Below are 56,353 nucleotides of genomic sequence, written 5' to 3'. Positions count from 1 at the left end.
CGGGTACTTCTGCGGTGCCGGGTAGCGGGTGTCGAACGCGCTGCGACCGAACACGAAGAACTCGACACCGGCTCCGCCGTATTCACGGCAGAAACGCGTGTGGTTGGCCGCGCCTTCGTCACCGAACTGCGCCACAGCCGGCAAGGCAGCGTGGTGGGCGAAGTGTTTCTGGTCAGCGAACATCGCCCCCAGCACGCGGCTGGTGGTCGGGTGTTCGATACTGCGGTGATATTTGCAGTTGAGGTTGGCGGCGGTGAAATGCACGCGGCCATCGGCCGTGTCGGCGCTCGGGCTGACGGTGGCGGCGTTGGCCACCCACATGCTCGAGGCCGAGCAACTGGCCACCAGCAGCGGCATCGCGTCTTTGGCAGCGCGCTCGATCACCTGAGCGTCGGTGCCGCCAAAGCCCAGGCGACGCAGTGCGGCCACATCCGGGCGCTCTTGCGGTGCCAGAACGCCTTGCTGGAAACCCATTTCCATCAACGCTTTCATCTTCGCCAGGCCTTGCAGCGCCGCTTCCTTGGGGTTGGAAGACTGCTGGCTGTTGCTCTGGGACGCGACGTTGCCGTAGGACAGGCCGCCATAGTTATGGGTCGGCCCCACTAGACCGTCAAAATTGACTTCATAGGATTTCATCAGCGAGGCTCCACGAGAATCTGTTGTTATAGGCTTCAGTAACTAATCTTTGAGACCGCGTTGCTGCCATCGCCAGCAGGCTGGCTCCCACAGGGTTTGCGTCGTACACAGAGTGTGTGAACACCGCCGAACCTGTAGGAGCCAGCCTGCTGGCGATGGGCGCTACGCCATTTTCACGCCAGGCGTGAGGGCGGCAGGCATCACCAGGCTCGGCGTTTCCAGCGAGGCCACCGGGTACGCGCAGTAATCCGCCGCGTAGTAGGCGCTGGCGCGGTGGTTGCCCGAGGCGCCGACGCCGCCGAATGGCGCGCTGCTCGCGGCACCGGTCAGCTGCTTGTTCCAGTTGACGATACCGGCACGGCTTTCCAGCCAGAATTGCTGGTAACGCACCTCGGAGTCCGACAGCAGGCCAGCCGCCAGGCCGTAGGCGGTGTCGTTGGCTTCAACGATCGCCGCTGCAAAATCAGCGTAGCGGATCACCTGCAGCAACGGGCCGAACAGTTCTTCGTCAGGACGATCGGCAACGGCAGACACGTCCAGGATACCCGGGGTCAGCAAGGCCGATTGAGCCTGAGGCTGAGTCATTTCCAGCAGCGCCACGGCGCCATTGGCCAGCAGGTGCTCCTGAGCATCCATCAACGCTTTCGCAGCGCCAAGGGAAACCACCGAGCCCATGAACGGCGCCGGTTGCTGATCGAAAGCACCGACCTCAATGGTCGAGCTGACCGCTACCAGGCGCGCCAGCAACGTATCACCCCAGGCACCTTGCGGCACCAGCAAACGGCGGGCACAGGTGCAGCGCTGGCCGGCGGAGATGAACGCCGACTGAATGATGGTGTACACCGCGGCATCGAGGTCGGCGACCTGATCGACCACCAGCGGGTTGTTGCCGCCCATCTCCAGCGCGAGGATCTTGTCCGGACGACCGGCGAATTGCTGGTGCAGGTGATTGCCGGTGCGGCTGGAGCCGGTGAAGAACAGACCGTCGATACCCGGGTTCGCCGCCAGGGCGATGCCGGTTTCACGAGCGCCTTGCAGCAGGTTCAACACGCCAGCCGGCAGACCCGCCTCGACCCAGCACTTGACCGTCAGCTCAGCGACTTTCGGTGTCAGTTCGCTTGGCTTGAACAGCACGCTGTTACCGGCCAGCAGTGCCGGCACGATGTGGCCGTTCGGCAGGTGACCCGGGAAGTTGTAAGGACCAAATACCGCCACCACACCGTGGGGTTTGTGGCGCAGCACAGCGGTGGCATCGCCCAGCGGGCCGCTCTTTTCGCCGGTACGCTCGCGGTAGCTCTGCACCGAGATGGCAATCTTGTTGACCATGCTGGTGACTTCGGTCGCCGCTTCCCACAGGGGTTTGCCGGTTTCTTCGCCGATGGTATGAGCCAGTTCGTCAGCGTGATTTTTCAGCGCAGCGGCAAAGGCTTCCAGCACCGAAATACGCTCTTCCAGGGTGCGTCGGGCCCAGCCAGGGAACGCCTGACGCGCCGCTTGCACAGCCGACTCGACCTGAGCGGCGGTGGCGCCAACGCCGGACCACAGCACCTGCTGGGTCACCGGGTTCAGCGACTCGAAGGCTTCACCCCCACCTGCCAGCCATTCACCTGCGATGTAAAGCGACTTCATTATTTCGACTCCCGAGCTGCGGACAACGCCACGGCGCGCACTTGATCGCCTGCGTTGAGTTGAAGACGTTTGGCGGTCTGCGGATCGACCACCAGGGTGCCGGCGGCCAGACGTGCCGGTGCAGCAGTGATGCGGCAGTCCTCGCGCTTGCGGTTGTGGATGATGAATGGCGTGGCGTCGTCACCCGGCGTGCCAACGGCCAGCACCAGCGCCTGGCTGTCACGCACGGCGCGGATTTTGCCGGTTTCGCACTCGATCGCCGGGCCTGCGTCGAAGATATCGACGTAACCCTGGTAGCTGAAACCTTCGCTCTTGAGCATGGCCAGCGCCGGCTCGGTGTCCGGGTGAACCTGCCCGATCACGTTGCGCGCATCCGGCGACAGGAAGCAGGTGTACAGCGGGAATTTCGGCATCAGTTCGGCGATGAACGCCTTGTTGCCCACCCCGGTCAGGTAGTCGGCCTGGCTGAATTCCATCTTGAAGAAGTGCCGGCCCAGGCTTTCCCAGAACGGCGAACGCCCGGCCTCGTCGGAGACACCGCGCATTTCGGCAATGATCTTGTTGCCGAACAGTTGCGGGAACTCGGCGATGAACAGCATCCGCGCCTTGGACAGCATGCGACCGTTGAGGCCGCTGCGGTAATCGGCGTGCAGGAACAGCGAGCACAGCTCGGAGTTGCCGGTCAGGTCGTTGGCCAGGAACAGCGTCGGGATTTCGCGATAGATGTTCAGCTCTTGCGAAGCGCTGACCGTCAGACCGACCCGGAAGTTGTACCAGGGCTCACGCAGGCCGACGGCGCCGGCAATGGCGGAAATACCCACCACGCGACCGTCGTCATCTTCGAGCACGAACAGGTAGTCCGCATCGCCCCGCCCGGCTTCGCCGCGAAAGGTCTTCTCGGCCCAGCCGACCCGATGGGCCAGCCGCTCTTCGTTGGCCGGCAAGGTGGTCAGGCCGGTGCCGGTGCTGCGGGCCAGGTCGATCAGAGCGGGTAAATCGCTGCTGCGTACGGGACGAACGATCATGCTATCTCCTCAAACGGGCCGCTTGCGCCACCCGTGAAACTTCGCTGCTGTCTAAACAAGCAATCAGGCCGGGCAGGCGTTAAACCGCCACCAGGCGCACGCTGGCACCCTCGCCGACGCCCAGGGCTTCGGCCGCTTCCAGGTCCAGGGTCACTGGTTTGCCTGGTGCGTAATCGAGTTCGAGCATGACCGCGCGGTAATCCTGCAACTGGGCATTGGCCACCAGATACTGGCGACCGACGCCCTTGACCGGTTCGCCGATCTTCACCGGCACCACACGGCTCTGGGCGATCGAACGGATCCCCGAAACACGGGCATGCAGGGTCGGGCCGCCGTCGAAGATGTCGATGTAGTGATCGGTCTCGAAGCCTTCGCGCATCAGGATGTCGAAGGTGATCTGCGCCCGCGGGTGTACCTGGCCCATGGCTTCTTGCGCGGAGTCCGGCAGCAGCGGCACGTAGATCGGGTAATGCGGCATCAGTTCGGCGAGGAACGTACGGCTTTTCAGCCCGCACAGACGCTCGGCTTCGGCGTAGTTGAGGTCGAAGAAGTTGCGACCGATGGCATCCCAGAATGGCGAGTCGCCGTTTTCATCGCTGTAACCGACGATTTCGGTCACCACGGAATCGGCAAAACGCTCCGGATGGCTGGCCACGAACAACAAGCGGCCACGGGAGTTGAGCTCCGACCACGGCGAACCCACCAGCTCGCGTTGCACATAGAAACTGGTCAGCAAGCTGTTGCCGGTCAGGTCGTGGCACTGGGAGAGCACGTGGATCTTGTTGTGAATCTTCAGCTCGCGGGAGGCGTGCACGAAGGTTTCGTTGCGAAAGCTGTAGAACGGCTCGGAGTAACCGGCCGATGCCACGATGGCCGAGCAACCGACCAGCTTGCCGGTGGCAGAGTCTTCAAGGACGAAGAAATAGCTTTCTTCACCGTTGAAACTCACTTCGGCGGCGAACGAGGCTTCGCTTGCGGCGATCTTGTCGCTCAGGCGTTCAACGTCATCCGGCAAGGAAGTGACACCAATCGGACTGTCCGCAGCCAGACGCTGTACCTCGCCCAGATCAGCCATTTGCGCGGGGCGCATCACCAGCATGGTGTCACTCCTTTCTCTTAACTCTTTTGAGGAAAATAAGCCGGCCCCTTGTAGGAGCGAGCCTGCTCGCGATGGTGGATCAGCAACAATGATGTCGCCTGATCCACCATCGCGAGCAGGCTCGCTCCTACAGAAAAGCGGGGCCGGCATAAAAAATTCGGTTCGACGCCTGACTGGCAGGCGTCGAAGGGTCTATCAGGCTTGCGTCAGTTTTGCCGCGGCACGTTCGAATCGGTCCAGACCGGCATCGATATCGGCGTCTTCCACCACCAGGCTCGGGGCGAAACGCACCACGTCCGGGCCGGCTTGCAGGACCATCAGGCCTTCTTGCTCAGCGGCATTGAAGATGTCCTTGGCCTTGCCTTTCCAGGCATCGCTCAGCACGCAACCGATCAACAGGCCCATGCCGCGGACCTTGGTGAACAGCCCGTACTTCTCGCCGATCTGCTCAAGGCGGGCCTTGAACTTGTCGTGCTTGGCGTTGACGCCGGCCAGCACTTCAGGGGTGTTGATCACGTCGATCACAGCTTCCGCGACAGCGCACGCCAGCGGGTTGCCGCCGTAAGTGGTGCCGTGGGTGCCGACGACCAGGTGCTTGGCCAGGTCTTCGGTGGTCAGCATCGCCGCGATCGGGAAACCGCCGCCCAGGCTCTTGGCGCTGGTCAGGATGTCCGGGATCACGCCGTAATGCTGGTAGGCGAACAGATGGCCGGTACGGCCCATGCCGGTTTGCACTTCGTCGAAAATCAGCAGCGCGTTGTGCGCGGTGCAGAGCTCGCGGGCACCTTGCAGGTATTCCAGTTCAGCCGGGATCACACCGCTTTCGCCCTGGATCGGTTCCAGCACCACAGCGCAAGTCTTGTCGGAAATGGCAGCTTTCAGTGCAGCCAGATCGTTGTACGGCACATGGGTGATGCCGGTGATTTTCGGACCGAAACCGTCGGAGTACTTCGACTGACCGCCGACGTTCACGGTGAACAGGGTACGGCCGTGGAAACTGTTGAGCGCCGCAATGATTTCGTACTTCTCGCTGCCGAAACGGTCGAAGCCGACGCGACGGGCCAGCTTGAAAGCGGCCTCGTTGGCTTCGGCGCCGGAGTTGCAGAAGAAGGCGCGGTCGGCAAAGGTGGCGTCGACCAGTTTATGCGCCAGGCGCAGGGCCGGCTCATTGGTGAACACGTTGGACACGTGCCACAGCTTGTTCGCCTGCTCGGTCAAGGCACCGACCAGCGCCGGATGCGCGTGACCCAATACGTTGACGGCAATCCCGCCGGCGAAGTCGATCAGCTCGCGGCCGGACTGGTCCCAAACGCGGGAACCGGCGCCACGCACAGGAATGAATGCGGCAGGCGCATAGTTGGGAACCATTACCTGATCGAAATCGGCGCGTTGTACCGCAGCGTGCTCAACGGACATCGGAGTCTCCTGAAGAGAAAACACTCGCCTGAAACTGGCGAGCTTGGTGAGGATTGTAAGGACAGTTTTCAGCCCGGCCTTGCCGCCAAGCGACAACTTCTTATAGCGCAAACCCCGGATTTTCCCGGGTTTACGGCAATGCGACATATAGGGTCGCAAAGGCGCAGTTTAACTGGCGACGGGCGTTTGCGGCAGGCTTGCTGCGTTGTAACCCATGGCAATGGTCGGAGTGCGGTAAATATGTACCGCACAGCGTCCAGGTTCGCGGGTTTTCCTAGTGGCCTTTCAAAGCCAACGGCCACTGCCCCCATGACTACCGAATCTACTGCCACTGTTGCCTCCGACGCTTTCAGACCCGACGCTCACTTCCAGCACCTGCAGAATGTCATCCCCTCCTGGCTCCACCAGGCGGCACCCCATAGACGCGAGGCGCTGCGCAACATCACCCCCGCTCTGCCCGCCGGACTAAAGACTGCGTCGAAACATCACCACACGGAACTCACCAGGCTGATCGCCCGACAGGTCGCCAGCCAGAACCAGGTCGACAAGGCGCTGGCCAACCTGCAAAACCCCGCGGATTTCGCCGAACCGCTGCTCCAGGCCGAAATCAAGCGCCGCTTCGGCCTGGATCTGAATGTGCGCGAAACGTTTTTGCGCCTCTATCTACCTGATCACCTGCCGTGGTTACGACTGAAGTCGGGCGCTGCGCGCATCTGGACGGTATCGCTGCTGGACGCCGCACTGCACAATTTCGAAACTGCCGAGACCCGCGCAGATGCCTTCGAGCCTGCCTCGACGTACATCACAGCACCGTCTTCCGACGGGCAATTCCTGACCTTGCCGCAGATCCTGAAAAAAATGCCTGTGACGGTATTTACCGGTATGTGCCGGGAGCTGGACATTGGCCAGCGCTATAAAACCTATCTGGAAGACAATCTGGGCATCAGCAACCCGGTGGTCGCGGCGGTCCTGCAAGGAAAAATCCGCGACAGCCAGAAATCCGCAATCACCGCTGCATTGCACCTGGCACAGATGCAAAAAAACCTGGGCAACGACACCCACAGCCTGATTCTCGGTCTGCTCGACAACCTGCCGCATCTGCGCCTGCACAGGCAGCCATGGCGCTGTCATGATCTGACGATCCTCAACGCGCGCCTGACCGGCATCCTGCTGTTTGCCCCGGACCTGGAGCGCGCCCGGGAAGTGGTTCGCGTGGTGGCTTATATACCGGGCGACCCCGAACAGCCGATCAAGGAATACCCATCGTCCGCAGCCTTCGCCGAGGAACTGGGCCAGCGCCTTCGCGCCCCCGCCTATCAACAGTTTTTCAGCCGCTTCATTAACCATGAGGATCGCGGCCACTTTTTCGCTCAGTTGAACAACCTGCTTGCCCCGATCACCTGGCAACCGGTCCAGCCAGGCGATTCTCGTCCGACCTGGCGGGAACAACCCAACCCCCGTGCGGATCTGCAGATCGTGGCAACGCCTGTCACAGCAGAACTGTGGACTCACCTCTACCAGAGCAAGCTCAACAAGATCCTCAACGATGCGCGGGTGATCGCGGTGTCCACTGCAACGGTCGACCAGAAAGCCCGTTGGGCGCTGTGGGATTCCTTCACGGAAATCGCCTCGGCGCTGCTGAACATCGCCGCTTTCGTCGCGCTGCCATTCGTGCCGTTTCTCGGCGAACTGATGCTGGGCTACATGGCCTACCAGTTGCTCGACGAAACCTTCGAAAGCGTGGTCGACTGGGCCGAAGGGCAGAGTCGCGAGGCCTTCGGGCACCTGATGGGTGTGGTGGAGTCCGTGGTGCAACTGGGAACCTTTGCCGCAGGTGGCGCGATCGCGGCCGGGGAATTTCGCTCGGTATTGCCTCGGGAGATCGTTGAATTCATCGACCGCTTCAATTCGGTAAAACGCCCGAACGGCGACACCCGCTACTGGCAGCCCGACCTGACCACCTATGAACACCCCGCGGTGTTACCCAAGGATGCAAAACCGGATGAGCTGGGGCTGCACCCACATCAAGGCCAAACCCTGCTGCCCCTGGAAACCAAACACTACGCCGTGAGCAAAGATCCGCTAACCGGCAAATACCGCATCGACCACCCCACCCGCCCTGACGCCTACAAACCACAACTGCGACACAACGGCAGCGGTGCCTGGCAAACCGAGCTCGACCAGCCGTTGAGCTGGAACCAGGCCACCGTATTGCACCGTGTCGGCCCGGACATGCAGCGATTTCCAGCCAGCACCCGCGAGCGCATCCTCGACATCAGCGGCAGCCACGAAGATGTCCTGCGCAAGATGCATGTGAATGCCGAACAGGTGCCGCCGCTATTGGCCGACACACTCGTACGCTTCGGGATCGATCAGGACATACAAGCCTTTATCGATCAGATCGGCAGCGACCAGCCGGAACATTTCCTCAAGGCAGATCCCGTGACACAGCTGGAACTGCTTAATGAAAACGGCTACTGGCCAGCAGACAAAGGCCTGCGACTGATCGACGACAAAGCGCAAACCCTTTGGCAAAGCCCGGCGCGCGATGTGCCCGTGGTGCAAATCGATACCGCCCGCCTCACCGATGGTGACCTGCTGAAAACAGTTCTCCTGACCCTGTCGGACAGCGAAGCCAGAACGTTGATGGGTGAAGAATTCGGCCACTCCTCCCCGGGCCTGGAAAACCGGACGCAGCGGTTGCGCCAGATACTCTCGCAACTTGCCGAACAGAAACGGCAACGCCTGTTCGACCAGCGTTACCGCAGACTCGAAGGTGGCGCTCGCGCAGCTGTACAAGTGGTCATGGATGCCGAGCCCGGACTGCCACGCAGCGTTGCACAAGCGATTGTGGACACAGCAAGCGACCTGGAACTGCAGCAGTTGAAAAACGCAACCGTCCCCCCTCGATTAGCCGAGCTGAGCCGGGAGGCCCGCTTGCAAGTGCGCGTGACACGCGCCTACGAGGGGCTTGATTTGCCATCGACCGAGAACAACCTCGACACCGACCGGCTGGCCTTGCACACCCTGGAAAAACTGCCAGGCTGGACGGGACAGCTACGGTTGGAAATCCGCCAGTACTCCCATGAGGGTCTCCTCATTGACAGCCTTGGCAGCGTCGAAGCGCCCGACCGCAAAGTACTGGTGCTCAATGAAGAAGGCTCGTATCAGCCGTTCGATCATGATGGCGAAGAACTCAGCGGCATGGGCTCGCTTTACACCTGCCTGCTACAGGCCATGCCGGACAGCGAACGTACCGCCCTGAATCTTCATATCGGTGAAGGTGAACGGCTCAAACAGTTGATTCGCCAGCACGCCTTGAGCCGTGATGCATTGCGCGCGCTGCTGATTCAACACCCCAACCTCAAACCCACCTACGACCCAAAGGTGATGCGCTTGCTTGGTGGCAGTGACGGGTATCGTCGAATCCCAGGCAACACACCCACCTTGCAAACCCGGGCGCAGACACTGTTTCCCCATCTATCCGCCGAAGAACTCGACGCCTTCGTCGAACGCTTGCAGCAACACCCCAACGGGCTGCGAGCAGAGCTGAGTCGGCTCATGACTCAACACGCGCAACTCCTGGAGACACTTTCGTCCTGGCGCAATCAAATTCCACTGTTCATTCCAGACACGCAAATCGGAATCACGCCCGAGCAATTCGCTGCGCAACAGCAGGTCCGCCGTCAATTCACTACCCGTCTGGCCGAGTGTTGGCGCCAGCAATGGACCCTCCCCGAGACCGCTTTTGAAACGGTCGACTTCAACTTTTTCCAACCGATCATCGGCCAATTGCCGACACTGGACGCCGAATTCAGCGGCGTCACCATGCTGACCCTGGATGGCAGTAGTGCCACGCGAGGCGTGCAGGAGTTTCTGCGCGGTTTTACAGGTTTACGCATCCTGAAACTGCGCGACGTCAACCTTGGCCACTTGCCGGACACCGTTTCCTCGTTGCAACTCGAAGAACTCGTTCTGAGCAATTGCGCGATTACCCTCAGCCCCGAAAGCCAGACCGCACTTGCCGGCCTGCATCAGTTGACTTTTCTGAACTTGCTCAAAAACCCCTTGGGCCTGACACCTGATATCGGCAGCATGCCCGATTTGAATTACATCGATTTATCGCAGACAGGCATCACTGAACTTCCGCGCGACTTGTTGACTCGTCCGCGCCTGCGCACCGCCCTGCTCCATGACAACCAGATCAAGGAGGTACCCGACACCCTGTTCACATTGCAGCGCAGCACCCAGGGAGATATCAACCTGGGCAACAATCCACTTTCAAGCGCAACCCGTGAACGCCACAAACAGCACTTCCAGCAGACCCGTCAGGACTTCGGTATCTACGCCGAAGAAGGAGACATCCACCGCGTGCAAGCGCTGTACCCCATGCTGGACCGTGAGGTTGCCAGCAAATTCGTGCTCCTGTTACCCGGCACACTGGACGAGGGGCGAATCACATTGACCCGCCTGGAAGCCGAACTCACCACCCTTGAAAACGACCTGTCAGCCTGGACCGGCAATATTCCAGCCGTCCACCCTCACAGCAATCAACCGTTCACTGCCCAGCAACTGCTGATCGAACATTCGACGCGGGACGCATTCAGAGAGTCCGTACTACGCTGCTGGCGCCGGGAAACCGATCCGGATGATTTCAACGATACGCTGCAAGCGACTACTTATGACCTGAGTCTGGAGACGCGGATTACCGGTAGCCTGCCGATACTTAGCGCAGATTTCAGCCATGTTTCCATGGTTTACCTGAGCAGCGAGAGCGGCCTGACCACAGGTGTCACGGGGTTCCTGGAGAGCTTCCCCAAACTCAAGACCCTCGTTATCAACGACTTCAGGCTGGGCGATATCCCGGAGGCGATTTTCCGGATGAGCGATTTGAAGTCGCTCAATCTCCTGGACTGCAACGTCACCCTGACCCCGCAGTCGGCCCTGAACCTGGCGGAGATGGCCCGCCTGGAATTCATCGACTTGAGAAACAATCCGCTGGGACTGGCTCCGGATATCAGCCAGATGACAGACCTGGCGACCCTGCAACTGGACAACTGCGGGCTCACCGAACTACCCGCCGGACTGTTGCAACTCAAGAGCCTGGAATCCGTGGACCTGAGCGACAACGCGATCAGCCAAATACCCGCCGACCTCCTCGAACTGCCGCTGGAGCTCGCCGAAAGCATCAGCCTGCGGGGCAATCCGTTCTCTGAAGAAAGCCTGCAAATCCTGCTCGAGTATTTCAGGCTGACCAGCGTCGACTTCGGAGTTCAGGAAGTGATCGAACGGGCAGAATTGGAGATGTCGACTTCCGAGGCGTCCGAACCGGAAGATTAATCGGGATCAGGCGCGGATCAACCGCGCTCCGACGGCACCGATGACAATTCGAACGGGCTGCTGCTGCGCCGCTGGTTGCGATCTTCCCGCGGCGTGGCACCGAAGAAATTGCGATAGGCGCTGGAAAAGTGCGGCCCCGAGGAGAAGCCACAGGACAAGCCGATCTGGATGATCGACTTGCTGGTTTGCATCAACATCTGCCGAGCCTTGTTCAGGCGCAGTTCCAGGTAATACTGGCTTGGCACACGGTTGAGATATTGCTTGAAGATGCGCTCCAGTTGCCGACGGGACACGCAAACGTGCTGGGCAATTTCGTCCGTGGTCAGGGGCTCTTCGATGTTGGCTTCCATCAGCAACACGGCTTGTGTGAGCTTCGGATGGCTGGAACCGAGGCGGTTCTGCAACGGAATACGCTGGCGTTCGCCGCCCTCGCGGATGCGCTCGACCACCAGTTCTTCGGATACCGCCCCGGCCAGTTCCGCCCCATGGTCGCGGGCCAGTACGGCCAGCAACAGGTCGAGCACCGACAGGCCGCCGCACGCGGTCAGGCGATCGCGATCCCAATCGAACAGATGACTGGTGGCGATGACCTTCGGAAAGCGCTCGGCGAAATCGTCCTGCCAGCGCCAGTGCACGGCAGCGCGATAACCGTCGAGCAAACCGAGTTGCGCCAACGGATAAACACCGGCCGACAGACCGCCGATCACGCAACCGGAACGCACCAGTTGCTTGAGCGCACTGCTGAGCGCTGGCGCCAATGCGGTCGGCGGCTCGTCCGCGAGCAGGAACAGTTTCTGGAAGTTTTCGAGCTTGCCGGTCCACGCTTCACCCGGCAATTGCCAGGCGCTTTCGGCCGGCGGCTCGGCCTGCAGGAACGACAACTCGTAAACCACGTCCGGATGCACACGCTGGGCAACACGCAAGGCCTCCTCAGCCAGCGCAAGCGTCAGTGCTTTAGTGCTGGGCCAAATCAGGAAACCAATTCGATGGGCAGTCATGGTGGGCAATCCGAAGCGGAGAACAGTGATGAAGGCATGGGCCAATGCTAGCCCGTAAATGAACGCAAATCTCAAAACCAACAGAGATCTAAATGTGGGAGCGAGCCTGCTCGCGAATGCGGTGGATCAGTCGACATCTGTGTTGAATGTCACACCGCATTCGCGAGCAGGCTCGCTCCCACAAGGGATCGGGGCCGGCCTCTAAATTGCGAAGCATGCACTATCCCGGTGCACAACGGCAGTCCTGATTACTTCAAGCTACCGGACAGGAATTGCTGCAAACGCTCCGATTGCGGGTTCACCAGCACTTCGCGCGGGTTGCCGCTTTCTTCGACCACACCTTTGTGCAGGAACACCAACTGGTTCGACACTTCGCGGGCGAAGCCCATTTCGTGCGTCACCACGACCATGGTCCGGCCTTCCTGGGCCAGGGCCTGCATGACTTTCAACACATCGCCGACCAGCTCCGGGTCGAGTGCGGAAGTGGGCTCGTCGAACAGCATCACCTCAGGCTCCATCGCCAGCGCACGGGCAATCGCCACACGCTGCTGCTCGCCACCGGACATGTGTCCCGGATACGCGTCTTTGCGATGAGCCACGCCCACCTTGTTCAGGTAGTGTTCGGCTTTCTCGCGCGCTTCGGCCTTGGACATGCCCAGTACGTGCACCGGCGCTTCCATGATGTTTTCCAGCGCGGTCATGTGCGACCACAGGTTGAAATGCTGGAACACCATCGACAGGCGTGAACGCATGCGCTGCAGCTGTTTCGGGTCGGCCGCCTTCAGCGCGCCGTCCTTGTTCGCCACCAGCTTCAACTCTTCGTTGTTGAGCAGGATCTTGCCCGCGTGCGGCTGCTCCAGCAGGTTGATACAGCGCAGGAAAGTGCTTTTGCCGGAGCCACTGGAACCGATGATGCTGATCACATCGCCGGCTGCCGCTTTCAGGGACACGCCCTTGAGCACTTCGTGACTGCCATAGCGTTTATGCAGGTCTTGGACTTCAAGTTTGTACATGCTGTCGGTTCTCACAAAAACAGTCAGTCAGTGGTATTCAGTGCTTGCGCGGGGCCAGGTAGCCCAGCCAGCGGCGCTCGGCCATCTTGAACAGTTTCACCAGGATGAAGGTCAGGCACAGGTAGAACACGCCGGCGGTGATGTACGCCTCGAACGGCAGGTAAAACTGGGCGTTGACCGTGCGCGCGGCACCGGTGATGTCGATCAGGGTCACGATGGACGCCAGACTGGTGGTCTGCAGCATCATGATCACTTCGTTGCTGTACTGCGGCAGCGCCCGGCGCAAGGCCGACGGCAGCAGGATGCGCTTGTACATCTTGACCCGCGACATGCCCATGGCCTTGGCCGCTTCGATCTCACCGTTCGGCGTGGCGCGCAGGCTGCCGGCGATGATTTCGGCGGTGTAGGCGCTGGTGTTGATCGCGAACGCCAGGCACGCACAGAACGTTGCGCTGGACAGCCACGGCCAGAGGAAGCTTTCACGTACCGCTTCGAACTGCGCCAGACCGTAGTAGATCAGGAACAACTGCACCAGCATCGGCGTGCCGCGGATCACGTAGGTGTAGAGCCAGGCCGACATGTTGACGACCGAGTTCTTCGAGACGCGCATCAAGCCCAACGGCAAGGCGCACAGCAAGCCGAAGAACAGCGACAGCGCGAGCAGTTTGAGGGTGGTCACCAGGCCGCCGAGGTACAGCGGCAAGGCCTCCCAAATGACGTTGTAGTCGAAGATCATAGATCAGCCGCCCTTACGCCTACCGAGTAGCGCTTCTCAAGGTGACGCAATGCCAGCAACGACACACTGGTGATCACCAGGTACATCGCCGCCACTGCGAGGAAGAAGGTGAAAGGCTCGCGGGTGGCATCGGCCGCCTGCTTGGCCTTGAACATCATGTCTTGCAGACCCACCACCGAAATCAGCGCGGTAGCCTTGGTCAATACCAGCCAGTTGTTGGTGAAACCCGGAATCGCCAGGCGAATCATCTGTGGCACCAACACCCGGAAGAACACCTGGAAACTGCTCATGCCGTAAGCCATGCCGGCTTCAGCCTGGCCCTTGGGGATCGCCATGAAGGCGCCACGGAAGGTTTCCGACAGGTACGCACCGAAGATGAAGCCCAGGGTGCCGATACCGGCGGCCAACGGGTTCAGGTCGATGTACTCGTCAAAGCCGAGCAGCGGTGCGACGCGGTTGAGCAGGTCCTGGCCGCCGTAGAAAATCAGCAGGATCAGCACCAGGTCGGGAATACCGCGGATCACCGTGGAATACAGGTCGCCCAGCCAGGCCAGCCAGCGCACCGGCGACAGACGCAGTGCCACGCCGATCAGACCCAGAACGATGGCCATGGCCATGGACGACAAGGCGAGCTGAAGCGTCAGCCAAGCGCCATCGAGGATGACAGCCCCGTAGCCTTTCAACATGATTCAGGTCCTCGAAAGTTGGGATGAAAAAATGGCGCAAACCTCAGAGATCCTGTTGCTTGCGCCATTTCGGACTTGTCGCTGGGACGTATTACTTGCCGTAGATATCGAAGGCGAAGTACTTGTCCTGGATTTGCTGGTACTTGCCGTTCGCACGAATAGCGGCGATAGCGTTGTTGAGCTTGTCCAGATCTTCCTTGTCGCCTTTGCGCACCGCGATGCCTACGCCGTCGCCGAAGTATTTGACGTCGGTGAACGCAGGGCCGACGAAGGCGAAACCTTTACCGGCGTCGGTTTTCAGGAAACCGTCATCCAGAAGCGTAGCGTCTGCCACGGTGCCGTCGAGGCGGCCGGCGGCCACGTCGAGGTAAATTTCGTTCTGCGAACCGTAAGGCTTGATCTCGGCACCCAGCGGGGCCAGGACTTCGCGGGCGAAACGCTCGTGGATCGAACCACGCTGCACGCCGATGTTCTTGCCCTTGAGCTCGGTCAGGCCTTCGCTGACTTGAGTGCCGGCCTTCATGACCAGGCGAGCCGGGGTGTTGTAGTACTTGTTGGTGAAGTCCACGGACTTCTTGCGATCTTCGGTGATCGACATGGACGACAGGATCGCGTCGATCTTTCGCACTTTCAGTGCCGGGATCAGGCCGTCGAACTCTTGCTCGACCCACACGCACTTGACCTTCATCTCTTCACACAATGCATTGCCGATGTCGTAGTCGAAACCAACGATGCTGCCGTCCGGAGCCTTGGACGCGAACGGAGGGTAAGCCGCCTCGATACCGATTTTCAGAGGTTTTTCATCGGCGAAGGTTGGCATGGACAGCACGGACAGTGCCAGGGCGCCAAGCAGCACGAGTTTCTTCATCTTGGGACTCCATCGGTAAAGGGCAAAAACGGCAGAGTGAGCGACAGCCCAATATGCGAGTGAGTGGAACCAGAAAGCAGTGCTACGTCTTGGGAAGCGGGTGTTGAAATTCAACACGAGCAACGACGAGCGAGTGATCGGCATTCTAACGACAGGCCCGAGGCCGATATTTCTTCAATGCGACAACTAATTACAGAAGCACTGAGAAAGTCGTTTTAGCGCGTTGACAGCCCTGCAAAATCATGCAAGAGCAAAAGACATTGAACCGATCTATATTGCAAATTGCGGGCCTATTATTGGCAAACCCTTCTAATCCGGCAAGCGCAGTGTAGTGGCTTATTTTTTAGAGGCGCATTTCAGGCCCGGATTTACCCCCCGGCGTTTCCCAATGCCCCGTATTGGCGCGATGCGGTTACACATTCAGTAACCTGAAAGAATGTAGGTAACAGTAGGAATTGTCCTGCGGCTGAAGCCGATATTTATTGGCCCGCGTTTAATTGCTGTCTGACAGACCGCCATCGCTAGCAGGCTAGCTCCCACAATGGTTTTGTGTCGTGCCCATAACTTTCATCCCCCCCCCAACTCCCCTGTGGGAGCTAGCCTGCTAGCAATGAGGCCAGCCCAGCCAACACCCCCCCAGGCACAAAAAAGCCCCGCCAGGCTCAACACCTGACGGGGCTTTCAGTGACTCAGAGCTGCCGCTTACGCGACATTCATCGTCTTGTGCGTATCAATCAAATGCTGCACCACACTCGGATCAGCCAGGGTGGAGATATCACCCAACCCATCATATTCAGCCGTCGCAATCTTGCGCAGAATCCGGCGCATGATCTTGCCCGAGCGAGTCTTCGGCAGCCCCGGCGCCCACTGGATGACATCCGGCGAAGCAATCGGGCCGATCTCCTTGCGCACCCAGTTTTTCAGTTCCAGGCGCAACTGCTCGTTCGGCTCTTCGCCGTTTTTAAGGGTGACATAGACATAGATGCCCTGCCCCTTGATGTCGTGCGGCACACCGACCACAGCGGCTTCGGCGACTTTCGGGTGAGCGACCATCGCGCTTTCGATCTCGGCGGTGCCCATGCGGTGGCCGGACACGTTGAGCACGTCGTCTACGCGACCGGTGATCCAGTAGTAACCATCGGCATCACGACGCGCACCGTCACCGGTGAAGTACATGCCACGGAAGGTCTTGAAGTAGGTATCAACGAAGCGGTCATGATCGCCAAACAGCGTACGCGCCTGGCCCGGCCACGAATCGAGAATCACCAGGTTGCCCTCGGCCTCGCCTTCGACGATGTTGCCCAGGTTGTCCACCAGTGCCGGCACCACGCCGAAGAACGGACGCGCCGCAGAACCAGGCTTGAGCGCATGAGCACCCGGTAGCGGGCTCATCATGTTGCCGCCGGTTTCGGTCTGCCACCAGGTGTCGACGATCGGGCAACGGGACTTGCCGACATTCTTGTAGTACCAGTCCCAGGCTTCCGGGTTGATCGGCTCGCCCACCGAACCCAACAGGCGCAGGCTGCTGCCATCCGCGCCTTCAACAGCGGCGGTGCCCGAGGCCATCATGGCGCGGATCGCAGTCGGTGCGGTGTAGAGAATGTTGACCTTGTGCTTGTCGACGATCTTCGCCACCCGGGTGATGTCCGGGTAGTTCGGCACGCCTTCGAACAGCAGCGTGGTCGCGCCGTTGGCCAGCGGGCCGTAGACGATATAGCTGTGGCCGGTGACCCAACCGACGTCGGCGGTGCACCAGTAGATCTCGCCCGGGCGGTAGTCGAACACACGCTCGTGGGTCATTGCGGCGTACAACAGATAGCCGCCGGTGGTGTGCTGCACGCCCTTCGGCTTGCCGGTGGAGCCGGAGGTGTAAAGGATGAACAGCGCTTCTTCAGCACCCATTTCTTTCGGCGCGCACACGGTGCCCGCCACTTTCATCAGGTCCTCGAACCAGATGTCGCGATGCTGGTTCCACTTGATGTCGCCACCGGTGCGCTGGCACACGATGACTTTCTGGATGCTGCTGGTTTCCGGGTTGGTCAGTGCGTCGTCGACGTTGGCCTTGAGCGGGATTTTCTTGCCGGCACGAATGCCTTCGTCGGCGGTGATCACCACTTTGGATTTGCAGTCGATGATGCGACCGGCCAGGGCTTCCGGCGAGAACCCGCCGAACACCACCGAGTGAATCGCGCCGATCCGGGTACAGGCCAGCATGGCGACCACGGCTTCGGGGATCATCGGCATATAGATGGTCACCACGTCGCCGCGGTGCACGTCCTGACCACGCAGGGCGTTGGCGAACTTGCACACTTGCTCGTGCAGCTCGCGGTAAGTGATGTGGCGGCTTTCGGCAGGGTCATCACCCTCCCAGATAATCGCGACCTGATCGCCGCGCTCGGCCAGATGACGGTCGAGGCAGTTGTAGGAAACGTTCAGGGTGCCGTCGGCGAACCATTTGATGTCGACGTGGTGATCGTCGAAGGAAGTCTGCTTCACCGTGGTAAAAGGCTTGATCCAGTCGAGGCGCTTGGCTTGCTCGCGCCAGAAGCCGTCGGGGTTGACGACCGACTGCTGGTACATCGCCTTGTAGGTCGCCTCGTCGGTCAGCGTGTTAGCCAGAACCTCGGGACGAACGGGATACAGGGAAGCCGCACTCATCTTTCTTACCTCGGTGGAATAGTTGTTTTTGTATGACCACGTTTTAGCCGGGCCGGGGCTATAGAACCATTCGACGATGGTAGTAACAAGCCCCTACAAATTGTCGTGAAAAACCGTCAAACCCACTACCACCGCTGTACCTGTGGGAGCGAGCCTGCTCGCGATGGTCGCCAACGATAACGCGCCCAACCTGACACCCCGCAGTGCTCTCCGGCTCATCGCGAGCAAGCTCGCTTCCACAACCACCGCGGCACCTGTAGGAGCGAGCTCGCTCGCGATGGTCGTCAACGATAACGCGCCCAATCTGACACCCCGCGGCGCTCTCTGGCTCATCGCGAGCAAGCTCGCGCCTGCAAAAGAAGCGGCTATTCAGGGATTGTTACAGGATCTGTCAAAAGTGTTTATCAAAACCACGGCTATATGGACGAGGCGCGCCCACCTAAAATCAGCCACGCCAACAAGGCAACCTGATTAACCCAGTTGCAGCCCCCACGAAGGCAGTTAATCAAACACCCTGGTACTGAAGCTCCACACGCAATCCCAAAAAGATTGCGTGCCCCCTTTCGACCTCTAAAAGGTAAATTTCAAATGAAAGCTTTATTGGTTCTGGCTCTCAGCAGTCTGTGCGCAACCGCCATGGCAAACGAGGTCCCAACTGATGTCGCGCAGCAACAACCAGCAATAGAGGAATACACCTACTCCACCCATCTGGACATCGCCAAAGTGATCTCCATGAGCGAAGCGCCGAATGTGTGTGAAGTTGTGCCGATGAAAATGGAATACGAAGACTCCCACGGCCAACGGCACATCCTGCGCTACAGCATGATGGGCAATGGCTGCTCCAACGGCTGATCTCCTGCTTCACCCCTCCCCCGAAAGGTTCGACCCACCCGCCGCGATTAGGTAGATGAAACGCCGAACCTTAACGATCGATTAAATCGATTATTTTAAGCATTTATTTGCGCTTTTTAATCGAATTCATCGGCGTAGTATTCATTTCAACCCAAGACAAACAACGCTTACAAAACTGGAGCAACAACCATGAAAACCCAACTGATCCTCGCCCTGACCCTCTCCGTACTGGCTGCCAACACCTTCGCCGCCGATGGTTACGACCGCACCGGCTCGGCTGCTTACACCACTGAAGCCGCTGTCGCTTCCGACGGCTCTGACCACACTGGCGCCGCCCGTCTCGCCGCCGATGGTGCCGATCACATTGGCGCAGGCAAACTCGCCTCCGACGGCGCTGACCACACCGGTGCCGCCCGCCTTGCCGCCGATGGTGCAGACCACGTCGGTGCCGCTCGCCTGAGCTGATCCACCAGCGTGACTTCACAGCCCGACTTCGGTCGGGCTTAGTTGTGTCTGGAGCCTGAGAAAACCCCACCGAAACACAAGATGTAGTGAAAAAAGCCTTTTTTGGTTATTTCTTGAACAAAAATAATCCGGGGCAAAAAATCAGGAAAAAAAATCTTCCCCCGCCAACGCCCTTCAAAGCCCTGTAAACCCTCACTCCAACCGAAAAACGGCCCCCGTCGACCGATCCGTGAGCCATTTCGCCGCACCACAGCACGCAAAACTTCCCTATAATGCGGCCTTAAACGGGCCTGCAATATTCCCTTACAGGGACGAAAAGCCAGTCTGAAGCCCCGCACATGCGATCAACGCTTGCTGCGCCCATCAGTGGCTCTCGGAACCCCGTACAAAATTCTGTTTGATGCCTGCGTATAGCTGCCGCAAAAAACGATTCCTTTAGATCCAACGCGGCCAGTAAGGCCGTGTGAAAAACCGACCATCCAATTTCACACGGGCACACTGGCCCTCACGCAGGAGACGACACGTCATGCTGAGCTGGGACGAATTCGACAAAGAAGACACGGAAGTAGCAGTCAAGAGCGCCAACGCTGGCCACGCCACCGAAGCCAACATGGACCGTCTCGACAGCGCCGGCGGTGCCGCCGCCCTGGAAGCCCGTGCCGTGACCGCTTCTGACTCCGCCGCCGTTGCCCGCGCCAAAGCGGCCCTGGATTCCCTCGACGTCGCCGAAGGCCTCGCCGAACTCGAAGGCGCCTCCGCCCGTGTCGCCGTTGACGAAAAGCGCATGATCAACTGCCGCGCCGACCTCAACCAACTCGTACCCTTCAAGTACGACTGGGCCTGGCAGAAGTACCTGGACGGCTGCGCAAACCACTGGATGCCGCAAGAAGTCAACATGACCGCCGACATCGCCCTCTGGAAAAACCCGGAAGGCCTGACCGACGACGAGCGCCGCATCGTGATGCGCAACCTCGGCTTCTTCTCCACCGCCGACTCCCTGGTTGCCAACAACCTGGTCCTGGCCGTGTACCGCCTGATCACCAACCCGGAATGCCGCCAGTACATCCTGCGCCAGGCCTTCGAAGAGGCGATCCACACCCACGCCTACCAGTACTGCATCGAATCGCTGGCCATGGATGAAGGCGAAATCTTCAACATGTACCACGAGATCCCGTCGGTCGCGAAAAAAGCCACCTGGGGCCTGAAATACACCCGTTCGATCTCCGATCCGAAGTTCGAAACCGGCACCGTCGAAACCGACAAAGAACTGCTGCGCAACCTGATCGCCTACTACTGCGTTCTGGAAGGCATCTTCTTCTACTGCGGCTTCACCCAGATCCTCTCCATGGGCCGCCGCAACAAAATGACCGGCGTCGCCGAGCAGTTCCAATACATCCTGCGCGACGAATCCATGCACCTGAACTTCGGCATCGACGTGATCAACCAGATCAAAATCGAAAACCCGCATTTGTGGGATGCCGAGATGAAGGAAGAAGCTTCGCAGATGATTCTGCAGGGCACTCAGCTGGAGATCGAATACGCGCGTGACACCATGCCTCGTGGGGTATTGGGCATGAACGCGGCGATGATGGAGGACTACCTCAAGTTCATTGCTAACCGTCGCCTGTCGCAGATTGGTCTTAAAGAAGAGTATCCAGGGACGACTAACCCGTTCCCTTGGATGAGCGAGATTATGGACTTGAAGAAAGAGAAGAATTTCTTTGAGACTCGGGTTATTGAGTATCAGACTGGTGGGGCTTTGAGCTGGGATTGATGATAGCGTAGCGCCATGATATAAAAGTGTTCCTTACTTGGATGTCAGGGACGCTTCCTAAAAAAGCCCTGCCATGCAGGGCTTTTTTATGGAGTTCAATATGACAAAAATTATCACGCTTTATAACCATAAAGGTGGGGTTTCTAAAACCACCACCACGTTCAACCTGGCTCATTATCTAGCAGCCACAGGGAAAAAAGTTTTAGCTATTGACGCAGATCCACAGTGCAACTTGACGGAGTTAATGCTTGCACCACTCCTTGCCGAACTCGATGAAAAAGAACGTCAAACAGGTGTAGAGCAAAAGCTCGGTGGAATAAGCCTTCTTGAAATATTAATACCCAGACTAGAAGGTGAAATCGCACAAATCGACCTAGAAAGTGTTAAGACGATCAATATTAAAGAAAATCTCGAACTGCTTCGCGGGGATGTTGCGTTAAGCAGCATTGAAGATGCGCTAGCCGAAGCACACGTCCAACGCTTCTCAAATAAAACACACGAAAAAAGAACCTATGTTGCGTTAGGAGATTTATTAGATAGGTACGGCGCAGAAAACAATATCGACTATATACTTATCGACGTAGGCCCAAGCTCCGGCGCTCTCACTAGATCGTGTTTCTTAACCTGTGATGGCTTTTTTGTACCTACATCTCCTGACCGTTTCAATGTACAAGCAATTGGCACCTTGACGTCAATTATCGAAAGATGGATTGATGAGCACCAACAAATTTACGAGAACTTCAAGGCTCTCGACTTACCTGTAAAACAAGGCCGACCGCAATTTCTTGGCATAATTCTGCAGAATTTTAAAATTTTCGGTGGCCAGCCAAAACCAAGCTACCGTATGTGGATGGAGCGTATTCCGACGAAAGCAGAAAGCACGCTGTTCCCCATGCTAAGAAAATTCAATACCGACACTTCAGACCTCACATCCGGTTTGGCTGGAGATAACGTTGTCGTAACGCGGATTCGAGACTTTCAGAGTCTTGCCCCACTAATGCAAGAACACGGAAAACCAATATTCAGCATTACACAAGATGATACCCGCGTCATGGACCAAGCTGGACGACCATGGAGTGGCCCTGTATGGGAGAGTGCACAAGAACGTATGAAAAATTATGAAGAGCGCATTCAAGAAATTGTCCAGCATCTTGAGTTGCTAGCGTAATGGCAAATTTACTTACCAACTATTTTGTTGCCTTTATTGATCTGCTGGGCTTCAGCAGCATGGTAAGCCATGACTGTGAAAGCCCAGAAACAGCCCAAAAGTATATTGACAAACTAAAATCAACACATAAAAAAACAAAAGAATTGCAGAATGGGATTGAGGGTCTTCAGCTAACTCAATTTTCGGATTCAATTGTTTTAGCGCTTCCTTACAAAAAAGAATCGTTCAATGAATTCTCCACACTAGTATCAAATTACCAGTACGAACTTCTACAAAATGGAATACTTTGCAGAGGTGGAATCTCCTATGGAATGCACCACTACGAAGACGATTTTCTATTCAGTAGCGGACTCATTCATGCATACAACATCGAAAAAGACATCTCAATAAACCCTCGGATTGTCGTATCAAAAGACTTAGTTGACCTGCTCTATCCCAACCTCAATGAAGTTCCAAAAGAAACGCTCATCAGAGAAAGTGACGGGGCATTTTTTATAAACTACCTCAACAATCGAAACCCTCAAGAATCTTGGGAATTCATCAACAACATTATTCCACACAACCTTGCTGACTCGCCCTCGATTCGAGGAAAGCAAATTTGGTTAATTAATTACTACAACCACACTTTCCCAGATCACGTATCTCGGGCAGTAGAGACTTTCGCCTGAGGAACAAAAAGCGCATACGAAATCCGTCGAATTTAGGCGGTCTGTTCTTCCGCCTTGACCGTCCGTACTTTCGCGCATAACCTCTTCACTCCGGCGCCTAAGAAACGCCTCAAGTAGCGGCCTGACCGCTCCCGAAAGATGCGGCTTTTTTGTGCCTATGGATTTCTCGTGGGCGTGAAAAAACCTCTGCCATGTCGGGAGTGGGCTAATACAAGACCCGAAAGGGAAATATGTCCGGCCTTCTACTTGGGGTTTCTTAACTCCCGGCGCCTTAGCCCTAAGAAAGCTATCAAGTAGAGGTAATGGATATGCCTAAGAGTTTTCCCTTCTTATTGAAGGAAATCACCTACAGATTCGCTGCTGAAAATATGCTTCCGGCTCAGGAGGCTGACCATGCTTGAGCCATACATCCCCACAGTCTTTACCCGCCATAACCTCTCTCTCCATGCCCTCCTCCTTGAAAACCAACCATGGTTCTGTTCCCGCGATATCGGCCGTTTGATGGGTTTCCATCTAAGTGAACGTATGGTCAACAAGCTAGACAAAGACCAGTACCGCACGCTGTGGATTGAGTATTACCGGCAACCGGAAAAGCAGTTGATGCTCAGCGAGTCCGGTGTGTACGCGCTGTTGGTGTATCACTACGCGCCTGGAAATCGATTGCTGCGTGAGTGGGTCACTCATCAAGTGGTGCCGGCCTTACGTGATGCGGAGCAGCCGGGTAATTCGGATCGGCCGATGCTGAGTTTGTTGAATTGGCCAGAAATGTCGCTGAGCCTGCTGCATTGGCAGGATGAAGGTTGGATTCGGCTGCGGGACATGCCCTACCTTTTGCTCGATCACACGCAACGGCGGATGCCGGTGGTTAAACCTTGGTGGCGTAAGGTTGCGCGGGTGTTTCAGTCGTCGAAGCATTCGATGGGTTAGGTGACCTGCTTGTAGGACAGCTTGCGAGATCCTTCTTTTATTTGTGTAGGAATTTTCGTAGACAGTCGTAGTGGCCACTCAGTATCGTCCGAGGGTATTTAACCCTCGGCGATTGTATGGATACGGAAAAGAGCAACGGCGATTGGAGTGAGGTAGAGATTCAGGCTGCGGTCGATGCCTATCTCAGCATGCTTTCTCGCGAGCAGAACGGTCAGGCGGTCAACAAGGCTCATGAAAATCGCGTCCTGCGCGAGGGTGCTTTGGCTGGTCGGACCAAAGGTTCAGTTGAGTTTCGGATGCAGAACATTTCTACCGTGTTGGTTGAACTCGGGCGTGATCGCATTGAGGGCTACAAACCCGCCAAAAATGTCGGCGCCAATGTTGCGAAGAGCATTCGTGAAGCACTCAATGCTCCAGTCCCTTTGACTCCCGAGGACTTCGCCCCGACAGCGGACGAGGCGATGCTGGAGCAACGAGCTGCAAAGCTTGAGCGACAACCGATTAAAGTCGAGCCAAAGGGGATTGAGAAACCAGAGCAAACTCAGTCCAGCGGAAAGTCGTATGTTCGTGATCCGGAAGTGAGAGCGTGGGTTCGCCAGCAGGCTAAAGGTAAATGCGAAGGCTGTGGCGAGCCTGCTCCGTTTGAAAAGTCCGGCAGTCCGTTTCTTGAGGTTCACCACGTTAAGCATTTGGCACAGGAAGGCTCAGACCGTCCGAGCAATGCTGTAGCGCTGTGCCCGAACTGTCATCGGCGTTGTCACCATTCGAGTGATCGGGATGAGTTCACAGCGTTGCTTTATGAAAAGGTTGGACGATTGATTCCTGAATAGTCGGTCAAGCTGGATTTTGTGGCGAGGGAGCTTGTCGGATCGCCGCACCGTCCCGCTCGGCTGCGGAGCAGTCGCCCAGCAAGTTACGTGCTCCGTCTGATTGATCGCGTTTGCTGAGTTGGGGCCGCTTCGCAGCCCAGCGGGAGCAAGCTCCCTCGCCACAGTAAGGTGTTTGTCTGCCAAATCGGTGCAAGGGCTGCCAGCCAGGCTCAACGCCCCACCTCCCCTCCTTCATCCCCCTCCACATAATCCACCCGATAATTCGCCACATAACTATCCACCGCCGTCCCAATCGTAGGAAAAAACGCCGTCTCCCCCAGCCGTGCAAACAACCCAAACCGCTTCAGTTTGTCCTTCACCGGGTCCTTCATCTCGGCAATGCACAACTCGATACCCGCCGCATGCAACGTGTCGCCCAGTTCGGCCAACATGTCGGCAGACGTCACGTCGACACTGGTGACCGGCTCTGCGGCGACCACCAGTCTGCGCACGGGTGTGGGCGATGCAGCCACGGCGTCCAGCGCTCGGTCGCTGAACAGTTCGGCGTTGGCGAAGAACAAGGGCGCATCCCAGCGAAACAGGACCAGGCCGGGGATCAGGCGCGCGTCGGGGTAGCGTTTGATGTCGTGGTAGCCCTTGACCCCGTCGGCGCGGCCCAATACCGCGGAGTACGGGCGCCAGCCGTCCCAGAGGAACTCGATGACGGCAATCACGATGGCCAGGCCGATGCCCTCGATCGCGCCGAACACGGCCACGCCGACCGTACAGACAATCGACAGCCCGCACTCCCAGCGCTGGATGCGATAGATCCGGCGCAGGTCGGCGATCTCGATCAGGCCAATGGCCGAGGCGATCACGACGGCCGCCAGGGCGCTGGACGGTAGATGTTGCAGCAGGTCCGGCGCCACCACCAGCAGCAAGGCCACCGCCAGTGCGCCGACGACGCCGGTCATTTGGGTTTTGGCTCCGGCGGCTTCGGCCACGGGTGTGCGTGACGAGCTGCTGCTGATCGGGAAGCCCTGGAAGAAACCGGCTGCGAGATTGGCGATGCCGAGGCCCAGCATTTCCTGGTTCGGGTTGACGTAGGTTCGGGTCCGCGCCGCGTAGACACGGGAGAGCACGCTGGTGTCGGCGAACGAGACCAGTGCCACGGCGCACCCGCCGATCACCACCGGGACGATGTCGGCGCGGGTGATCCAGGGGATGGCGAAACCGGGCAAGCCTTGGGGGAGCGAACCGAGGACCGACACGCCGGCGCGTGTCGCCAGGTCGAGTACGCCCACGGCGACTGTCGCGCCTGCCACGGCGATCAGGATGCCCGGCAGTCGCGGCCATCGTTTGAGCAGCAGGATCGCCGCCAGGGTGAGCCCGCCCACCGTGAAGGTGGTCCAGTTGACCTTTCCTTCCATCACCGCTGAGGCGATGGCCCCTATGTTTCTCAATGGGCCGTCGGGTTCAATCGAAAAACCGAACAGCTTGGGCAACTGGCTGATTAATACGGTCAGTGCGATGCCGTTCATGTAGCCGTAGCGGATCGGTTTGGACAGCAGCTCGGTGATAAAACCCAGACGCGCGATACCGGCCAGGATGCACACCGCTCCCGAGACGATCGCCATCATCCCCGCCAGGGCGACGGCACGCTGCGGGTCGCCGCCGGAGAGTGGAATGATGACAGCAAGGATGACGGTCACCAGGGAGGAATCCGGGCCCATCACCAGAATTCGGCTGGGGCCGAACAAGGCATAGGCCAGCAGCGGAACGATGGTCGCGTAGAGGCCATAGATGCCGGGCACGCCCGAGGCCACCGCATAGGCGATACCGACGGGTACCAGCATCGTGGTCAGCACCAGGCCGGCCACGATGTCGTTGCGCAACCATGCCGGTTGGTATTCGCGCAGCATGCCCAGCCCCGGTAGCCAGCGGCGCCAACCGGTCTGTTCATCGCGGCGGGCTATGCGGCCCGGTTCCGGGAGAGGGGGCGAAGCGTCTGAATGGCTCATGAACCGCCCTCGTTGATGTAATGCTGTTCATTTAAAAACTGTAGGAACGAGCTTGCTCCGGGCGGCGATCCGACGATGGACTCAAGAGCGCTGCGTTTAACCTGTAAACACGCGTAATCGTTAACGACCATCGCGAGCAGGCCCGCTCCTACAGTGGAGCACTCCCTCGTTGATGGGCTGTGCAGGCTCGGCGATATCGAGGTGATCTGAGTGTAGCTATTGCTTCGAATGCGCCATCACTGGAAGCTGGTCACCTAAAGGACTTGGAACCCGACATGAAATTCGACCTCGCCTACTGCCTCAGCCTCAACGACAAGTTGTCGATCTACGACGTTCGGGATCTGAATTTCGACGAGACGATGGATTTCGACTCCGCCAGGGAACACTTCCAGTGCCCCAACGATGCCTGTCGCCTGGCGTTCGATGCAGCCAATGAGTTGGGCACGTTCAACGCCAAGAATGTGAATTACGTGCGCACGCCGCACTTCAAGAACTTGCCGAGTACACGGCATGTCGAGGGCTGCCCTTATGTCAGCGTGAAGACGCCGGCGTCGGGCGCGGATGAGGCGGAAACGGATGACAGTCGCGAGGAACATTTCCCGTCGGAATTGTTACTGACCCGGCGGGAGTATGTGCGTAAGTCGTCCAGCCCGGTGGTGATTGCCGATGTGGTTCGGGATGAGCCATTGGCGCCCAAGGCGGCTAGTCATGTTGAGCAACCGAGCAGGGAGTCGGCCCCGGACAAGACCAGCGTCTTCGCCCATCCGGTGGAGTGTTTCGTGTCGAACTTCGACGACAAGGATTTGCTCAAGCGCGTGCCGCTGAAAATTGGCGAGCACACCGCGCCTTACGGGTCGTTTTTCAAGAAGATCGAGTATCTGCAAGACAACAAGGGGCTGATTTACTGGGGCAAGGTCAAGGAGATCAAGGACTACACCCAGAGCTTTCGCATCGACTTCGAGAAAAAGGTCTGGTTCGAGAAGAAGCCTTACTCGGTCAATGTCTACCTGAGCAAGAAACTCATCGACAGCTACCGCAAGCGCAAGGCTTTCCTGGAGGAGATCAAGCACGCCATCGAGAGTGGTCGGGAGTTGTACTGCTTTTTTTATGGGGTGACGCCCGAGTTGAAGCAGGTGCCGAGCAAGAAAAAACCCGAGCAGACGTTCGGGGTGTTCAGTGCCAACATCGAGAATCTGGATCACTTTATCGTGCGGGAAGCGCCGGGGTTGGCGGGCAAGTAATACGAAACGCAGCGTTGGTTCATTGTGCGTCGAGTTGCCTTTGCAATGCCCAGATCTCCCGTTTCACCTCCATGCGTCGATCCAGTGCAGTCAGGATGCCTGTTGCGTCTAGGCCGCAGTATCGACGTAACCAGTGAGCCATCATTTCCGAATCCGGGTAGAAATAGTCTTTATGGCCTTTGCTATTTCTTGGGTAGTCATTCATTTCGCCGTCGAAGCGCTCTGCCGAAAACTCGTCAGGCGGTAAAGAGCCCCGCTCAGCGGCTACATCCTGAAAAATCCAGGCGATTTCATCGATGTGTTTTTGCGCGCTGCGATGGCTGCGCCGGTACAGAGTGAACTGGCCGCAGCTTTCTTGAAAACGTTCCATCATCGGCTCGTCATCGACCCACTGAAGGATGTCGAACTGCCCTGCATGGCGTATCAGACCGCTAATCCAGCGATCAGCAAAACGTCGAACAAACCCCTCGACGTCGGCCTTTTTTGCATCGGCGAAGATCATGCAGTAACGAGTCGGGATGTGGATGGCGAACAGCACATGTTTGCGTTGAACAGTGACGGCGTGGACCAGCCACTGTTCGGCGGACTCATCAGGCTCATCGTCTTCAATGACGGGTGATGGTGGACTTTCCACCCTCGTGATTTTTTTGCCCTTGTGCACACGACTGAAGAATTTACTGGCCGCTTCGGTGCAATTGAAAATCAGCATCCCTGGTTCTCTGGTAAAGGTTGGTCAGTCCTGCGGGACGATCTCATCGACCCATTCAAGTTCGTAGGGCTGGCGAACAACCTCGGCAATGTATCTCAGCGCACCTTCGCTGAGAACCGATAACTCTGCCTCGGTCAGCAAGTCATGCATGACCATCAGCCACAAGCCCCGGAGCGCACTTGAACGGGATTGGCTGTTGTAGTCAAACGCCTGGGCCATGTCCTTGTTTCGATCATGGATCATGCCGTAAAGCATCCCGTAGCGAGCATGAGCCGACAACGCATCATGTTGCGCAATCGCCTTGGCATCGGCAAGAACACCTAGGCAGAAACGGTCGAGCGCAATCTTGCGCAGCTCCTTGAACTTCTTCCAGTCGCTTTCGAGGATCGGCATGAGATTCTCCTGCGTGAAAACCTGAACAGTGTGAAGCGCTATTCTTGCGAAAAAAACCGCCTTTACCAACCCCGGAATCGAGTGGTGATTCGCTGGCGACTTCGACAGTTTCCCCTCGCACCGAGACAGTTACCGTTCGTCTGGCTGAAAAGAAAAATTAAAAAATGAATTTGATCCGGGCCCAAAACAACTGTACAAAAACACAGTATATTTTGACCAACACTCTCGAGCCCGGAGAACACCATGGCCTCTCAAGCGATGAAAATCACCCTGGAACGTATCGCCCTCTTCCAATTCACCCCGGCCCACTGCGCCCAGGCCCGAGCGATGCTGGGCTGGAGTGTGCAAGAGCTGTCGCGGGAATCCCGGGTTTCGGCGGAGGCCATTCAACGCTTCGAGGCGCGACAGGAGGTGCTGGATGTCACGCGCCTGGCTCTGGCCTATCGGTTCGAGTCGGAGGGGTTGGTGTTCTTCCCGGGGTTTGCGCCGGGTCGAGGGATGAATGTGAGAGGGTCGACGCCGAATCCGGTTGGGCGGGCGGATTTTGCGATGGTGGAGTGAGCCAACTCATCGATTGACGATTATCCCCATTTAGGTATATTTTCACATGAGTACAAGGAAGCCACTCCTGTGGGTTAGCAGCAGCAAAAAAGATCTCAAGCAGATGCCCGCAGATGTACAGGACGTTTTTGGCCACGCGCTTGATCTGGCCCAAAGCAACAAGAAGCACCTAGATGCAAAACCACTAAAAGGCTTTGGTGGTGCCGGAGTCCTTGAGTTGATTGAGGACTTCGATACGAACACCTATCGCGCCGTTTATACCGTTCGTTTTGGCAATGCTGTCTATGTTCTGCACTGTTTTCAGAAAAAGTCGACCACGGGAATCAAAACCGCGCAGTGCGACATCGATTTGATCAGGAAGAGACTTCAAGCGGCGCAGGAACACGCAAAAGGATCAGGACATGATTGAAATCGAAGAAAGCAGTGGCAACGTCTACGAAGACCTCGGGACACCGAACGCCAATGAAATGCGAGTCAAATCCCAATTGGCCGCAAAAATAGGCGAAATCATCAAGGCTCGCCATTTGACCCAGGTTCAGGCGTCCGAAATTTTAGGTCTGTCACAGCCCAAGCTTTCCGAAATGTTGCGCGGAAAGTTTCGTGGGATAAGTGAGGCCAAGATGATGGATTGCCTGTTACTTCTCGGGCGTGATGTGCAAATCGTGGTCAAGTCGGCCCCGCGCTCACGCAAAGAAGGCCGAATTGACGTGGTTTTTAGCTGAGCTCTACAACTCAGCTAATTGCTCTACGCGTTCTGCACCACCCGCTCACACTCCCCTTCCACCGCCAGCCACCACGCCCCACCACGCTGCGGATGCATCAAGTTGAACGCCTCGCCCATCTGCGGTGTGGTGATCGATACATTGCGTTCCCAGGCCAGGGCCAGGATGCGGTCGAAGGGTTCGTACCAGGCGTGCATCGACAGGTCGAAGGTGCCGTTGTGGATCGGCAGTAGCCAACGGCCCTTGAGGTCGAGGTGGGCTTGCAGGGTTTGTTCGGGTTGCATGTGCACGTGCGGCCAGTCGACGTTGTAGGCACCGGTTTCCATCAGGGTCAGGTCGAATGGGCCGTACTGTTCGCCGATGCGTTTGAAGCCGTCGAAGTAGCCGCTGTCGCCGCTGAAGAAGAGGCGTGTGTCGCCATCGATCATCACCCACGAGGCCCAGAGGGTGCTGTTGCTGTCGAACAGGCCACGGCCGGAAAAGTGTTGCGACGGGGTGGCGATGAACTGGATGCCATCGACTTCCGTGCCTTGCCACCAATCCAATTGGCGGACTTTGCTGGCGTCGATACCCCATTTGATCAGGGTGTCGCCTACGCCCAGTGGGGTCAGGAAATGTTTGGTCTTGTCCGCAAGCTTGAGCACGGCCTGATGATCCAGGTGGTCGTAGTGGTCGTGGGACAGGATCACCGCTTCAATCGGTGGCAATTCTTCCAGGCTGATCGGTGGCTGGTGAAAACGCTTGGGTCCGGCCCATTGCACGGGCGAGGCACGCTCGGCGAAGACCGGGTCGGTGATCCAGAACTTGTCGCGCAGCTTGAGCAGCACCGTGGAGTGGCCCAGGCGATAGACACTGTGGTTCGGCGCTGCGATCAGCGCGGCTTGAGTCAGGGCTTGCACCGGGACGGGCGCACTCGGGCGGGTGTTTTGCGGCTTGTGGAACAGCACGCTCCACAGGATGCCCATGGTTTTGCCAAAGCTTAAACGTTGAACCGGCGTGAAGTTTTGATACTGCCCTTGAGCCTGTCGGGATGCTTCAGGTGTGGAGGCGTTGTCCACCGGGGAGTTTGAATTGGCCATGACTGAATGACTCCAGAAAAACCGCGCATCACGCGACTTTCCGTTTTGGGACGATAAATGGCCAAAGCACGCACGCATCAGCCGGACTTTCTATTTTTGCTGGGCAGGGTTAACAGAACATTACACTGCACAGTGTAGTTTCTAGGTTGCATCAAAGTCGATGACAAGTAAACTGCTGAGTGTAATTCCACCCTTCTCCCCTGCCGAAGCGTATTTATGACAGCTCCTCAGCGCCTCACCGACCGAAAACGCCAAGCGATCATTCAAGCCGCGATCAACGAATTCCGTGAAAACGGTTTCGAGATCACCAGCATGGACAAGATTGCTGCCACTGCCGGTGTGTCGAAGCGCACGGTGTACAACCACTTTCCCAGCAAGGAAGAGTTGTTCGCCGAGATCCTCAATCAGTTATGGATCCGGGTGACGGCAGAACAGGAAGCGACCTACAGCCCCGACCTGCCGTTGCGCGAGCAATTGCGCGGGTTGCTGATGGCCAAGCTGCAAATGTTGGGCGATGACAATTTTCTCGACCTGGCGCGGGTGGCGATAGCGGCGACGATTCATTCCCCGGAGCGGGCGCAGGATATGGTGGCGCGAATGGGCGAACGCGAAGAAGGGCTGACAGTATGGATTCGGGCCGCTCAAACGGATGGCCGATTGAAGGCCGTGGCTCCCGAATTCGCCGCCCAACAGATCCATGGCCTGCTCAAGTCTTTTGCATTCTGGCCACAGATTTCCATGGGGCAACCCAGCTTGTCAGCCGAAGAACAACACCAGGTGGCCGAGTCCGCGCTGGACATGTTTCTGGCCTGCTATCAGTTGCAATAAATGACAAGGTCGACAGCAGTGTCGAAGGATCGATGGCTCTGATTTGAACGGCGCGATGTGTTTCAGAATGAAACTGGCGCTGAGGCTATAGTGAGCTTCAGTCCCAGCGCCAGACAGAGAGCATCATGACCACCCGCCACGAAACCACCGCCCACGTCGATCACCTGCGTTTCCATCGTCCCCATGCCCACCTCGCGCCAACATTCGGCAATGACAAGTTTGCCTTGCGCGCCGAAGCCTTTGCGCGGTTCTTCGGCACACCGACTTTTCTCGGTGCACAAACGCTGATCGTGGTGATCTGGGTGTGCCTCAACCTGTCGGGGTTCACCCACTTCGATGCGTACCCGTTCATCCTGCTCAACCTGGCTTTCAGCCTGCAATCGGCCTATGCCGCGCCATTGATTCTGTTGGCCCAGACGCGTCAGGCAGCCCGGGACAAAGCCCAATCCGATGCCGATGCGCAGCACCGCGAAGCGCTGGCGACCGCCAACAGTGAGCGGCAGGCGGAAGCTGCGAAAAACACTGCGCAATTGATGGAGCTGCTTGAGCAGAACACCCGTCTCACGGAGATGACCAAGCCCCTCACCGAGCGCATCGAAAACCTGACCATGGAAATGCACCAACACCTGGTGCGCAAGGATGAGCCTAAGGCCTAAAGGTTTTCACGGCAGTTTCAGCGCCCGCCCCAACTCATCGAACAAGGTGACCACCGAGCGCAAGGCGCGGCAGTCGGGACGAGTCAGCAGCCACAGCGCGGTGTCGAATCCGTGCAGCGGTTCGCTCAGCGGCTGCAATCCGTCGCCGATCAAAAAGTCCGGCAACGCCGCCACGCCCAACCCCGCCCTGACCAGTTCGGTCACCGACAACATGCTGTTGCAGCGATAGCCCAGCGTTACCCCCGGCAAGGCCTGGCGACGCCAGGTAACGGTCGGGTGATCCGGCAGGAAGTCATCCGGGGCGATCCAGGTCAATGCGGCCAGGTCAGTGCTATTGACCGACTGCAGGTATCGCTCGCTGGCACACACGCGGTATGAAATCTCCGCCAGCCGCCGTCCCACCAGATGCTCCGGTGGCGTGCGAGTCAGGCGCAGGGCGATATCGGCATCCCGACGGCTGAGGTTGGCAAAATCATTGGACGTGCTGAGTTCAAGGGTCAGCGCCGGATAATTCGGCATGAACTGCGCCAGCGCCGGCAACAGCAAACCTTGCAGGACTGAATCGGTACAGGTCAGGCGCACGATGCCGCTGATCACGTCACCGCCCTGCTCCACACCGATGCGCGCCGCCTCCAAAGCCTGCTCAGCGCGCTCAGCCTGTTCCGCCAGGGACTGCGCCAGGGTGGTGGGCAGGTAACCGGCGCGGCTTTTTTCGAACAGTTGCTGGCCCAGGGCAGCCTCCAGCCGGCGCACCGCTCGAAACACCGTCGAGACATCCACCTTGAGCAGTTGCGCGGCCCGGGACAGAGAGCCGCCGCGCACCAGCGCGAGGATCAGGGCCAGGTCCGGGTAGTCGAGCCGATAGTGCGTCGCTGCATTGATCACTTGGGAAAACGCCAATATTGAGTGCGTGAACGCCAATTTATAGTGGGCACCGGCAATCAACAAGTGCAGAGGCCCCACATGGAAACCCGCCCGATTCGCATCGCCCTGATCGGCGACCACGACCCGCAAGTCACCGCCCACCAGGCCATTCCCATCGCCCTCGAAATGACCGCTGAACACTCTGGCCTGAACCTGCAATGGCAATGGCTGGCCACCGATGAAATCCACGCCGATGCACCGCTGCATACATTCGATGGCTTCTGGTGCGTACCGGCAAGCCCTTACCGGAGCACGGACGGTGCATTAAAAGCGATTCGTTTTGCCCGCGAACAACGGCGACCTTTCCTCGGCACCTGCGGTGGTTTTCAACACGCGGTGCTGGAATATGCGCGCAACGTGCTGGGCTGGTCGGATGCCGAACATGGCGAGACAAATCCCGGTGCGGCACGAGCACTGCTGACGCCGCTGTCGTGCGCGCTGGTGGAAGCGGTCGATACCATTCATTTACGTGAAGGCTCGTTGATTGCCCAGGCGTACGAAAGCGCCGAGATTCGTGAAGGCTATCGCTGTCGTTATGGTGTGAATCCGCAGTTCGAAGGGGAGTTGCTCAAGCGCGAACTTCACGCCGTCGGCCACGATTCTGAACACGGAGTACGGGCGGTCGAGCTCAGCGGTCATCCGTTCTTTGTCGCGACCTTGTTCCAGCCCGAGCGGGCGGCGCTCAAGGGCGTCTTGCCGCCGCTGGTTGGCGCCTTTGTCGAAGCCTGTGCGGGGCGCTCGGCATGATCGCCGATACGCCAACTGCGCCCTATTACGCGGTGATTTTTACCTCACTGCGCACCGAGGGTGACCAGGGTTACGCCGAGGCGGCTGCACGAATGCTGGAACTGGCCCGTGAACAGCCGGGGTTTCTCGGTGTGGAGTCGGCGCGGGGCGAGGATGGGTTGGGAATAACCGTGTCGTACTGGGCCAGTGAAGCGGCGATTCTGGCGTGGAAACATCATCCTGAGCACAGTGCGATTCGCGAGCGTGGGCGCTCGACCTGGTATGGGCGGTGTCACACGCGGGTGTGTCGGGTTGAGCGGGCCTACGGGTTTAACCAGTGAGTGATGTAGTGTTTTTCAGATCGCCATCGCGAGCAGGCTCGCTCCCACATTTTGATCCCGGTCGGTCACAACATTTGTGCACGACAAAGATCCACTGTAGGAGTGAGCCTGCTCGCGATGGGGCCAGAACGGTCAGTACAAAAACTCAACCCTTAACCAGACAACGAACCGCCGAAATCTCCGGCACTTCCCGCCGGTTCATGTACACCCGCAACGGCTCGGTGATGTTGATCCGGTCATCGATGTTCTGGTCCAGCAGCAACTGAATCAATTCGCGCTTGAGCGTCATGGTCTGCTCGGGGCCCTCGGCCCAGACGAATTCGCTGGTCGGGATGATGCCGTCGTCCGCCACGTCCATGCCAAACGAGTCTTCGCTGAAACGCACGATGTAGTGGCCGGTCTTGCGGTTGAGGCCGACAAAACCTTTGAGTTGGTCGGCAGCCTGGCAGATGAGCTGGGAAGTGATGCGCATGGTAAACCCCGCAATGGTGATCGTTGGTTTGCACGCAGGGCCCGCGTTTCCCTCTGCCGGGGAAATTGCAGCGCCCCAGCGTACTGCAAACGAGCGCACAAAAGCGCTGACGAAAATCAGCTTTAGACAGCTTTTTGTCGGTCTGGCGATAGCGTCTGCAAAGATGACTTGTTAAAAGGGACCGCCCACTCATTGCGAAAGGATCTCGAGCATGTCCGCAACCTTTACCAAAAGCGCCCTGTTACTGAGCCTGTTGCTCGGCCTCGGCCACGCACAGGCCGCCAGCGAACCAGCACCCTCGGCACTGGCGACCCGCCTGGGCATTCCGCATCCAGCGGTAATCGCCCACCGGGGCGCGTCGTTCGATGCGCCGGAATCCACCGCCGCCGCCTATAAGACTGCCCGCGACCTGGGCGCCGACTACCTGGAACTGGATCTGCAGCGCAGTAAGGATGGCGTGCTGTTTGCCCTGCACGACAACAATCTGCAACGCACCACCGACGTCGCCAGCAAATTCCCCGAGCGCAAGGACAGCCCCGCCAATGCGTTCACCATGGCCGAACTGAAAACCCTGGACGCGGGCAGCTGGTTCAATGCCGCGTACCCGGATCGCGCACGTCCAGCCTTCGCGGGTCTGAAGATTTTGACCCTTGATGAAATCATCGACATCGCCGAGGGCAACAGCCTGCACAAGCCCGGCCTGTACATCGAGACCAAGGAGCCCAAGCAGTTCCCCGGCATCGAACACGACCTCAAGGAAAAACTTCAGGACCGTGGCTGGCTGAGCCCGACCGGTTCGAAACTGGCGAAAAGCGAGTTGGCGGTCGGCCAGGGCAAAGGCAAGGTGGTCCTGCAGACCTTCGAGAGGAGCAGCCTCGAACTGCTGCAAAAGGAGATGCCGAAGGTGCCGAAGATCCTGCTGCTGTGGGTCGGTGAAGGCAGTATCGAGCCCCAGTCCAAAGTGACATTCGCCGAGTCCGGCGAAAAGGATAAAGCCGCTTACTACGCCAAACAGCAACCGAAGGACAAGGCCGAGTTCCAGAATTGGGTCGACTACGCCAAGGCCCAGGGCGCCATCGGCACCGGCCCGTCCGCCGCACTGACCCAGGGTGGCGACCAGAGCTACTCGGATCTGGTGCAACCCTGGATGAACCAGTACACCCACGACCAGGGCCTGTTGGTGCACGTCTACACCATCGACGATGCGGTGGACTACCGGAAAGTCATGGACGCCGGTGTCGACGGCATCTTCACCAATCGCGCCAGTGAGTTGTTGAAGTTCTATAAACGCCCGGCGGCGAGTGTCGATCAGGTGTTGAAGAACAACGGCTATTGAGCCACCGAGGTGCCTGCATCGCGAGCAGGCTCGCTCCTACAGGGATTGATGCAGGACATGTCGAGGGATTTAAGGGTGGATTAAGTTACACAGGCTAACCTGATCTCACTTGAACGGATCACCCAAGGAAAGAAGCCCATGAAGACCCTGACTGCTTTGTTTACCGCTGCAACCCTGACCCTCAGCGCCGGCCTGGCCCAGGCCGATGTGCGGGTCGATCAGATCCCGCAACTGGTCAAGGACGGCAAGATCAAGCCACTGGAAGACCTGAACAAGATCGCCCTGGATCTGCACCCGGGTGCAACGATTACCAAGACCGAGCTGGACAACCACTTCAACGGTTACGAGTACGAAGTCGAACTGCGTGACGCCAAGAACGTCGAGTGGGATGTGGACATCGATGCCTCCAACGGCAAGGTCCTGGAAAACAAACAGGACACGTAATCGCGAAACAGACAAAAGCCGCACGATGGGAACATCGTGCGGCTTTTGCGTTTTCGGGGTTCAAGCGCTCAGGCGCGCCGTCACCTCGTTCAACTGCCCCGACAAGCCGTGCAGGTTGGTGCTGGCCGCTTCAGTGCGCTGCACGTTGTCCAGGTTGGTGCTGGCGATGCTCGTGATCTCGGTGAGGTTGCGCGAGATGTCTTCGGCCACCGAGGTCTGTTCTTCGGCGGCAGTGGCGATCTGGCGGTTCATGTCACGGATGGCTTCCACGGCCAGGGTGATGCGCTCGAGCATGGCGCCGGCCTCCGTCACTTGCTGCACGCTTTGTTCGCTGCGCGACTGACCGCTTTCAATCGCCTGGGCCGCTTCGATTGCACCGGTCTGCACGGTCTGGATGATCTGGTTGATCTCGATGATCGACGCCGCCGTGCGCTGGGCCAGGCTGCGCACTTCATCGGCCACCACCGCGAATCCGCGTCCGGCCTCACCGGCGCGGGCCGCTTCGATGGCGGCGTTGAGCGCCAGCAGGTTGGTCTGCTCGGCGATGCCGCGAATCACTTCCAGGACTTTGCCAATGCGTCCGCTGTCGGTTTCAAGCTGGCGGATGACCGTGGCGGTGTTGGCGATTTCGCCGCGCATCCGGGTGATGGTGTGGATGGTGCCCTGCATGACTTTTTCGCCCTGCTGGGCGGACTGGTCGGCATCGTCGGCGGCCCGCGCCGCTTCGGCGGCATGACGGGCGACTTCCTGTGCGGTAGCGGACATTTCGTTCATCGCCGTGGCCACCTGATCGGTGCGGTTGAACTGCTCGTTGGTGCCGCCGGCCATCAGGGTGGCGATCGAATTCAACTCACCGCTGGCGCTGTCCAGGTCCGACGCGCTGCGCTGTAAACGGCTGAAGGTTTCGGCGAGGAAATCGCGCAGGGTGTTGGCGGCCATCGCCAGTTTGCCCAACTCGTCCTGACGGGTGCTGGCCACGCGCTCGGCAAAACGCCCCTGGCTGAGTTGCGCCACGTATTCGATCAGTTTGCGGATCGGCTCGACCAGGTTACGGTTGACCAGCCACAGGCTCAGCAGGCCGATCAGCAGCCCCGAAACCAGCATCACGACCAGCCCCAGCAACACCGTGCGATCGGCACTGGCGCTGATCAGTGTCGATTGTTCAGCGCCCTGCTTGCGCAACTCACTGACCAGTTCACTCATCTGATCGCTGGCGGCGCGGTCCACGCCCTTGACCGCCGCGTCGCCCGCCGCCGGGTCACCACCGGCGGCCACGAACGCGTCCCGGCCCTTCTGATAGGCCGCGCCCAACTGACGATGTTCGTCACGCAAGCGCTCGATTCGGCTCTTGAGTGGCGGCTCGATGCCCTTCTGCGCGGCCAGCTCGCCGAGGATGTTTTGCACATCGCGCTGACGCTCCTCGAATTGCCCCCAGTACTTGCTCAGGTCCGCCGGTTGCTTGCCGCGCAGCAGGACGTTTTTCCACTCCTGCACCTGCACCTTGAATTGCAGGTTGGCTTCATCGATCAATTGCGAGGTGTGCAGCGGCCCTTCGATCAGATTGGCGTAGTTCTGCACGCCGCTAGACAGGAAGTGAAAGCACGCCAGGGCGATCAACAGCATCGCCAGCAGACTGCCGCTCAGCAGGGCAAGAATTTGTGCTCTCAGGGACTTTTGCAAAAGCATCGCAGGGTACTCATGACAGGAATGAGGCACGCCCGTTAAGGCGTGAAAAGTGTCCGGACATCCCTGTCTGCGGTCCCGGCCGAGGCCGACGGCGCGCAACTCAACCCAAGCGTGATCGGCTAGCCAGAGCGGTTCTTGAGAAAATCCCGACCGTCGGTAGAACAATTTTTTGCGTTATTTTCCTGTCACAAAAACGTCACCCCCGCTTGCGATGATGCCGCTCAAGTGAATCTGTAAAACATGTGACAGGCGCCTCCCCTTGCGAGTCCTCATGAACCACAGCATCGATCAAAGCCATCGCGACACGGATCTGTTCGGCCTGCTTTACGGTTTCAGCTTTCGCCCCGGTGAGGCCGGTCGGGAAATCAATTCCGCCGAGGCCTTGCAGTACCTGCAACAACCGGAGAGCGACGAGCAATTTCTCTGGTTGCACCTGAACCTGGCCCACGCCGCGTGCGAGCGCTGGATGAAAAGCCATCTGGAATTGCCCGAGGAGTTTTTCGAAGCGCTGCACGAAGGCTCGCGCTCGACGCGTATCGAACATGTCGACTCCGCGTTGCTGGCGGTGGTCAACGATGTGGTGTTCAACCTCAGCAACATGGTCTCCTCGGATGTCTCGACCCTGTGGGTGTGCGCCCGCAGCCAATTGATCATCAGTGCCCGCCTGCAACCGCTGCACTCGGTGGACAAATTGCGCTCGTCGGTGAAGGCCCGGGAATGCTTTCGTTCCCCGCTGGAGTTGCTGGTGCATCTGCTGCGCGACCAGGGTGAAGTGCTGACCCAGATCGTGCGCAAGACCAGCCAGAGCGTGGATCAGATCGAAGATGAATTGCTGTCCTCGCGGCTGTCGACCAACCGCGCCGAACTGGGCGCCAATCGCCGGGTGCTGGTGCGATTGCAACGGCTGCTGGCGCTGGAGCCGGGCTCATTGCTGCGCCTGCTCAACCGGCCGCCGCAATGGCTGCAAAAGGAAGACGTGAAGGAGTTGCGCAAATCCACCGAGGAGTTCGCGCTGATCATCAACGACCTCACGGCGCTGGGTGAGCGGATCAAGCTGTTGCAGGAGGAGATCGCCGCCAACATCAACGAACAGACCAACCGCACCCTATTCACCCTGACGGTGGTGACGGTGCTGGCGCTACCGATCAACATCATTGCCGGTTTCTTCGGTATGAACGTCGGCGGCATTCCGCTGGCCGATGATCCGCAGGGTTTCTGGGTCTTGGTGGCGCTGGTGGCGACCTTTACCGTGATCGCCGGGCGCTGGGCGTTTCGCAAGCAGCGGGATTACTGACGCCTGCTAACTCTCTCGCCACAAAAACGGTACTTAGCAAACTTCGCGAGTCACCAGCATCCGCTCCCGAACCACGTCATATGCCCAGTGGTAGACGTAGGTGTACGGCAGGAAGAACAGCAACACACCGATATCCAGCAGGAACGCTTGCCACAGACTGACATTCAGCCACCAGGCGATCAGCGGTACGCCCAGGGCCACCAGTCCGCCTTCGAACAACAGCGCATGCACCACGCGGACCCAGGCGTTGTGTGCGATGGCCAGGCGCTTGAGCAGCCGATCGAACAGACCGTTGAAGACCACGTTCCAGGCCAGGGCCAGGCCGGCGATGAGGACGGTGACCATGCCCATTTCCAGCATCGGTTTTTTCATGATCCAGGCCAGCAACGGGGTACAGATCAGGATGGCCAGCAGTTCGAAGCCAATGGCTTGGAAAATACGTTCAGTAATGGATTTGTTGGCGCTCATGGCCGAACTCCCTTGAGTGACGGTGTGGTTGCCATGATCCGTCACCACACCGATACTTCATAACCAATAACCATCGATCAAGGCGATAGTTCATGGCCTCTCACGAAGTGTTGCTGGCGTTTGTCGAAGCCGCGACCCAAGGCTCGTTTTCCGCCGCGGCGCGCAAGCTGGGCCGCAGTCAGTCGACCATCAGCGCGGCGGTGGCCAGCCTGGAAATCGACCTCAACCTGACCCTGTTCGACCGCAGCAGCCGCAAGCCCGGGCTGACCCCGGCCGGGCACGTCATGCTGCAACGGGCCGAAGACATCCTGGCCGCCACCAGTCGCCTGGAAATCGCCGCCAGCCAACTGTCCCAAGGGGTGGAAGCGAAGCTGACGGTGGCGCTGTCCGATACCTATCAGTCGGATCGCTTCGAAGCCGCCCTCAGTGCCTTCGAGCAGCGTTACCCGGACCTGGAGCTCGAGTGCCTGATCGCCGAATGCGATGACCTGATGTCCCTGGTGCAAAGCGGCCGGGCGCAGATTGCCTTCGCCGAAATGCAGGATAGCTACCCGCCGGACCTGGTCAGCTCGACGGTGGACGAGCGCACGGAATTCGCCTTGTTCGTGTCCCCGGCACATCCATTGGCAACGCTGGACCACGTCGACCGGGACGTACTGCAGCAGCACCGCGAGCTGCGCCTGGCCACCATCATCAATCCCTATGACAGTCGGGCGAAGGGCCGCGTCTGGTCGGCGCCGAGTTATCTGATGCTGCTGGAAATGGCCCAGGGCGGATTCGGCTGGGCGCCGTTGCCCCGCTGGCTGGTCGAGCGGTTCGGGCCCGGCACATTGCAGGAACTGGTGGTGCGCGGCTGGCCGAAAACGGTGTCGGTGGATGCGTTGTGGTCGCGCTTGAATCCGCCGGGGCCGGCGGGGAGCTGGTTGTTGGGCAAGATGCTGGAGTGAAGGTCCTTCGGCCCTTATCGCGAGCAAGCTCGCTCCTACAATTTGAAATGCATTCCCCTGTAGGAGCGAGCCTGCTCGCGATGAGGCCAGCCAGTATCACATCAATCCAGTGCCCTGAGCCGCTCTTCGATAAACCGCCGCTCCGGCTCTTGCCGGGTCAACGCCAGCGCCCGTTCCCACGCCGCCCGCGCCTCTTGCACCCGGCCCAGTTGCCGACAGAACTCAGCCCGCGCCGAATACGCCAGGTGGTAGTCGAGCAGTTCTCCCCGCTCCAGAATCGCGTCGACCAACGTCAGCCCCACCAGTGGACCATCGCGTTGCGAAATCGCCGCCGCTCGATTCAACTCGATCACCGGCGACGGCACCGCCCGCAGCAGAACGTCATACAGACCGACAATCTGCGGCCAATCGGTTTCCCCAGCCGTCGGGGCTTCGGCATGCACCGCCGCGATCGCCGCTTGCAGGCAATAGGGTCCGAATCGTCCCATGGTCAGCGCCTGTTCGACCAGCGTGCAGCCTTCGCGGATCAACCCGGCATCCCACAGCGAACGGTCCTGCTCATCCAGCACGATCAACTCGCCACTCGCCGAAGTCCTGGCCGGGCGGCGCGACTCGTGCAGCAGCATCAATGCCAGCAAGCCCATTACCTCCGGCTCCGGCAGCAGTTCCACCAGCAACCGGCCGAGGCGGATCGCTTCGCGGGTCAAATCCTCACGTATCAGTTCGGCCCCGATGGACGCCGAGTAGCCCTCGTTGAACACCAGGTAAATCACCCGCAATACGCTGTCCAGGCGCTCGGGCAACTCAGCGAGCGTCGGCACTTGATAAGGGATTTTCGCATCGCGGATCTTCGCCTTGGCGCGCACGATGCGCTGGGCGATGGTGGCCGGGGCCGAGAGAAAGGCCCGGGCGATTTCTTCCGTGGTCAGGTCGCAGACCTCCCGCAGCGTCAACGGCACTTGCGCGTCGGCCGCCAGGGCCGGGTGGCAGCAAGTGAAGATCAGCCGCAGGCGATCGTCTTCCACGTCTTCATCACTCCAGTCGGCCTGTTCCAGCGCCTCCAGTTGCGCGATCAACAAGGGCTGCGTCGCGGCAAAACGCGCGCGCCGGCGCAAGGCATCGATGGCCTTGAAACGCCCGGTGGACACCAGCCAGGCCCGAGGATTGTCCGGCACGCCGTCGCGCTGCCAGCGTTCGACCGCGATGAAAAACGCCTCGTGCAAGGCTTCTTCGGCGAGGTCGAAATCCCCCAGCAAGCGAATCAGGGTCGCCAGAATGCGCCGCGACTCTTCGCGATAGACCCGCTCGACCTGCGCCTGAACCGGCAGCCCCGGCATCTTAAGGATTCAACTGTCGAACGGGGCGCACTTCGACACTGCCGACCCGGGCCGCCGGAATGTTCCCGGCGACCTGGATGGCTTCGTTGAGGTCCCTGGCATCGATCAGGTAGAAGCCGGCCAACTGCTCCTTGGTTTCAGCGAATGGCCCGTCGGTGATCGACATCTTGCCGTTGCGCATGCGCACGGTGGTGGCGGTCTGTACCGACTCCAGCGCCTCGGCGGCGACCATCCGGCCACTGCCCTGGATCGACTCGGCATAGGCCATGCATTCTTCGTCCTTCGGGCTTTCCGGTAGCGAATGCAGCAGGCGCTCATCGCTGTAGACCAGGCATAAATACTTCATCACGCTCTCCTTATCGAACGATCAACGATGGTCGCTGATTGGCATTCTGGCTCGGCTTCCCGACGATCAGGGTTTGAGATCGAACAGCGTTGCACCGCTGGTCATGTCGAACGGTGCCGACCAATGTTCGTGGACAATCTGCCACAGCCCGGCTTCTTGCCGATAGCAGGCGGTGACGCGCATCCAGCAGGACTGGGTTTCGCCCTTGTCGTTGGTGCCACCGCAATTTGCCAGCCAGTGAGCGAATGCAATTTCCTGGGACGGCTCGATGGTGATTTCGTGGAATTCGAAGATGTGCGGGCCGGGGCACATTTCCATGCAGGCCTGCCAATGTGCGCGATACGCCGGCTTGCCTTTGAATTGCAGGGCCTTGACCGCGTCGAAGGAGACGATGTCATCGGCATAAAGGGCCATGACTTTTTCAATGTCCTTGGCCATGACCGCCTGACGATAGTTCTCGATGAGGTTCTGGATCTGGGTTTGCGAGTTCATGGTGGTTCTCCGTGGTTTTTATAGTGAAGACACCCTTAGTCGTCCGGCGATCCGGCAAATCGACAGGTGAAATAAAAATAATCCAAACGGCCAGACTCGCTAGAATCCAAGACTCATTTTCAGTTGGAAAAAGGACACTCCAGTGACAGCCCGACTCGTGCCTTATGAAAGCCTGAATGCGCTGCAGCGCCAACAGGTCGAGGCCATTGAAGTGCATTCGCAACAGATCAGGTTCTGCGGTGATATCCACGGCGCCTTGCACACGCTGCTGTCCAAGCCCGGGCCTGGCGTCAAAGGCTTCGCCCTGCTGGCCGAGAATGTGCCCGTCGCGTTCCTGTTGCTCAAGCGCCCGCCGGTGTTGCCGGCCTGGGCCGATGAACACAGCGCTACGCTGCATGCGCTACAGGTCGATCAACGCGCCCAAGGCAAGGGCTACGGCAAGGCCTGCCTGCAAGCGCTGCCCGAGGCGGCGCGCCTGGCCTGGCCGGAAATCCGGGGGCTGGAACTGTCGGTGGATGCCGACAACGAAGCCGCCATCGCCCTGTACGCCAGGTTTGGCTTTGTCGACAGCGGCGAGGCGTACAAGGGCCGGATCGGTTATGAGCGGCGGATGGGGTTGGTGTTTTGACTGCGCGTTAGTTTTTTGCAGACATTACTGACACAACACCGCCCCCCTGTAGGAGCGAGCCTGCTCGCGATGGAGTGTCAGTCGACACCACTTATGCTGACACACCTTCGCGAGCAGGCTCGCTCCTACAGGGAATCTACGTCGGATCAGAGTTCAAGCACCATCTCATGCCACGCCATGCCGCCATGGTCGGACGCCGACGGTTTGATGTAGGCAAAGCCAAAACCGGCATACAACGGAATATGCCGCTCCTTGCACATCAGATTGATGCTGGCTTTGTTCATCCCACGCATGCGTTCGATGAACTCGCCCATCAGGCGCTTGGCCAGGCCCTGCCCCTGATAATCCGGATGCACCACCACCGACATGATCACCACGTGGGGCCCGGCCGGGTCGTGGCCGATCAGTTCCTTGAACGCCTCGTCCGACATTTCCACCTGAAACGCCGCACCGGAATTGATGAATCCGGCGACGACCCCGTCCACTTGCGCGACGATAAACCCCTCGGGCCAGGTGGCGATGCGGGTGGCGATCTTCTCGCGGGTCGCGGCCTCGTCACCTTCATAGGCAAGGGTTTCGATGGCAAAGCAGCGGTCCAGATCGGCGGGAGTGACGTTGCGGATGACGGTGTTCATGGCAGCTCGGAATCGGCGTGGGAAAGGCCGGGGATCATAAATCAGCCGCCGTGGGACATCGAGAGACGAATCGGCTGATCCGCCTCTCGATGCAGGTGTCACGCCTTGATCGGCAGCCAGATTTCCAGCTTGCCGGTGTTGAGCCTGGGATTGAAGTCTTCGCTGTAGCGCTCGAATTCCGGGGCGTCCAGCAATTCACGCCCGGACTGCGGCAGCCACGTGCCATGGATGTATTGGAAGGTTTGCGGCAATGTGGCCAGCGGCCCTTGATGTTCGAACACGACGTACTGCTGGGGCTGAATCTCTACCCAACGATACGTGTCCGGCAAATCGTCGAGCTTGCTGATCTCGACGCCCGCGATGTAATCGAAGCCGCCCTTGCCGTCGAAATTGCAGCAGACACCGTAGGTGACTTCGCCTTTTTGGCCCGGAATTTGGCCCAGATGCGGGTTGAATCTCTCCCAGAGATCGGGAATGCCTTGGGTGGTTTGCTGGGTAAATTGTCCGCCCAGCCCTGCAATCAGCAGGAAGTGCCCGTGTTCGAAGCGCGGTTGCGTCGGTTCGACGCGTGCTAACTCATCCATGACTCGACTCCTGACGCATAAAAATGGGTTCGGCTGGGAGTATAGAAGCCAAACCCGATTCGCCCAATTACAGTGCGTGCAACTGCTCGACGGCAGCGGCGCCAACGAACTCGTTGTACCCCGATAGAATCACGTAGACCGCGAAATAGCAGAAGATCGCCGCCGATGCCATGTAGGAATAACGCAGCAGCTTGTCCCCCAGCAACTTGCCGCCATGGCTCGCGGCGAAGCACAGGCCTGCCGACCAGAGCAGCCCGGCACAGAGGAAACCACCGAGAAACAGCGCCGAACTGAGCGGGCCACCGCCACCGGAACGGGCGATCAGGGTGCCGCCCACCGCGGCGAACCAGAGGATCGCGCTGGGTGAAGACATGGCCAGGAAAATCCCGCGGAAAAACTCCTTGCGGTGGGAGTTGTTCCCGACCTCCGCCGTCTCCGCCAGCAGCGCCTCGTGGTGAATCGCCGAATAGATCATCTTCGCCGCGAAGTACACCAGCAGCGCCGAACCACCGATCCACAACACCCAGCGCACGGTTTCGTATTGCAGCAACACGGTCATGCCAGCCAGCGCCAGTACCGCATAGATCAGGTCGCCGACACAGGTCCCCAGCCCCAGCGCAAAGCCCTGGAAATAGCCGCGTTGCATGGCCAGGGTGATCATCGCGATGTTGGCCACGCCGATATCCAGGCACAGCGAGAGGCTCAGCAAGAAGCCGCTGGTAAATTCCATCGAACCCTATCCTTCGGAAAAAATTGTTTACATGGAGGCTGGACAGTCTGCCACAGCTGCCCTTACATTCCGCCACAGGTCACCGCTGACCTGCGTCGCTCGGACGGTTCCGGGCGCTTACGTTATCCGAGGCAACAATGGCCGAACAAGGTTCGCCGCGCCGCTTTGCGCGCATAGATCGACTCCCCCCTTACGTTTTCAACATCACCGCCGAGCTGAAGATGGCCGCCCGTCGTCGTGGCGAAGACATCATCGACTTGAGCATGGGCAACCCCGACGGCGCCACGCCGCCGCACATCGTCGAAAAACTCGTGCAGGTCGCTCAGCGCGAAGACACTCACGGCTACTCCACGTCCAAGGGCATTCCGCGCCTGCGCCGGGCGATTTCCAACTGGTACAAGGATCGCTACGAGGTCGACATCGACCCGGAAAGCGAAGCCATTGTCACCATCGGCTCCAAGGAAGGCCTGGCGCACTTGATGCTGGCCACCCTCGATCAGGGCGACACCGTGCTGGTGCCCAACCCGAGTTACCCGATTCACATCTACGGTGCCGTGATTGCCGGCGCCCAGGTGCGGTCGGTGCCGCTGGTGCCGGGCGTGGATTTCTTCGCTGAACTGGAGCGGGCGATTCGCGGCTCGATCCCGAAACCGAAGATGATGATCCTCGGCTTCCCGTCCAACCCTACCGCCCAGTGCGTGGAGCTGGATTTCTTCGAGCGCGTCATTGCCCTCGCCAAACAGTACGACGTGCTGGTGGTGCACGACCTGGCGTACGCCGACATCGTCTACGACGGCTGGAAAGCCCCGTCGATCATGCAAGTGCCGGGGGCCAAGGACATTGCAGTGGAGTTTTTCACCCTGTCCAAGAGCTACAACATGGCCGGCTGGCGCATCGGTTTCATGGTCGGCAACCCGGAACTGGTCAACGCCCTGGCGCGGATCAAGAGCTACCACGACTACGGCACCTTCACCCCGCTGCAAGTGGCGGCCATCGCTGCGCTTGAAGGCGACCAGCAATGCGTGCGCGACATCGCCGAACAGTATCGGCAGCGCCGCAACGTGCTGGTCAAGGGCCTGCATGAACTGGGCTGGATGGTGGAAAACCCGAAAGCCTCGATGTACGTCTGGGCCAAGATTCCCGAGGCTTATGCACACCTGGGTTCGCTGGAGTTCGCCAAGAAGCTGCTGGCCGAAGCCAAGGTGTGTGTCTCGCCGGGCGTCGGGTTTGGCGAATACGGCGATGATCACGTGCGCTTCGCCCTGATCGAAAACCAGGACCGGATTCGCCAGGCCGTGCGCGGGATTCGCGGGATGTTCCGCGCGGATGGGTTGGCACCGAAAACCACCAGTTAACACAAAACCTGTGGGAGCGAGCCTGCTCGCGAAAGCGGTGTATCAGTCGCCATAATTGCTGACTGATATGACGCATTCGCGAGCAGGCTCGCTCCCACATTGGAATCGGGTTTTCCTTGAAATCGACCCTCTACAAAAAAACCGCATCACTGCGGTTTTTTTGTGTCTGTCGAATCGTTTAAACGAACAGCGACAACAACAGGATAAAGCCCAGGCCAACCACGGAGAGGATGGTTTCCATCGCGGTCCAGGTCTTGAAGGTTTCGGCCACGGTCATGTTGAAGTACTGCTTGACCAGCCAGAAACCGGCGTCGTTGACGTGGGACAGGATCAGCGAGCCCGCACCGGTGGCCAGCACCAGCAGCTCACGGTTCACGCCCGGGATCATCCCCACTACCGGCACCACGATGCCGGCACCCGTGATGGTCGCCACGGTCGCCGAACCGGTCGCGATACGGATCACCGCCGCCACCAGCCAGGCCAGCAGGATCGGCGAGATCTGTGCAGCCACCGCCATGTGACCGATCACATCACCTACACCGCTGGTCACCAGCATCTGCTTGAAGCCACCACCGGCACCGATGATCAGGATGATCGCGGCGGTCGGCGCGAGGCTCGCATCCAGCCATTTGAGCATCTGTTGCGAACCGATGCCCTGCTTGTAGCCGAAGGTGTACAGCGACAGCAGCAACGCCAGCAAGAGAGCCGAGATCGGGTGACCGATCAGGTCCATGAAAGTGCGGAAGAAGTTGCCGTCCGGCAGCACCACATCGGCAAAGGTCTTGAGCAACATCAGGAACACGGGTGACAGCACAGTGATCAGGGTAATGCCGAAGCTAGGCAGATCGCCGGCATTCTCATCGCGCACCAGTTGATCCACCAATTCCTGATTCGGATGACCGGGGATGTGCTTGGCAATGAACGTACCGAAGATCGGGCCAGCGATGATGGCGGTTGGCAACGCAACGATCAGACCATAAAGAATGGTCTTGCCGATGTCGGCACCGAACACGCCGATGGCCAGCAACGGACCCGGGTGCGGCGGCACCAGGCCGTGTACTGCGGACAGACCGGCCAGCAACGGGATACCGATCTTGATGATCGACACGCCGGTGCGGCGGGCCACGATGAACACCAATGGAATCAGCAACACGAAGCCGATTTCGAAGAACAGCGGAATGCCGACCAGGAACGCGGCGAACATCATCGCCCACTGCACCTTGTCCTTGCCGAAGGCGCGGATCAACGTCTGCGCAATCTGATCCGCACCGCCTGATTCGGCCATCATTTTGCCGAGCATCGTGCCCAGCGCCAGGATGATGCCGACAAAGCCAAGCACACCACCAAAGCCGTCCTGGAACGCCTTGATGATGGTGCCGATCGGCATGCCGGAGGTCAGCCCGAGGAAGGCTGCGGCGATGATCAGGGCGATGAAGGGGTGAAATTTGAACTTGGTGATCAGGACGATAAGCCCGATCACGGTGACCACTGCATCGAGCAGCAGGAACGTCTCGTGGGACATGCCAAACATTAGGGGTGTCTCCTGGTTGTTGTTGTTATTAAAGCGGGTTGATCAGAAATCGTGAGGACAGCGCTGTCTTTGGGAACACCGTCATACCGCCTGTTTCAGGCCGTGCGCCTGCCACCAGGCATGAGCCTGCGCCGCCAGTTGTTCGACGCTATGGGTCGAAGCATCCAGCGCCAGGGTCAACGGCTCGCCGACGGGCGATTCGAGGGTGGCGAACTGGCTGTCGATCAGGGTCGACGGCATGAAGTGGCCTGGCCGATGGGACACACGGTCGGCGGCGACTTCGGGGGTCAATTCAAGGAACACGAAGCCCAGGCCCGGCAAGGCACTGCGCAGACGTTCGCGATAGATATGCTTGAGCGCCGAACAGGTCAGCACCGGGCGCTGGCCCATGGCATCGACACGGCGCAGTTCATCGCACAGGCTGTCGAGCCAGCCGGCACGGTCTTCATCGTTCAGGGGAATACCCGCGCTCATCTTTTCGATATTGGCGGCAGGGTGAAAAGAGTCGCCTTCAATGGCAGTGGCGCCGCTCAAATGGCACAGGGCCTCGCTGACGCACGTCTTGCCGCAACCGGCAACGCCCATGATGACCAGGGCGGTGATGGGATGATTCATGTAACACCTCAGCGCGCAGACAGCGCTACCTTTGCCAGCTATGACACCAGATCAAAAGCAGAAGTTGCCGACGCCTTTCTTGTCATTTTATGGGTTGCAGCAGGTTAGGTCCCAACACCAAAAAGCAAGGATCAGGCGAACCCTCGCTCACGCATTTGCAGCTGCATCGAGACAGCGCTACCTTAGTGCCTTGAATTTTGTTTGGCAAGCCGTCGATGAACACAACCAAGAACGATAAAAATACTCGCACCACTGGCCGCCCTACCCTGAACGAAGTTGCCCGCCTGGCCGGCGTCAGCCCGATTACGGCCTCCCGCGCCTTGCGTGGCGTCAGCACCGTGGCCACCGAACTGGTGGAAAAGGTGCAGAAAGCGGCGCTGGAGCTCAACTATGTGGTCAACACTGCCGCCCGCGCCCTGGCCTCGGCCCAGAGCCAATCGGTGGTGGTGTTGGTGCCTTCACTATCCAATTTGCTGTTCATCGACACCCTGGAAGCCATTCATCGGGTTTTGCGCCCCAAGGGCTTCGAAGTGCTGATCGGCAACTTCCATTATTCGCGCGATGAAGAAGAAAACCTGCTGCGCAATTACATGGCCTATCAACCGCGCGGCTTGTTGCTGACGGGTTTCGACCGCACCGAAAGTTCACGGCGGATGATCGAAGCCAGCAACATTCCGTGCGTGTACATGATGGAGCTGGACAGCGCGGCCGGGCTCAATTGCGTCGGCTTTTCGCAACTGGCCGCCGGCGAAACGGCGGCCGAGCATTTGTTGTCTCGCGGTCGCAAACGCCTGGCCTACATCGGCGCGCAACTGGACCAGCGCACCTTGCTGCGCGGCGAAGGTTTCCGCAAAGCCCTGCAAAAGGCTGGCCTGTATGACCCGGACCTGGAAGTGCTGACGCCCCGCTCCTCCTCTGTCGGCCTCGGCGGCGAGTTGTTTCTGCAACTGCTGGCCAGTCATCCGGATGTCGATGCGATCTTCTTCGGCAACGACGACCTGGCCCAGGGCGCCCTGCTTGAAGCCATGCGCAACGGGATCAGGATCCCCGAACAGGTGGCGATCCTCGGCTTCAACGACCTGCCCATGTCCGAACACATGGTCCCGCGCCTGAGCAGCATCAACACCCCACGCGAAGCCATCGGCCGCCGCGCGGCGGAACAGATGCTGACGCTGATGGCCGGCAACACCGTGGCCAAACCGGTGCAGGACATGGGGTTTGAGTTGAAGGTTCGGGAGAGTACTTAAAGACACGTTCGGCGACACGGTTCAAAGAGTTTGCCGTGTCTGCCGTGTCAGGATCAGTTCCCATAAGAACGGATCATAGTTTTGGCAGAAAGAAGGACTGCCACATATATACAGAGGTAACGGCCCTTGCTGCATGATGGGATCTGAACCACAAGTAAGTCGCGTAAGTTGCGGCTAGCATTCACTCTTCGCGTTTAAAAAACTGGTAACAACTTCCTGCGTCCTACAGCCATTTCCTTTTTTCTGATTGCGTCTGGTAATGCACTCGAATGCTATTAAGCTGTGGCTAATTAGGGACCAAAACAACATAAACCGCCCCAAAGTCACCGCTATTTGAGCACAAAGCACTGACTTGGTAGACCGCTGTCTCGCCGACTAAAACGTAGGACTGGGCGCAGCACGGATGGCAGCCCACGCCCTGACAACCAAAAACCCGCGCATACCTTACGAACCCAATACATCGTCTGCGGACGTTGTAATGGCCTCATTTTGCCTGAAAAAGGGGAACGCCGATGTTATACAAAGGTGAGTGGAATCGTGAAGAAGTTGATTACCAAGCCTTGGTCAACCAATGGCATGTGGTCGCGCTCAGCGAAGACCTGGACGCGAGCAAGCCCATGGCGGTCCGATTGCTGGGTGAAGACTTGGTGCTGTGGCGCGATGAGTCGGGAGGTGTGCACGCCTGGAAAGATTACTGCGGCCACCGTGGGGCAAGATTATCTCTGGGCTGCGTCAAGCAAGGGCAAATCGAATGCCCCTACCACGGCTGGCGCTATGACCGTCATGGCAACTGTAAACTCGTGCCAGCGCACCCTGACCGGGCCGGACCTTCATCCGAGCGGTTAATCTTTCGTCACTTCGCGCAAGAACAATTCGGTTTTATCTGGGCGAGCCTGGAGCAGCCTGATCGCCCACTGCCCGCTTTTGCCCAGTGGGAAGACAGCAACTACCGGAAAATTTTTGCTGGCCCTTACCACTACAAAGCAAATGCCTTGCGAGCGCTAGAAAACTTCATTGATGCGTCGCACTTCCCATTTGTCCACGCCAACCTCAATGGGTTGCCCGACGCCCCGGAGCCGCTAAAAAAATACACGGTCAGTCTGGATGAACGAGGCTTGCACTCCAGTGAAATCAGTGTTTTCCAGCCCTATGGCGACCATCGCGCAATCCCTGTGACCGCGCGCTATAAGTATTCGGTCTTGAACCCGACGACGGCCTATTTCAAGAAGAAGACTGGTGAAACCGAGCGGTTCTGCACCTTCTTCAATGCCACCCCCGTCGATGAAGCCGAATGCACTATCTGGCTGATCGTGGCCATCAATTTCGGCCCTGACCTGACCCTGGAACAGATCCTCTCGCGCCAGAACATCGTGTTTGAACAGGACCGACACATCGTCGAAGCGCAGCGTCCTGCTCGTTTACCTCTGGACCCCAAAGCCGAGATGCACGTGAACAGCGACCGCATGGGGCTCGAATATCGGCGCTGGCTGAAAAACCTGGGGGAGACCTCCAGAAATCGCAGTTTCACGTATCCGATCCGTACTGTCTCGCTGTGACAAGGAAGCCAAAACATGAGCATTGACACTATCGAGTACTTCAGCAGCCGCGAGTCCAACGCCCGTACTTATGCGCGGAATATTCAACGAATTTTCACCCACGGGGCGCTAGCCCAGGTGCAGGACAGTGATGGTCGGTACTATATCGACTGCCTGGCGTGCGCTGGTGCCCTGCCCCTGGGTCATAACCACCCTTTTGTGCAGGAGCGTGTAATCGGGTTCCTGCAGTCGGGACAGCTGCAACAAGCGCTGGACCTAGCGACGCCGGCCAAATTTCACTTCATGAACGAGTTGTTTGCGGCCCTGCCCGCAGGCTTTGCCAAACAGGCCAAGCTCCAGTTTTGCGGACCCACGGGAGCGGATGCGGTTGAAGCCGCCCTCAAATTATTCAAAACGGCAACGGGGCGCCGCCCCGTGCTGGTGTTTCAGGGCGCTTACCATGGGATGAGCCATGGCACCTTGGGGATGATGGGCAATCTGGCCCCCAAGCAAGTAATCAGTGGCATGCCGGCGGAAATTCAATTCCTGCCCTATCCCTACACCTATCGCAGCCCCTTCGGTGCCCAGGTCGATGCTCTTGAAACCGAACGCCTGAGCCTGGCGTTTCTCGAAAGCGTGCTCGGCGATCCCGAGAGTGGCGTGTGCAAGCCGGCGATGGTCTTGCTCGAAGCCATCCAGGGCGAAGGAGGTTGTATCCCTGCCAGCGCCAACTGGTTGCGGCAGGTCAGAGAAATCACCCAGCGTCATCAAGTGCCGTTGGTGATTGACGAAATCCAGACCGGTATTGGCCGCAGTGGCGATATGTTCGCCTTCGATCATGCAGGTATTACCCCCGATGCCATCATTCTGTCCAAAGCCGTCGGTGGCGGGTATCCGCTTTCACTGCTGGTCTATCTGGAGAAGTATGACCAATGGAAGCCCGGCGCCCATGCCGGCACGTTCCGGGGCAATCAGATCGCACTGGTCAGTGGCGCGGCCACCCTGGAGTTTATTCGGCGCGAGCACTTGCTGGAGTATGTCCGTGAGGTAGGCGAGTTGCTGCACCAAGGGCTACTGGAATTGAAAGACCGCTTCCCCTGCATCGGCGACGTTCGTGGGCGGGGGCTGATGCTGGGCATGGAGTTGATCGAGCCAAACGCAACCCCGGATGCACTGGGCCATCCACCGGCAGCGGGCGCCTTGGCCAGCGCGGTTAAAAAAGCCTGTCTGGATGAAGGCCTGATTATCGAAAGCGGCGGTCGGCAGGGTGCCGTGCTGCGCTTCCTGGCGCCGCTGGTGATTACCCCTGACGAAGTGCGTGAGATTGTCGAGCGCCTAAGTCGGGCACTGGCTCGACATGCGCCCGCCAAAACCATGGATCGTACACACAAGGTTCCCGTGGAGGTACAGGCATGAGCACCTCCACGCAAATACTGGACGTGCTGGGCATCGGCTTCGGCCCCGCCAACATTGCCCTAGCCATCGCTTTTGAGGAGTTGGCGCCCGCGTTGACGGTGCGCTTTGTGGAGAGACGACCCGGCCCGCTCTGGCAGCCCAACATGCTGTTGCCAGGCTCGGACATCCAGAATCATCCCCTGCGTGATCTGGTAACGCCGCGCAACCCGCGCAGCCGTTATACCTTCACCAACTTTCTGTTCGAGAACCAGCGTCTCTACGAGCACCTGAACTTGCCTCTGCATTACCCCTTGCGGCTTGAGTACGCGCAATACGTGACCTGGGTGGCGGAGTTCTTCAAGGAGCAAGTCGATTACAGCTGTGAAGCCGTATCGATCGAAGCGGTGGAAGCGGGCCCTGAGGGTGGCATCGATCACTACCGGGTTCGCTCAGCCAATGACCAGATCTATCTCGCTCGCAGCTTGGTACTGGCGCCGGGAAGAACACCGCACATCCCGGCGCCCTTCGCCGAACTCGTCGATACTCGAATACGACATCTGAATCATTATCTGCCGGCTCTGCAAGAGACTATCGAACGCACCGCCGGGCAATGCCGTGTGGCCGTGATCGGAGGCAGCCAAAGCGCTGTCGAGATACTGCTGCATGTCAGTGAGCAGGCGGCCGTGAAGGAAGTCGTGGGTTACACCCGAAACTTCGGTTACCGGCAGAAAGACACGAGTCCTTTTTCGGATGAAGTCTATTTCCCCGAATTCGTCGATGCTTTTCACCGTGCAAGCCCCGAGCATAAAGCCCGGTTACGTCGGGAGCTGCTCCACACCAACTATTCAGCTTCTGACATCGATGTACTCAATCAGCTCTACATCAAGCTGTACGAGCAGAGCTTGCGCGGCGAGCACTGGCTGGAGATCAAGACATGCCATGAAATAACCGCCTGCATACCCGGAACAGAGGGTATCGAGTTGCAGAGCCGGCATTTTCTGGAAGGAAAAGCCTTTCGAAAAACCTTCGACCTAGTGATTCTGGCCACAGGGTTTCTCGACTTGGGTACCGGCGAGCGCGAAGAACCCTACCCTCCACTACTCGCCCCCCTGGCAACAAGTCGCGGTGCTATGCAAACCGCCCGCGATTACCGGATCAATCTGGGCGGATCTCTGCCGACCTACCTCAACGGACTTTGCGAATCCTCTCACGGGATGGGCGATGCAGGCTCCTTCAGCTTGCTCGCCCTGCGCTCGAAAACCATTGTCGAGTCGCTCAACACCCATTTGCCAACCCGGGTCGAGTATCAGTGTTATGCCTGAGAAAAACCTTTCCCGGTTATTGGCCGCCCCATCGGTCTGGCAAGCCGGGTGGCCGTGTAAAACCGTGCGCTCGGCCCAGCTTCCGTTCGACAGCGATGTGGTGGTAATCGGTGCTGGAGTCGGCGGACTGGCTGCCGCCTTGCAAGCTCTGGATGCCGGGTATTCGGTGACTGTACTCGAGGCTCGCCAGGTAGGCGCAGGGGCTAGCGGGCGCAATTCTGGCTTCGTCATACCGGTGCCTTCCCGGCACACGCCACAGTCATTGCGTCAGTGTCTTGGGGATAGCGCTGGCCATTTCGCTCGCGCGCTTCAGCATACCGGCAGCGATGTCCTTTCCTGGTCGGCTGCGACGCTGCACCAGAGCGGCTGGATGCAGCCGTGGGCAAACCACTGTAAACCGCAATTGCAGACCATAGCCCAAGGCTGGCGAAGCCTGGGCATTAGCGTGGAAGTGGCCGACCGTGAACGCATGGAGAGCGATCTGGGGACTGCGCACTATTGCGCCGGTTTGTACTACCCGGAGGGTGGAGCGGTAGACCCTTTCGCGCTGGTGCAGGCCATGGCGAATGCCGTTGCCAGCCGTGGAGGACTAATTGTCGAAGGCTGCCCAGCCTTGCAGATCAATCCGCATGCCACTCATGTGGGCATCATCACACCACTGGGAGAGCTCAAGGGAAATCGCGTCCTGGTCGCCGGAAACGCCTATGGCGTTGAGGCAAGCCGTATGACTCGGAAGGCGGTGAGCCCAATGGCCCTGATTCTCGCCACGTTTGCCATGACCGAGGATGAAACAGAGCTCGGTGTAATGCCCTTTTCGGACAACCGTAAGGACATGTGGTTTTTCCGCAGGCTCGAGAGATCCCGGGTACTGACTGGGTGTTTCGCATTGCCGTTTGTGCAGTCGGTCAATTACTGCAGCACCTTGCTTAAGGAGCGCCTCCATACGATTTATGCAAAACCTCCAGGCGAATTGGAACACCTATGGG

General features: G+C 58.8%; 54 protein-coding genes (1 of these 54 cut by a window edge). 27 read left to right on the top strand and 27 right to left on the bottom strand.

Going from position 1 to position 56,353, the window contains the following annotated elements; translation table 11 throughout:
* The 5 genes from astB to BSF44_RS17420 form a co-directional block, all read right to left on the bottom strand.
* Positions 1–636, bottom strand: partial view of an N-succinylarginine dihydrolase gene (gene astB, locus BSF44_RS17440; protein WP_095944566.1) — the 5' end (the start) only. The gene continues 711 nt to the left of window position 1, outside the view; the window shows 636 of its 1,347 coding nt (coding positions 1–636); the start codon lies at positions 634–636; the stop codon falls past the left edge of the window.
* A 162-nt stretch (positions 637–798) separates the two neighbouring features.
* Complete coding sequence (gene astD / locus BSF44_RS17435; protein ID WP_172435363.1) at positions 799–2,268, bottom strand: succinylglutamate-semialdehyde dehydrogenase; 1,470 nt, start codon at positions 2,266–2,268, stop codon at positions 799–801.
* Positions 2,265–3,290: an arginine N-succinyltransferase gene (gene astA / locus BSF44_RS17430; RefSeq protein ID WP_008049558.1), complete on the bottom strand. Its 1,026-nt coding sequence runs from the start codon at positions 3,288–3,290 to the stop codon at positions 2,265–2,267. Before astA ends, astD begins: the two co-directional genes overlap by 4 nt.
* Before the next feature lie 79 nt (positions 3,291–3,369).
* Positions 3,370–4,389, bottom strand: a complete 1,020-nt coding sequence (gene aruF, locus BSF44_RS17425) for an arginine/ornithine succinyltransferase subunit alpha (protein ID WP_046042322.1) — start codon at positions 4,387–4,389, stop codon at positions 3,370–3,372.
* Positions 4,390–4,584: 195 nt separating this feature from the next.
* A complete protein-coding gene (locus BSF44_RS17420; protein ID WP_095944564.1) occupies positions 4,585–5,805 on the bottom strand; it encodes an aspartate aminotransferase family protein in 1,221 nt (406 codons plus the stop codon).
* A gap of 309 nt (positions 5,806–6,114) precedes the next feature.
* Here BSF44_RS17420 and BSF44_RS17415 point away from each other — a divergent pair, with 309 nt between their 5' ends.
* Positions 6,115–11,145 (top strand): dermonecrotic toxin domain-containing protein, encoded by a 5,031-nt coding sequence (locus BSF44_RS17415; protein ID WP_095944563.1) that lies wholly within the window; start codon positions 6,115–6,117, stop codon positions 11,143–11,145.
* A 17-nt stretch (positions 11,146–11,162) separates the two neighbouring features.
* On the opposite strand, the gene argR is transcribed toward BSF44_RS17415, so the two are convergent.
* The 6 genes from argR to acs all read right to left on the bottom strand — a co-directional run bounded on the left by argR (position 11,163) and on the right by acs (position 18,104).
* A complete protein-coding gene (argR, locus tag BSF44_RS17410) occupies positions 11,163–12,143 on the bottom strand; it encodes a transcriptional regulator ArgR (protein WP_095944562.1) in 981 nt (326 codons plus the stop codon).
* A gap of 248 nt (positions 12,144–12,391) precedes the next feature.
* Entirely contained in the window at positions 12,392–13,156 is a 765-nt protein-coding gene (locus tag BSF44_RS17405; protein ID WP_046042317.1) for an ABC transporter ATP-binding protein, read from the bottom strand.
* A 37-nt stretch (positions 13,157–13,193) separates the two neighbouring features.
* A complete protein-coding gene (locus tag BSF44_RS17400) occupies positions 13,194–13,892 on the bottom strand; it encodes an ABC transporter permease (RefSeq protein ID WP_095944561.1) in 699 nt (232 codons plus the stop codon).
* Entirely contained in the window at positions 13,889–14,578 is a 690-nt protein-coding gene (locus BSF44_RS17395) for an ABC transporter permease (RefSeq protein WP_015096506.1), read from the bottom strand. The genes BSF44_RS17400 and BSF44_RS17395 overlap by 4 nt, the downstream gene beginning before the upstream one ends.
* A 91-nt stretch (positions 14,579–14,669) precedes the next feature.
* Positions 14,670–15,446 (bottom strand): ABC transporter substrate-binding protein, encoded by a 777-nt coding sequence (locus BSF44_RS17390; RefSeq protein WP_095944560.1) that lies wholly within the window; start codon positions 15,444–15,446, stop codon positions 14,670–14,672.
* A gap of 702 nt (positions 15,447–16,148) precedes the next feature.
* Positions 16,149–18,104, bottom strand: coding sequence for an acetate--CoA ligase (gene acs, locus BSF44_RS17385; protein WP_095944559.1), 1,956 nt, complete (start codon positions 18,102–18,104; stop codon positions 16,149–16,151).
* Between the two features lie 588 nt (positions 18,105–18,692).
* Between acs and BSF44_RS17370 the strand changes: the two genes are divergently transcribed.
* From BSF44_RS17370 to BSF44_RS17340, 7 genes are all read left to right on the top strand, one after another.
* Entirely contained in the window at positions 18,693–18,956 is a 264-nt protein-coding gene (locus BSF44_RS17370; RefSeq protein WP_057713604.1) for a DUF2790 domain-containing protein, read from the top strand.
* A 189-nt stretch (positions 18,957–19,145) separates the two neighbouring features.
* A complete protein-coding gene (locus BSF44_RS17365; RefSeq protein WP_095944558.1) occupies positions 19,146–19,421 on the top strand; it encodes a hypothetical protein in 276 nt (91 codons plus the stop codon).
* Between the two features lie 526 nt (positions 19,422–19,947).
* Positions 19,948–21,195, top strand: a complete 1,248-nt coding sequence (locus tag BSF44_RS17360) for a ribonucleotide-diphosphate reductase subunit beta (protein ID WP_007992761.1) — start codon at positions 19,948–19,950, stop codon at positions 21,193–21,195.
* Positions 21,196–21,295: 100 nt separating this feature from the next.
* Positions 21,296–22,363 (top strand): ParA family protein, encoded by a 1,068-nt coding sequence (locus BSF44_RS17355; protein WP_095944584.1) that lies wholly within the window; start codon positions 21,296–21,298, stop codon positions 22,361–22,363.
* The gene (locus BSF44_RS17350; protein ID WP_095944557.1) at positions 22,363–23,031 is read left to right on the top strand and encodes a hypothetical protein; all 669 of its coding nucleotides are present in this window, start codon (positions 22,363–22,365) and stop codon (positions 23,029–23,031) included. The genes BSF44_RS17355 and BSF44_RS17350 overlap by 1 nt, the downstream gene beginning before the upstream one ends.
* 393 nt (positions 23,032–23,424) lie before the next feature.
* A complete protein-coding gene (locus tag BSF44_RS17345; RefSeq protein ID WP_095944556.1) occupies positions 23,425–23,958 on the top strand; it encodes a Bro-N domain-containing protein in 534 nt (177 codons plus the stop codon).
* A 116-nt stretch (positions 23,959–24,074) separates the two neighbouring features.
* Entirely contained in the window at positions 24,075–24,788 is a 714-nt protein-coding gene (locus BSF44_RS17340; RefSeq protein ID WP_095944555.1) for an HNH endonuclease, read from the top strand.
* A 209-nt stretch (positions 24,789–24,997) separates the two neighbouring features.
* Here BSF44_RS17340 and BSF44_RS17335 read toward each other — a convergent pair whose 3' ends face one another.
* Entirely contained in the window at positions 24,998–26,788 is a 1,791-nt protein-coding gene (locus tag BSF44_RS17335) for a SulP family inorganic anion transporter (protein WP_095944554.1), read from the bottom strand.
* Between the two features lie 275 nt (positions 26,789–27,063).
* Between BSF44_RS17335 and BSF44_RS17330 the strand changes: the two genes are divergently transcribed.
* Positions 27,064–28,029, top strand: a complete 966-nt coding sequence (locus tag BSF44_RS17330; protein ID WP_095944553.1) for a hypothetical protein — start codon at positions 27,064–27,066, stop codon at positions 28,027–28,029.
* A gap of 19 nt (positions 28,030–28,048) precedes the next feature.
* Here the strand turns inward: BSF44_RS17330 and BSF44_RS17325 are convergent, their stop codons facing one another.
* Positions 28,049–28,738: a hypothetical protein gene (locus tag BSF44_RS17325; RefSeq protein ID WP_095944552.1), complete on the bottom strand. Its 690-nt coding sequence runs from the start codon at positions 28,736–28,738 to the stop codon at positions 28,049–28,051.
* A gap of 24 nt (positions 28,739–28,762) precedes the next feature.
* Positions 28,763–29,131 carry a hypothetical protein gene (locus BSF44_RS17320; RefSeq protein WP_095944551.1) on the bottom strand — a complete coding sequence of 123 codons (369 nt, stop codon included), beginning with the start codon at positions 29,129–29,131 and terminating at the stop codon, positions 28,763–28,765.
* A gap of 243 nt (positions 29,132–29,374) precedes the next feature.
* Between BSF44_RS17320 and BSF44_RS17315 the strand changes: the two genes are divergently transcribed.
* The 3 genes from BSF44_RS17315 to BSF44_RS17305 are packed head-to-tail and all read left to right on the top strand — an operon-like array spanning position 29,375 to position 30,414.
* Positions 29,375–29,692, top strand: a complete 318-nt coding sequence (locus BSF44_RS17315; RefSeq protein WP_095944550.1) for a hypothetical protein — start codon at positions 29,375–29,377, stop codon at positions 29,690–29,692.
* Positions 29,693–29,738: 46 nt separating this feature from the next.
* Positions 29,739–30,101, top strand: coding sequence for a type II toxin-antitoxin system RelE/ParE family toxin (locus BSF44_RS17310; RefSeq protein WP_095944549.1), 363 nt, complete (start codon positions 29,739–29,741; stop codon positions 30,099–30,101).
* Positions 30,094–30,414: a helix-turn-helix domain-containing protein gene (locus tag BSF44_RS17305; RefSeq protein WP_095944548.1), complete on the top strand. Its 321-nt coding sequence runs from the start codon at positions 30,094–30,096 to the stop codon at positions 30,412–30,414. The genes BSF44_RS17310 and BSF44_RS17305 overlap by 8 nt, the downstream gene beginning before the upstream one ends.
* Positions 30,415–30,437: 23 nt before the next feature.
* Here BSF44_RS17305 and BSF44_RS17300 read toward each other — a convergent pair whose 3' ends face one another.
* Positions 30,438–31,493 (bottom strand): MBL fold metallo-hydrolase, encoded by a 1,056-nt coding sequence (locus BSF44_RS17300; RefSeq protein ID WP_095944547.1) that lies wholly within the window; start codon positions 31,491–31,493, stop codon positions 30,438–30,440.
* A 216-nt stretch (positions 31,494–31,709) separates the two neighbouring features.
* On the opposite strand from BSF44_RS17300, the gene BSF44_RS17295 reads away from it, so the two are divergent.
* Positions 31,710–32,321, top strand: a complete 612-nt coding sequence (locus tag BSF44_RS17295) for a TetR/AcrR family transcriptional regulator (RefSeq protein WP_095944546.1) — start codon at positions 31,710–31,712, stop codon at positions 32,319–32,321.
* A 125-nt stretch (positions 32,322–32,446) separates the two neighbouring features.
* Positions 32,447–32,977: a DUF1003 domain-containing protein gene (locus BSF44_RS17290; RefSeq protein ID WP_095944545.1), complete on the top strand. Its 531-nt coding sequence runs from the start codon at positions 32,447–32,449 to the stop codon at positions 32,975–32,977.
* Positions 32,978–32,983: 6 nt separating this feature from the next.
* Here the strand turns inward: BSF44_RS17290 and BSF44_RS17285 are convergent, their stop codons facing one another.
* On the bottom strand, positions 32,984–33,925 hold the full coding sequence (locus BSF44_RS17285) for a LysR family transcriptional regulator (RefSeq protein ID WP_095944583.1): 942 nt from the start codon (positions 33,923–33,925) through the stop codon (positions 32,984–32,986).
* A 15-nt stretch (positions 33,926–33,940) separates the two neighbouring features.
* Between BSF44_RS17285 and BSF44_RS17280 the strand changes: the two genes are divergently transcribed.
* Together BSF44_RS17280 and BSF44_RS17275 are read left to right on the top strand one after the other, a co-directional pair.
* A complete protein-coding gene (locus BSF44_RS17280; RefSeq protein WP_095944544.1) occupies positions 33,941–34,648 on the top strand; it encodes a CTP synthase in 708 nt (235 codons plus the stop codon).
* On the top strand, positions 34,645–34,968 hold the full coding sequence (locus BSF44_RS17275) for an antibiotic biosynthesis monooxygenase (RefSeq protein WP_095944543.1): 324 nt from the start codon (positions 34,645–34,647) through the stop codon (positions 34,966–34,968). The genes BSF44_RS17280 and BSF44_RS17275 overlap by 4 nt, the downstream gene beginning before the upstream one ends.
* A 145-nt stretch (positions 34,969–35,113) precedes the next feature.
* Here BSF44_RS17275 and BSF44_RS17270 read toward each other — a convergent pair whose 3' ends face one another.
* Positions 35,114–35,440, bottom strand: a complete 327-nt coding sequence (locus BSF44_RS17270; RefSeq protein WP_095944542.1) for a DUF2025 family protein — start codon at positions 35,438–35,440, stop codon at positions 35,114–35,116.
* Positions 35,441–35,651: 211 nt separating this feature from the next.
* Here BSF44_RS17270 and BSF44_RS17265 point away from each other — a divergent pair, with 211 nt between their 5' ends.
* Both BSF44_RS17265 and BSF44_RS17260 read left to right on the top strand, forming a co-directional pair.
* The gene (locus BSF44_RS17265) at positions 35,652–36,776 is read left to right on the top strand and encodes a glycerophosphodiester phosphodiesterase (RefSeq protein ID WP_095944541.1); all 1,125 of its coding nucleotides are present in this window, start codon (positions 35,652–35,654) and stop codon (positions 36,774–36,776) included.
* Between the two features lie 138 nt (positions 36,777–36,914).
* Positions 36,915–37,220: a PepSY domain-containing protein gene (locus BSF44_RS17260; protein WP_095944540.1), complete on the top strand. Its 306-nt coding sequence runs from the start codon at positions 36,915–36,917 to the stop codon at positions 37,218–37,220.
* 60 nt (positions 37,221–37,280) lie between these two features.
* Here BSF44_RS17260 and BSF44_RS17255 read toward each other — a convergent pair whose 3' ends face one another.
* Positions 37,281–38,906 carry a methyl-accepting chemotaxis protein gene (locus tag BSF44_RS17255; protein ID WP_095944539.1) on the bottom strand — a complete coding sequence of 542 codons (1,626 nt, stop codon included), beginning with the start codon at positions 38,904–38,906 and terminating at the stop codon, positions 37,281–37,283.
* Positions 38,907–39,177: 271 nt separating this feature from the next.
* Between BSF44_RS17255 and BSF44_RS17250 the strand changes: the two genes are divergently transcribed.
* Entirely contained in the window at positions 39,178–40,200 is a 1,023-nt protein-coding gene (locus tag BSF44_RS17250) for a transporter (protein ID WP_095944538.1), read from the top strand.
* 33 nt (positions 40,201–40,233) lie between these two features.
* On the opposite strand, the gene BSF44_RS17245 is transcribed toward BSF44_RS17250, so the two are convergent.
* Positions 40,234–40,668, bottom strand: a complete 435-nt coding sequence (locus BSF44_RS17245) for a multidrug/biocide efflux PACE transporter (protein ID WP_095944537.1) — start codon at positions 40,666–40,668, stop codon at positions 40,234–40,236.
* Positions 40,669–40,760: 92 nt separating this feature from the next.
* Here BSF44_RS17245 and BSF44_RS17240 point away from each other — a divergent pair, with 92 nt between their 5' ends.
* On the top strand, positions 40,761–41,615 hold the full coding sequence (locus BSF44_RS17240) for a LysR family transcriptional regulator (protein ID WP_095944536.1): 855 nt from the start codon (positions 40,761–40,763) through the stop codon (positions 41,613–41,615).
* Positions 41,616–41,716: 101 nt separating this feature from the next.
* Here BSF44_RS17240 and BSF44_RS17235 read toward each other — a convergent pair whose 3' ends face one another.
* The 3 genes from BSF44_RS17235 to BSF44_RS17225 form a co-directional block, all read right to left on the bottom strand.
* Positions 41,717–42,952, bottom strand: a complete 1,236-nt coding sequence (locus BSF44_RS17235) for an RNA polymerase sigma factor (protein WP_095944535.1) — start codon at positions 42,950–42,952, stop codon at positions 41,717–41,719.
* Position 42,953: 1 nt separating this feature from the next.
* Entirely contained in the window at positions 42,954–43,298 is a 345-nt protein-coding gene (locus BSF44_RS17230; RefSeq protein ID WP_007985194.1) for a YciI family protein, read from the bottom strand.
* A gap of 66 nt (positions 43,299–43,364) precedes the next feature.
* Positions 43,365–43,790 carry a nuclear transport factor 2 family protein gene (locus BSF44_RS17225; RefSeq protein WP_095944534.1) on the bottom strand — a complete coding sequence of 142 codons (426 nt, stop codon included), beginning with the start codon at positions 43,788–43,790 and terminating at the stop codon, positions 43,365–43,367.
* A gap of 142 nt (positions 43,791–43,932) precedes the next feature.
* Here BSF44_RS17225 and BSF44_RS17220 point away from each other — a divergent pair, with 142 nt between their 5' ends.
* Complete coding sequence (locus tag BSF44_RS17220) at positions 43,933–44,418, top strand: N-acetyltransferase (protein WP_095944533.1); 486 nt, start codon at positions 43,933–43,935, stop codon at positions 44,416–44,418.
* Between the two features lie 146 nt (positions 44,419–44,564).
* Here BSF44_RS17220 and BSF44_RS17215 read toward each other — a convergent pair whose 3' ends face one another.
* The 3 genes from BSF44_RS17215 to BSF44_RS17205 all read right to left on the bottom strand — a co-directional run bounded on the left by BSF44_RS17215 (position 44,565) and on the right by BSF44_RS17205 (position 46,367).
* Entirely contained in the window at positions 44,565–45,053 is a 489-nt protein-coding gene (locus tag BSF44_RS17215) for a GNAT family N-acetyltransferase (protein ID WP_095944532.1), read from the bottom strand.
* Positions 45,054–45,151: 98 nt separating this feature from the next.
* The gene (locus BSF44_RS17210) at positions 45,152–45,637 is read right to left on the bottom strand and encodes a GyrI-like domain-containing protein (protein ID WP_095944531.1); all 486 of its coding nucleotides are present in this window, start codon (positions 45,635–45,637) and stop codon (positions 45,152–45,154) included.
* A 67-nt stretch (positions 45,638–45,704) separates the two neighbouring features.
* Entirely contained in the window at positions 45,705–46,367 is a 663-nt protein-coding gene (locus BSF44_RS17205) for a LysE family translocator (protein ID WP_056725914.1), read from the bottom strand.
* 137 nt (positions 46,368–46,504) lie between these two features.
* On the opposite strand from BSF44_RS17205, the gene alaC reads away from it, so the two are divergent.
* Positions 46,505–47,722: an alanine transaminase gene (gene alaC / locus BSF44_RS17200; protein ID WP_095944530.1), complete on the top strand. Its 1,218-nt coding sequence runs from the start codon at positions 46,505–46,507 to the stop codon at positions 47,720–47,722.
* 178 nt (positions 47,723–47,900) lie between these two features.
* Here alaC and BSF44_RS17195 read toward each other — a convergent pair whose 3' ends face one another.
* Both BSF44_RS17195 and BSF44_RS17190 read right to left on the bottom strand, forming a co-directional pair.
* A complete protein-coding gene (locus tag BSF44_RS17195; protein WP_095944529.1) occupies positions 47,901–49,253 on the bottom strand; it encodes a GntP family permease in 1,353 nt (450 codons plus the stop codon).
* 81 nt (positions 49,254–49,334) lie between these two features.
* Complete coding sequence (locus tag BSF44_RS17190; RefSeq protein WP_095944528.1) at positions 49,335–49,868, bottom strand: gluconokinase; 534 nt, start codon at positions 49,866–49,868, stop codon at positions 49,335–49,337.
* A gap of 215 nt (positions 49,869–50,083) precedes the next feature.
* Here BSF44_RS17190 and BSF44_RS17185 point away from each other — a divergent pair, with 215 nt between their 5' ends.
* From BSF44_RS17185 to BSF44_RS17165, 5 genes are all read left to right on the top strand, one after another.
* Complete coding sequence (locus tag BSF44_RS17185) at positions 50,084–51,115, top strand: LacI family DNA-binding transcriptional regulator (protein ID WP_095944527.1); 1,032 nt, start codon at positions 50,084–50,086, stop codon at positions 51,113–51,115.
* Between the two features lie 512 nt (positions 51,116–51,627).
* Positions 51,628–52,671: an aromatic ring-hydroxylating dioxygenase subunit alpha gene (locus tag BSF44_RS17180; RefSeq protein ID WP_095944526.1), complete on the top strand. Its 1,044-nt coding sequence runs from the start codon at positions 51,628–51,630 to the stop codon at positions 52,669–52,671.
* A gap of 15 nt (positions 52,672–52,686) precedes the next feature.
* Positions 52,687–54,066, top strand: a complete 1,380-nt coding sequence (locus BSF44_RS17175; RefSeq protein WP_218194554.1) for a diaminobutyrate--2-oxoglutarate transaminase family protein — start codon at positions 52,687–52,689, stop codon at positions 54,064–54,066.
* The gene (locus BSF44_RS17170; protein ID WP_095944525.1) at positions 54,063–55,367 is read left to right on the top strand and encodes a SidA/IucD/PvdA family monooxygenase; all 1,305 of its coding nucleotides are present in this window, start codon (positions 54,063–54,065) and stop codon (positions 55,365–55,367) included. Before BSF44_RS17175 ends, BSF44_RS17170 begins: the two co-directional genes overlap by 4 nt.
* Positions 55,360–56,353, top strand: a 994-nt coding sequence (locus BSF44_RS17165; RefSeq protein WP_178081856.1) for an FAD-binding oxidoreductase, incomplete at its 3' end; no start/stop codon positions are given. The genes BSF44_RS17170 and BSF44_RS17165, both read left to right, overlap by 8 nt.

This window comes from Pseudomonas sp. ACN8 (genome assembly GCF_002303925.1).
Taxonomy (GTDB): domain Bacteria; phylum Pseudomonadota; class Gammaproteobacteria; order Pseudomonadales; family Pseudomonadaceae; genus Aquipseudomonas.
Note: the sequence above shows the minus strand (reverse complement) of the source record. Positions and strands in the feature narration are given on the sequence as shown.

Excerpts from the sequence above, each read along its gene's own strand:
- BSF44_RS17405 (WP_046042317.1), bottom strand. The coding sequence starts at position 13,156 with ATGTACAAACTTGAAGTCCAAGACCTGCATAAACGCTATGGCAGTCAC.
- BSF44_RS17350 (WP_095944557.1), top strand. The coding sequence starts at position 22,363 with ATGGCAAATTTACTTACCAACTATTTTGTTGCCTTTATTGATCTGCTG.
- BSF44_RS17235 (WP_095944535.1), bottom strand. The coding sequence starts at position 42,952 with ATGCCGGGGCTGCCGGTTCAGGCGCAGGTCGAGCGGGTCTATCGCGAA.
- BSF44_RS17210 (WP_095944531.1), bottom strand. The coding sequence starts at position 45,637 with ATGGATGAGTTAGCACGCGTCGAACCGACGCAACCGCGCTTCGAACAC.
- BSF44_RS17245 (WP_095944537.1), bottom strand. The coding sequence starts at position 40,668 with ATGAGCGCCAACAAATCCATTACTGAACGTATTTTCCAAGCCATTGGC.
- BSF44_RS17180 (WP_095944526.1), top strand. The coding sequence starts at position 51,628 with ATGTTATACAAAGGTGAGTGGAATCGTGAAGAAGTTGATTACCAAGCC.
- BSF44_RS17255 (WP_095944539.1), bottom strand. The coding sequence starts at position 38,906 with ATGCTTTTGCAAAAGTCCCTGAGAGCACAAATTCTTGCCCTGCTGAGC.
- BSF44_RS17305 (WP_095944548.1), top strand. The coding sequence starts at position 30,094 with ATGATTGAAATCGAAGAAAGCAGTGGCAACGTCTACGAAGACCTCGGG.
- BSF44_RS17265 (WP_095944541.1), top strand. The coding sequence starts at position 35,652 with ATGTCCGCAACCTTTACCAAAAGCGCCCTGTTACTGAGCCTGTTGCTC.
- aruF (WP_046042322.1), bottom strand. The coding sequence starts at position 4,389 with ATGCTGGTGATGCGCCCCGCGCAAATGGCTGATCTGGGCGAGGTACAG.
- BSF44_RS17190 (WP_095944528.1), bottom strand. The coding sequence starts at position 49,868 with ATGAATCATCCCATCACCGCCCTGGTCATCATGGGCGTTGCCGGTTGC.
- BSF44_RS17325 (WP_095944552.1), bottom strand. The coding sequence starts at position 28,738 with ATGCTGATTTTCAATTGCACCGAAGCGGCCAGTAAATTCTTCAGTCGT.
- BSF44_RS17320 (WP_095944551.1), bottom strand. The coding sequence starts at position 29,131 with ATGCCGATCCTCGAAAGCGACTGGAAGAAGTTCAAGGAGCTGCGCAAG.
- BSF44_RS17290 (WP_095944545.1), top strand. The coding sequence starts at position 32,447 with ATGACCACCCGCCACGAAACCACCGCCCACGTCGATCACCTGCGTTTC.
- BSF44_RS17205 (WP_056725914.1), bottom strand. The coding sequence starts at position 46,367 with ATGGAATTTACCAGCGGCTTCTTGCTGAGCCTCTCGCTGTGCCTGGAT.
- BSF44_RS17230 (WP_007985194.1), bottom strand. The coding sequence starts at position 43,298 with ATGAAGTATTTATGCCTGGTCTACAGCGATGAGCGCCTGCTGCATTCG.
- BSF44_RS17185 (WP_095944527.1), top strand. The coding sequence starts at position 50,084 with ATGAACACAACCAAGAACGATAAAAATACTCGCACCACTGGCCGCCCT.
- alaC (WP_095944530.1), top strand. The coding sequence starts at position 46,505 with ATGGCCGAACAAGGTTCGCCGCGCCGCTTTGCGCGCATAGATCGACTC.
- BSF44_RS17315 (WP_095944550.1), top strand. The coding sequence starts at position 29,375 with ATGGCCTCTCAAGCGATGAAAATCACCCTGGAACGTATCGCCCTCTTC.
- BSF44_RS17295 (WP_095944546.1), top strand. The coding sequence starts at position 31,710 with ATGACAGCTCCTCAGCGCCTCACCGACCGAAAACGCCAAGCGATCATT.
- BSF44_RS17400 (WP_095944561.1), bottom strand. The coding sequence starts at position 13,892 with ATGATCTTCGACTACAACGTCATTTGGGAGGCCTTGCCGCTGTACCTC.
- BSF44_RS17390 (WP_095944560.1), bottom strand. The coding sequence starts at position 15,446 with ATGAAGAAACTCGTGCTGCTTGGCGCCCTGGCACTGTCCGTGCTGTCC.
- BSF44_RS17275 (WP_095944543.1), top strand. The coding sequence starts at position 34,645 with ATGATCGCCGATACGCCAACTGCGCCCTATTACGCGGTGATTTTTACC.
- BSF44_RS17395 (WP_015096506.1), bottom strand. The coding sequence starts at position 14,578 with ATGTTGAAAGGCTACGGGGCTGTCATCCTCGATGGCGCTTGGCTGACG.
- BSF44_RS17340 (WP_095944555.1), top strand. The coding sequence starts at position 24,075 with ATGGATACGGAAAAGAGCAACGGCGATTGGAGTGAGGTAGAGATTCAG.
- acs (WP_095944559.1), bottom strand. The coding sequence starts at position 18,104 with ATGAGTGCGGCTTCCCTGTATCCCGTTCGTCCCGAGGTTCTGGCTAAC.
- BSF44_RS17360 (WP_007992761.1), top strand. The coding sequence starts at position 19,948 with ATGCTGAGCTGGGACGAATTCGACAAAGAAGACACGGAAGTAGCAGTC.
- BSF44_RS17355 (WP_095944584.1), top strand. The coding sequence starts at position 21,296 with ATGACAAAAATTATCACGCTTTATAACCATAAAGGTGGGGTTTCTAAA.
- BSF44_RS17195 (WP_095944529.1), bottom strand. The coding sequence starts at position 49,253 with ATGTTTGGCATGTCCCACGAGACGTTCCTGCTGCTCGATGCAGTGGTC.
- BSF44_RS17270 (WP_095944542.1), bottom strand. The coding sequence starts at position 35,440 with ATGCGCATCACTTCCCAGCTCATCTGCCAGGCTGCCGACCAACTCAAA.
- BSF44_RS17415 (WP_095944563.1), top strand. The coding sequence starts at position 6,115 with ATGACTACCGAATCTACTGCCACTGTTGCCTCCGACGCTTTCAGACCC.
- BSF44_RS17280 (WP_095944544.1), top strand. The coding sequence starts at position 33,941 with ATGGAAACCCGCCCGATTCGCATCGCCCTGATCGGCGACCACGACCCG.
- BSF44_RS17365 (WP_095944558.1), top strand. The coding sequence starts at position 19,146 with ATGAAAACCCAACTGATCCTCGCCCTGACCCTCTCCGTACTGGCTGCC.
- BSF44_RS17240 (WP_095944536.1), top strand. The coding sequence starts at position 40,761 with ATGGCCTCTCACGAAGTGTTGCTGGCGTTTGTCGAAGCCGCGACCCAA.
- BSF44_RS17310 (WP_095944549.1), top strand. The coding sequence starts at position 29,739 with ATGAGTACAAGGAAGCCACTCCTGTGGGTTAGCAGCAGCAAAAAAGAT.
- BSF44_RS17335 (WP_095944554.1), bottom strand. The coding sequence starts at position 26,788 with ATGAGCCATTCAGACGCTTCGCCCCCTCTCCCGGAACCGGGCCGCATA.
- BSF44_RS17250 (WP_095944538.1), top strand. The coding sequence starts at position 39,178 with ATGAACCACAGCATCGATCAAAGCCATCGCGACACGGATCTGTTCGGC.
- astA (WP_008049558.1), bottom strand. The coding sequence starts at position 3,290 with ATGATCGTTCGTCCCGTACGCAGCAGCGATTTACCCGCTCTGATCGAC.
- BSF44_RS17170 (WP_095944525.1), top strand. The coding sequence starts at position 54,063 with ATGAGCACCTCCACGCAAATACTGGACGTGCTGGGCATCGGCTTCGGC.
- BSF44_RS17260 (WP_095944540.1), top strand. The coding sequence starts at position 36,915 with ATGAAGACCCTGACTGCTTTGTTTACCGCTGCAACCCTGACCCTCAGC.
- BSF44_RS17215 (WP_095944532.1), bottom strand. The coding sequence starts at position 45,053 with ATGAACACCGTCATCCGCAACGTCACTCCCGCCGATCTGGACCGCTGC.
- BSF44_RS17370 (WP_057713604.1), top strand. The coding sequence starts at position 18,693 with ATGAAAGCTTTATTGGTTCTGGCTCTCAGCAGTCTGTGCGCAACCGCC.
- BSF44_RS17175 (WP_218194554.1), top strand. The coding sequence starts at position 52,687 with ATGAGCATTGACACTATCGAGTACTTCAGCAGCCGCGAGTCCAACGCC.
- argR (WP_095944562.1), bottom strand. The coding sequence starts at position 12,143 with ATGACTGCCCATCGAATTGGTTTCCTGATTTGGCCCAGCACTAAAGCA.
- BSF44_RS17225 (WP_095944534.1), bottom strand. The coding sequence starts at position 43,790 with ATGAACTCGCAAACCCAGATCCAGAACCTCATCGAGAACTATCGTCAG.
- BSF44_RS17300 (WP_095944547.1), bottom strand. The coding sequence starts at position 31,493 with ATGGCCAATTCAAACTCCCCGGTGGACAACGCCTCCACACCTGAAGCA.
- BSF44_RS17420 (WP_095944564.1), bottom strand. The coding sequence starts at position 5,805 with ATGTCCGTTGAGCACGCTGCGGTACAACGCGCCGATTTCGATCAGGTA.
- BSF44_RS17345 (WP_095944556.1), top strand. The coding sequence starts at position 23,425 with ATGCTTGAGCCATACATCCCCACAGTCTTTACCCGCCATAACCTCTCT.
- BSF44_RS17330 (WP_095944553.1), top strand. The coding sequence starts at position 27,064 with ATGAAATTCGACCTCGCCTACTGCCTCAGCCTCAACGACAAGTTGTCG.